The sequence below is a fragment of the Mycobacterium sp. E1747 genome, from assembly GCF_001667775.1.
Classification (GTDB): Bacteria; Actinomycetota; Actinomycetes; order Mycobacteriales; family Mycobacteriaceae; genus Mycobacterium.
Window position 1 is genome coordinate 1 of record NZ_LZJI01000130.1, and the last position, 51,481, is coordinate 51,481.

44 protein-coding genes, 1 tRNA gene and 7 pseudogenes are annotated in these 51,481 nt (G+C 67.8%); 32 read left to right on the forward strand and 20 right to left on the reverse strand.

Features of this window, described 5'->3' with window-relative positions; translation table 11 throughout:
• Nucleotides 1-73 (forward strand): annotated as a pseudogene (locus A5695_RS30260) (hypothetical protein); the annotation flags it as partial.
• 354 nt (nucleotides 74-427) lie between these two features.
• Here A5695_RS30260 and A5695_RS12985 read toward each other — a convergent pair.
• Nucleotides 428-2,050: an adenylate/guanylate cyclase domain-containing protein gene (locus A5695_RS12985; RefSeq protein ID WP_068082148.1), complete on the reverse strand. Its 1,623-nt coding sequence runs from the start codon at nucleotides 2,048-2,050 to the stop codon at nucleotides 428-430.
• A gap of 45 nt (nucleotides 2,051-2,095) precedes the next feature.
• Here A5695_RS12985 and nucS point away from each other — a divergent pair, with 45 nt between their 5' ends.
• Together nucS and A5695_RS12995 are read left to right on the forward strand one after the other, a co-directional pair.
• Complete coding sequence (gene nucS / locus A5695_RS12990) at nucleotides 2,096-2,767, forward strand: endonuclease NucS (RefSeq protein WP_067281184.1); 672 nt, start codon at nucleotides 2,096-2,098, stop codon at nucleotides 2,765-2,767.
• Between the two features lie 22 nt (nucleotides 2,768-2,789).
• Nucleotides 2,790-3,086 (forward strand): hypothetical protein, encoded by a 297-nt coding sequence (locus tag A5695_RS12995; RefSeq protein ID WP_068082151.1) that lies wholly within the window; start codon nucleotides 2,790-2,792, stop codon nucleotides 3,084-3,086.
• Here A5695_RS12995 and mce read toward each other — a convergent pair whose 3' ends face one another.
• Nucleotides 3,087-3,554, reverse strand: a complete 468-nt coding sequence (gene mce, locus A5695_RS13000) for a methylmalonyl-CoA epimerase (protein WP_197515477.1) — start codon at nucleotides 3,552-3,554, stop codon at nucleotides 3,087-3,089.
• A 78-nt stretch (nucleotides 3,555-3,632) separates the two neighbouring features.
• Here mce and A5695_RS13005 point away from each other — a divergent pair, with 78 nt between their 5' ends.
• Both A5695_RS13005 and A5695_RS13010 read left to right on the forward strand, forming a co-directional pair.
• On the forward strand, nucleotides 3,633-4,814 hold the full coding sequence (locus A5695_RS13005) for an acetyl-CoA C-acetyltransferase (RefSeq protein ID WP_068082157.1): 1,182 nt from the start codon (nucleotides 3,633-3,635) through the stop codon (nucleotides 4,812-4,814).
• A gap of 193 nt (nucleotides 4,815-5,007) precedes the next feature.
• Nucleotides 5,008-5,934, forward strand: coding sequence for a tetratricopeptide repeat protein (locus tag A5695_RS13010; protein ID WP_068082160.1), 927 nt, complete (start codon nucleotides 5,008-5,010; stop codon nucleotides 5,932-5,934).
• A 43-nt stretch (nucleotides 5,935-5,977) separates the two neighbouring features.
• Here A5695_RS13010 and glgB read toward each other — a convergent pair whose 3' ends face one another.
• Together glgB and A5695_RS13020 are read right to left on the reverse strand one after the other, a co-directional pair.
• On the reverse strand, nucleotides 5,978-8,173 hold the full coding sequence (gene glgB, locus A5695_RS13015; RefSeq protein WP_068082163.1) for a 1,4-alpha-glucan branching protein GlgB: 2,196 nt from the start codon (nucleotides 8,171-8,173) through the stop codon (nucleotides 5,978-5,980).
• Between the two features lies 1 nt (nucleotide 8,174).
• Nucleotides 8,175-10,289: an alpha-1,4-glucan--maltose-1-phosphate maltosyltransferase gene (locus A5695_RS13020; protein ID WP_068082165.1), complete on the reverse strand. Its 2,115-nt coding sequence runs from the start codon at nucleotides 10,287-10,289 to the stop codon at nucleotides 8,175-8,177.
• A 347-nt stretch (nucleotides 10,290-10,636) separates the two neighbouring features.
• On the opposite strand from A5695_RS13020, the gene glgP reads away from it, so the two are divergent.
• Nucleotides 10,637-13,282 (forward strand): alpha-glucan family phosphorylase, encoded by a 2,646-nt coding sequence (gene glgP / locus A5695_RS13025; RefSeq protein ID WP_068082168.1) that lies wholly within the window; start codon nucleotides 10,637-10,639, stop codon nucleotides 13,280-13,282.
• Nucleotides 13,283-13,284: 2 nt separating this feature from the next.
• Here the strand turns inward: glgP and A5695_RS13030 are convergent, their stop codons facing one another.
• Both A5695_RS13030 and A5695_RS13035 read right to left on the reverse strand, forming a co-directional pair.
• Nucleotides 13,285-15,294: an ATP-dependent DNA helicase gene (locus A5695_RS13030; protein WP_068082263.1), complete on the reverse strand. Its 2,010-nt coding sequence runs from the start codon at nucleotides 15,292-15,294 to the stop codon at nucleotides 13,285-13,287.
• 17 nt (nucleotides 15,295-15,311) lie between these two features.
• Nucleotides 15,312-16,625: a nicotinate phosphoribosyltransferase gene (locus tag A5695_RS13035; RefSeq protein ID WP_068082173.1), complete on the reverse strand. Its 1,314-nt coding sequence runs from the start codon at nucleotides 16,623-16,625 to the stop codon at nucleotides 15,312-15,314.
• A 67-nt stretch (nucleotides 16,626-16,692) separates the two neighbouring features.
• Here A5695_RS13035 and clpS point away from each other — a divergent pair, with 67 nt between their 5' ends.
• The 8 genes from clpS (at nucleotide 16,693) to rdgB (ending at nucleotide 22,495) form a co-directional block, all read left to right on the forward strand.
• The gene (gene clpS, locus A5695_RS13040) at nucleotides 16,693-16,998 is read left to right on the forward strand and encodes an ATP-dependent Clp protease adapter ClpS (protein ID WP_068082175.1); all 306 of its coding nucleotides are present in this window, start codon (nucleotides 16,693-16,695) and stop codon (nucleotides 16,996-16,998) included.
• 25 nt (nucleotides 16,999-17,023) lie between these two features.
• Nucleotides 17,024-17,605 (forward strand): DUF2017 domain-containing protein, encoded by a 582-nt coding sequence (locus A5695_RS13045; protein WP_068082184.1) that lies wholly within the window; start codon nucleotides 17,024-17,026, stop codon nucleotides 17,603-17,605.
• Between the two features lie 17 nt (nucleotides 17,606-17,622).
• Nucleotides 17,623-18,669: a P1 family peptidase gene (locus tag A5695_RS13050; protein ID WP_068082266.1), complete on the forward strand. Its 1,047-nt coding sequence runs from the start codon at nucleotides 17,623-17,625 to the stop codon at nucleotides 18,667-18,669.
• A 36-nt stretch (nucleotides 18,670-18,705) separates the two neighbouring features.
• Nucleotides 18,706-19,386, forward strand: coding sequence for a rhomboid family intramembrane serine protease (locus tag A5695_RS13055; RefSeq protein ID WP_082946051.1), 681 nt, complete (start codon nucleotides 18,706-18,708; stop codon nucleotides 19,384-19,386).
• Nucleotides 19,383-20,198 (forward strand): glutamate racemase, encoded by an 816-nt coding sequence (gene murI / locus A5695_RS13060; RefSeq protein WP_068082186.1) that lies wholly within the window; start codon nucleotides 19,383-19,385, stop codon nucleotides 20,196-20,198. The genes A5695_RS13055 and murI overlap by 4 nt, the downstream gene beginning before the upstream one ends.
• A 70-nt stretch (nucleotides 20,199-20,268) precedes the next feature.
• Nucleotides 20,269-21,051, forward strand: coding sequence for a cyclic nucleotide-degrading phosphodiesterase (locus A5695_RS13065; RefSeq protein WP_068082189.1), 783 nt, complete (start codon nucleotides 20,269-20,271; stop codon nucleotides 21,049-21,051).
• Between the two features lie 24 nt (nucleotides 21,052-21,075).
• On the forward strand, nucleotides 21,076-21,855 hold the full coding sequence (gene rph / locus A5695_RS13070; RefSeq protein WP_068082192.1) for a ribonuclease PH: 780 nt from the start codon (nucleotides 21,076-21,078) through the stop codon (nucleotides 21,853-21,855).
• 22 nt (nucleotides 21,856-21,877) lie between these two features.
• Complete coding sequence (gene rdgB, locus A5695_RS13075) at nucleotides 21,878-22,495, forward strand: RdgB/HAM1 family non-canonical purine NTP pyrophosphatase (protein WP_068082195.1); 618 nt, start codon at nucleotides 21,878-21,880, stop codon at nucleotides 22,493-22,495.
• Nucleotides 22,496-22,564: 69 nt separating this feature from the next.
• Here rdgB and A5695_RS13080 read toward each other — a convergent pair whose 3' ends face one another.
• Nucleotides 22,565-22,915 carry a DUF3817 domain-containing protein gene (locus tag A5695_RS13080; protein WP_068082198.1) on the reverse strand — a complete coding sequence of 117 codons (351 nt, stop codon included), beginning with the start codon at nucleotides 22,913-22,915 and terminating at the stop codon, nucleotides 22,565-22,567.
• Nucleotides 22,912-23,292: a hypothetical protein gene (locus tag A5695_RS13085; RefSeq protein WP_068082201.1), complete on the reverse strand. Its 381-nt coding sequence runs from the start codon at nucleotides 23,290-23,292 to the stop codon at nucleotides 22,912-22,914. Before A5695_RS13085 ends, A5695_RS13080 begins: the two co-directional genes overlap by 4 nt.
• A 97-nt stretch (nucleotides 23,293-23,389) precedes the next feature.
• On the opposite strand from A5695_RS13085, the gene A5695_RS13090 reads away from it, so the two are divergent.
• Both A5695_RS13090 and A5695_RS30265 read left to right on the forward strand, forming a co-directional pair.
• Nucleotides 23,390-23,476 (forward strand) — tRNA-Leu (locus tag A5695_RS13090).
• 43 nt (nucleotides 23,477-23,519) lie between these two features.
• Nucleotides 23,520-23,877 (forward strand): annotated as a pseudogene (locus A5695_RS30265) (hypothetical protein).
• Here the strand turns inward: A5695_RS30265 and A5695_RS13100 are convergent.
• Nucleotides 23,874-24,299, reverse strand: coding sequence for a thiol-disulfide oxidoreductase DCC family protein (locus A5695_RS13100; protein ID WP_068082204.1), 426 nt, complete (start codon nucleotides 24,297-24,299; stop codon nucleotides 23,874-23,876). The pseudogene A5695_RS30265 and the gene A5695_RS13100 overlap by 4 nt on opposite strands.
• A 156-nt stretch (nucleotides 24,300-24,455) precedes the next feature.
• Here A5695_RS13100 and A5695_RS13105 point away from each other — a divergent pair, with 156 nt between their 5' ends.
• A complete protein-coding gene (locus A5695_RS13105; protein ID WP_068082207.1) occupies nucleotides 24,456-27,044 on the forward strand; it encodes an ABC transporter ATP-binding protein/permease in 2,589 nt (862 codons plus the stop codon).
• Nucleotides 27,041-28,777, forward strand: a complete 1,737-nt coding sequence (locus tag A5695_RS13110) for an ABC transporter ATP-binding protein (RefSeq protein WP_068082272.1) — start codon at nucleotides 27,041-27,043, stop codon at nucleotides 28,775-28,777. Before A5695_RS13105 ends, A5695_RS13110 begins: the two co-directional genes overlap by 4 nt.
• 77 nt (nucleotides 28,778-28,854) lie before the next feature.
• Here A5695_RS13110 and A5695_RS13115 read toward each other — a convergent pair.
• Nucleotides 28,855-29,281, reverse strand: a pseudogene (locus tag A5695_RS13115) (pyridoxamine 5'-phosphate oxidase family protein).
• A 166-nt stretch (nucleotides 29,282-29,447) separates the two neighbouring features.
• A complete protein-coding gene (locus tag A5695_RS13120) occupies nucleotides 29,448-30,626 on the reverse strand; it encodes an acyl-CoA dehydrogenase family protein (RefSeq protein ID WP_068082209.1) in 1,179 nt (392 codons plus the stop codon).
• A gap of 106 nt (nucleotides 30,627-30,732) precedes the next feature.
• On the opposite strand from A5695_RS13120, the gene fabG reads away from it, so the two are divergent.
• From fabG to A5695_RS13150, 6 genes are all read left to right on the forward strand, one after another.
• A complete protein-coding gene (fabG, locus tag A5695_RS13125) occupies nucleotides 30,733-31,530 on the forward strand; it encodes a 3-oxoacyl-ACP reductase FabG (protein WP_082946052.1) in 798 nt (265 codons plus the stop codon).
• Nucleotides 31,527-32,753 carry an acetyl-CoA C-acetyltransferase gene (locus A5695_RS13130; RefSeq protein WP_068082213.1) on the forward strand — a complete coding sequence of 409 codons (1,227 nt, stop codon included), beginning with the start codon at nucleotides 31,527-31,529 and terminating at the stop codon, nucleotides 32,751-32,753. The genes fabG and A5695_RS13130 overlap by 4 nt, the downstream gene beginning before the upstream one ends.
• The gene (locus A5695_RS13135) at nucleotides 32,750-33,952 is read left to right on the forward strand and encodes a CoA transferase (protein ID WP_068082216.1); all 1,203 of its coding nucleotides are present in this window, start codon (nucleotides 32,750-32,752) and stop codon (nucleotides 33,950-33,952) included. Before A5695_RS13130 ends, A5695_RS13135 begins: the two co-directional genes overlap by 4 nt.
• Complete coding sequence (locus A5695_RS13140) at nucleotides 33,949-35,142, forward strand: acyl-CoA dehydrogenase family protein (protein WP_068082219.1); 1,194 nt, start codon at nucleotides 33,949-33,951, stop codon at nucleotides 35,140-35,142. Before A5695_RS13135 ends, A5695_RS13140 begins: the two co-directional genes overlap by 4 nt.
• Before the next feature lie 2 nt (nucleotides 35,143-35,144).
• The gene (locus tag A5695_RS13145; protein ID WP_068082223.1) at nucleotides 35,145-35,837 is read left to right on the forward strand and encodes a GntR family transcriptional regulator; all 693 of its coding nucleotides are present in this window, start codon (nucleotides 35,145-35,147) and stop codon (nucleotides 35,835-35,837) included.
• A gap of 69 nt (nucleotides 35,838-35,906) precedes the next feature.
• Complete coding sequence (locus A5695_RS13150) at nucleotides 35,907-36,269, forward strand: hypothetical protein (RefSeq protein ID WP_068082227.1); 363 nt, start codon at nucleotides 35,907-35,909, stop codon at nucleotides 36,267-36,269.
• A gap of 97 nt (nucleotides 36,270-36,366) precedes the next feature.
• Here A5695_RS13150 and A5695_RS13155 read toward each other — a convergent pair whose 3' ends face one another.
• The gene (locus A5695_RS13155; RefSeq protein ID WP_068082229.1) at nucleotides 36,367-37,179 is read right to left on the reverse strand and encodes a TetR/AcrR family transcriptional regulator; all 813 of its coding nucleotides are present in this window, start codon (nucleotides 37,177-37,179) and stop codon (nucleotides 36,367-36,369) included.
• A gap of 221 nt (nucleotides 37,180-37,400) precedes the next feature.
• Between A5695_RS13155 and A5695_RS29615 the strand changes: the two are divergent.
• A pseudogene (locus tag A5695_RS29615) lies at nucleotides 37,401-37,491 on the forward strand (short-chain dehydrogenase); the annotation flags it as partial.
• A gap of 183 nt (nucleotides 37,492-37,674) precedes the next feature.
• Here the strand turns inward: A5695_RS29615 and A5695_RS13160 are convergent.
• Nucleotides 37,675-37,914, reverse strand: a complete 240-nt coding sequence (locus A5695_RS13160; RefSeq protein ID WP_068082232.1) for a general stress protein CsbD — start codon at nucleotides 37,912-37,914, stop codon at nucleotides 37,675-37,677.
• Nucleotides 37,915-38,177: 263 nt separating this feature from the next.
• On the opposite strand from A5695_RS13160, the pseudogene A5695_RS28500 reads away from it, so the two are divergent.
• Nucleotides 38,178-38,302, forward strand: a pseudogene (locus tag A5695_RS28500) (amidohydrolase); the annotation flags it as partial.
• Nucleotides 38,303-38,331: 29 nt separating this feature from the next.
• Nucleotides 38,332-39,390, forward strand: a complete 1,059-nt coding sequence (locus A5695_RS13165; RefSeq protein WP_068082235.1) for an acyl-CoA dehydrogenase family protein — start codon at nucleotides 38,332-38,334, stop codon at nucleotides 39,388-39,390.
• Between the two features lie 27 nt (nucleotides 39,391-39,417).
• Here A5695_RS13165 and A5695_RS13170 read toward each other — a convergent pair whose 3' ends face one another.
• The 4 genes and pseudogenes from A5695_RS13170 to A5695_RS28505 all read right to left on the reverse strand — a co-directional run.
• Nucleotides 39,418-40,635, reverse strand: a complete 1,218-nt coding sequence (locus A5695_RS13170; RefSeq protein ID WP_068082239.1) for a CaiB/BaiF CoA-transferase family protein — start codon at nucleotides 40,633-40,635, stop codon at nucleotides 39,418-39,420.
• Between the two features lie 204 nt (nucleotides 40,636-40,839).
• Nucleotides 40,840-42,492, reverse strand: coding sequence for an acyl-CoA synthetase (locus A5695_RS13175; RefSeq protein WP_068082242.1), 1,653 nt, complete (start codon nucleotides 42,490-42,492; stop codon nucleotides 40,840-40,842).
• Between the two features lie 8 nt (nucleotides 42,493-42,500).
• Nucleotides 42,501-43,121, reverse strand: coding sequence for a PaaI family thioesterase (locus A5695_RS13180; protein ID WP_068082278.1), 621 nt, complete (start codon nucleotides 43,119-43,121; stop codon nucleotides 42,501-42,503).
• A pseudogene (locus tag A5695_RS28505) lies at nucleotides 43,118-43,216 on the reverse strand (cysteine hydrolase); the annotation flags it as partial. The pseudogene A5695_RS28505 and the gene A5695_RS13180, both read right to left, overlap by 4 nt.
• 138 nt (nucleotides 43,217-43,354) lie before the next feature.
• On the opposite strand from A5695_RS28505, the pseudogene A5695_RS28510 reads away from it, so the two are divergent.
• Nucleotides 43,355-43,533: pseudogene (locus A5695_RS28510) on the forward strand (TIGR03857 family LLM class F420-dependent oxidoreductase); the annotation flags it as partial.
• A gap of 69 nt (nucleotides 43,534-43,602) precedes the next feature.
• Here A5695_RS28510 and A5695_RS13185 read toward each other — a convergent pair.
• Nucleotides 43,603-45,099: an acyl-CoA carboxylase subunit beta gene (locus A5695_RS13185; protein WP_068082245.1), complete on the reverse strand. Its 1,497-nt coding sequence runs from the start codon at nucleotides 45,097-45,099 to the stop codon at nucleotides 43,603-43,605.
• 268 nt (nucleotides 45,100-45,367) lie between these two features.
• Between A5695_RS13185 and A5695_RS13190 the strand changes: the two genes are divergently transcribed.
• The 3 genes from A5695_RS13190 to A5695_RS13200 are packed head-to-tail and all read left to right on the forward strand — an operon-like array spanning nucleotide 45,368 to nucleotide 48,593.
• On the forward strand, nucleotides 45,368-45,985 hold the full coding sequence (locus tag A5695_RS13190) for a TetR/AcrR family transcriptional regulator (RefSeq protein WP_068082248.1): 618 nt from the start codon (nucleotides 45,368-45,370) through the stop codon (nucleotides 45,983-45,985).
• Nucleotides 45,986-46,008: 23 nt separating this feature from the next.
• Complete coding sequence (locus tag A5695_RS13195) at nucleotides 46,009-46,686, forward strand: hypothetical protein (RefSeq protein ID WP_068082251.1); 678 nt, start codon at nucleotides 46,009-46,011, stop codon at nucleotides 46,684-46,686.
• 2 nt (nucleotides 46,687-46,688) lie between these two features.
• Complete coding sequence (locus A5695_RS13200) at nucleotides 46,689-48,593, forward strand: YhgE/Pip domain-containing protein (RefSeq protein ID WP_068082255.1); 1,905 nt, start codon at nucleotides 46,689-46,691, stop codon at nucleotides 48,591-48,593.
• Between the two features lie 170 nt (nucleotides 48,594-48,763).
• On the opposite strand, the gene A5695_RS13205 is transcribed toward A5695_RS13200, so the two are convergent.
• A complete protein-coding gene (locus tag A5695_RS13205; protein ID WP_068082257.1) occupies nucleotides 48,764-49,921 on the reverse strand; it encodes a Zn-dependent alcohol dehydrogenase in 1,158 nt (385 codons plus the stop codon).
• Between the two features lie 9 nt (nucleotides 49,922-49,930).
• A complete protein-coding gene (locus tag A5695_RS13210) occupies nucleotides 49,931-51,157 on the reverse strand; it encodes a cytochrome P450 (RefSeq protein ID WP_068082260.1) in 1,227 nt (408 codons plus the stop codon).
• A 150-nt stretch (nucleotides 51,158-51,307) separates the two neighbouring features.
• Between A5695_RS13210 and A5695_RS13215 the strand changes: the two genes are divergently transcribed.
• Nucleotides 51,308-51,481, forward strand: a 174-nt coding sequence (locus tag A5695_RS13215) for a Rieske 2Fe-2S domain-containing protein (RefSeq protein WP_156749619.1), incomplete at its 3' end; no start/stop codon positions are given.

The window sequence follows — 51,481 nt, forward strand, 5'->3', positions numbered from 1 at the left end:
CGCACTCACCCCGGCCGTCGATCACGTCCGCTGCGCGCTGGTGCTCGACGACTTTCGCGACCTCACCACCGCGATCGGTGCGCCGGGCCCCGCGCCGGCACCCGAGCCGCCCGGCCCGGCGGTCGTGGCGCCCCCGGGACCCGTCTCGGGACCGCCGCCCGGTCCGGCCGGGGTCGTCGCCGCCGGCGCCGTCGTGGTGACGCTGGCGGGCGTCGTGACCGTGGTGGTGACGGTCGAAGTCGTCGGGTTCTTGTTGTTGTTGTCTGAGCTGCAGCCCGCGGTCAACGAACTCGAGGCGATCGCCGCGGCGATCCCCGCGGCGATAAAAACACGCCGCGCAGTTCCACTACCGGTCATGTCAACACCAATCTCTCCTAAGGGGCGATGTCCTTAGTCCCCTTACCCGCTCGGGTCGGAAATCAATCCGTCAGGATGCGTCGGCGGTCTCGGCGGGCAAAGCGAGCTGGGTGGGGCGTTCGTGTCCGCGTAGCGTCACCGTCTCGCCCAAAGTCCAACGGCCACGCTCGTTCTCGCTCGCGCCTTCGAGCGCATCCGACGTCGCCAGCAGCTGGCCCGGGTACGACTTGGCGAGCTCGCACAGGCGGGCCGCCTCGTTGACCGGCCCGCCGATCACGGTGTATTCGAAGCGTTCCCTGGCGCCGACGTTGCCGGCGACGACTTGACCCGCCGCCACGCCGATACCGGCTTGGCACTGCGGCATTTCGTTGGCGAGTCGCTCGGCGATGGCCCGTGCGGCGGTCAGCGCCTGGTCTTCCGGACGGTCCAGATGGTTCGGGGCCCCGAAGATGGCCAGCGTCGCGTCGCCCTCGAACTTGTTGACCAGACCGCAGTGTCGGTCTACTTCCTCGACGACTATGCCGAAGAATTGATTGAGCACGGAAACGACTTCCGCCGGGGGCCGGCTGGTCACCAGTTGGGTAGAACCGACGATGTCGATGAATACGACTGCCACATGGCGTTCTTCGCCGCCCAGCTTGGGGCGCTCGCGTTCGGCGGCGAGGGCGACCTCGCGCCCGACGTGTCGGCCGAAAAGATCGCGCACGCGTTCGCGCTCCCGTAGCCCGTCGACCATCGCGTTGAAACCGCGTTGCAACTCGCCGAGTTCGGTGCCGTCGAAGACGACGAGGTCGCCCCGTAGATCGCCGCGCTCGACGCGCCTCAGCGCCGCGCGGACCACGCGCACCGGGGTCGCGGTGAGCCAGGCCAGAATCCACATCAAGAGGCAACCGAAGATCACCGTGGCGATCGACACGATCAGCACGCCGACCGCGAACTGGGTTTCGGTCAGATTCCGCATCAGCGCCTGGAAGCCCGCCAGGAAGGCGATGCCGAGAACGGGCAGGCCTGAGCCGAGGAACCAGACCACCATGGTCCGGCCCATCATGCCCGAGGCGAATCGCCGCGGTGGCGGCCCGGCTTCCAGTGCCTGGGCCGCGGCCGGGCGCAGCGCGAACTCGGCGAGCAGATAGCTGGCGGTGGCCACCAAGATGCCGCAAATGCCCACCGCGATAAGGAACCGCGGGATGAATAGCTTGTTGACCAGGCCATAGAGCGTCGTGTACACCACCGCCCCGATGCCCCAGAGGATGAGGTCGAAGCGGGCGATCCGCCACGGCGCCAGGAACGTGTTGCGCTCGTCTTCCGGGGTCGGGGCCCGCTCCTCGATGGCCCAGCGCAGCGCGATCACCGTCCGGCGGGTGATCCAGTAGGTGCCCACCGCCAGGGCGAGCGCGATGTAGGCGGGTGACGCCCCGAAGGTGATCCACCATGGCGCGTCGTCGAACACGCTCGGCTGCGGGATGGCGACGATCACCAGGAGCAGCGCGACGGCGATGCCGATCAGGTTGGCGCCCAGCACCAGCACGGTCAGGATGACCTGGATGCGGACGCGGCGGCGCCCCTGGCTCTCGGAGACCTGTCCCAGCAGCAGGGAGCCGTACGCCGGCGTCTCCGGTAACCGGCCGCTCTGACGGGTGACCCTCTCGAGGACCCGCCCGATGCGTTTCGCCAAGCTCTGCGTGGCCGACATGGTGGCGCCAGCCTAATTTGTCGGCGACGCTCTAAGGTGAGTCGGGTGCGTCTAGTGATCGCCCAGTGCACTGTGGACTACGTCGGCCGGCTCACCGCGCATCTTCCCTCGGCCCGCAGGCTGCTGCTGTTCAAGGCCGACGGATCGGTCAGCGTGCATGCCGACGACCGCGCCTACAAACCGTTGAATTGGATGAGCCCGCCGTGCTGGCTGACCGAGGAGCCCGGTGAGCAGGCGCCGGTGTGGGTGGTGCAGAACAAGGCCGGCGAACAGCTGCGCATCACCGTCGAGGATGTCGAGCACGACTCCAGCCACGACCTCGGGGTGGACCCCGGGCTGGTCAAGGACGGGGTCGAAGCCCACCTGCAGGCGTTGCTCGCCGAGCACGTGCAGCTGCTCGGCGAGGGCTACACCTTGGTTCGTCGCGAATACATGACCGCCATCGGGCCCGTCGACCTGCTCTGCCGCGACGAACAGGGCGGTTCGGTGGCGGTGGAGATCAAGCGGCGCGGGGAGATCGACGGGGTAGAGCAGCTGACCCGTTACCTCGAGTTGCTCAACCGCGACAGCGTGCTTGCGCCGGTGAAGGGCGTGTTTGCGGCCCAGCAGATCAAACCGCAGGCCCGCACGCTGGCGACCGACCGCGGGATCCGTTGCATCACATTGGATTACGACAAGATGCGCGGAATGGACAGCGACGAGTATCGGCTGTTCTGAGCCTCCCGGCTAGGCTGGCGGCATGGCCCGGCGCCGCACGTCGCCACGTCGGCGGTGGCAATCGTCGCCGCCCCCGGCGTCACGCCGGGTGGAGCTCGGGCCCGACGGCCACGAGTACGAGGTCCGGCCGGTCGCGGCCGCCCGTGCGGTCAAGACCTATCGCTGTCCGGGGTGTGATCACGAAATTCGCGTCGGCACCGCACATCTGGTGGTATGGCCGACCGACCCGACGCTCGGGGGCGCGAACGATCGGCGGCATTGGCATACCCCATGCTGGAGCCACCGCGCCACGCGGGGTCCGACCCGGAAGTGGTCTTGATCAGGCGGCCGGTTCGACCAGCTCGATGAGGACGCCGCCGGCGTCCTTGGGGTGGATGAAGTTGATCCGCGAGTTTGCCGTGCCGCGACGCGGGGCCTCATAGATTAGCCGGATGCCCTGGGAGCGCAGGTGCTCGATCACGCTGTCCAGGTCGCTCACGCGAACCGCCAGCTGCTGGATGCCGGGCCCGCGCTTGTCGAGGAACTTGGCGATGGTTGAGGACTCGTCGATCGGGGCCATCAGCTGGATCTGCGCGGTACCCTTCGCGGCGCCGCGCACGGCCAGCATCGCCTCGCGGATTCCCTGCTCCTCGTTGACTTCCTCGTGCACCATGATCATGCCGAGGTGGTCGTGGTACCACGCGATCGCGGTGTCCAAGTCGGCGACTGCGATGCCGACGTGATCGATCGCCGTCACCAGTTCGGTGGCTAGGACCTGACGGGCGTCAACTTGATCGGTCGTCATCACATAAAGGTAACCTGGCGGCAAAGATTGCGCTGCTCCGGGAGGCCGGATCGGCCGTCCATGGACGCTTAGGAGGTTGTTATGACGACATCGGTGATCGTTGCTGGAGCGCGCACGCCGATCGGCAAGTTGATGGGTTCGCTGAAGGATTTTTCGGCCAGCGATCTGGGTGCCATCGCGATCGCCGGCGCGCTGGAGAAAGCCAACGTGCCCGCCTCGGCCGTCGAGTACGTGATCATGGGCCAGGTGCTGACGGCCGGCGCCGGCCAGATGCCCGCGCGCCAGGCGGCCGTAGCGGCCGGCATCGGCTGGGACGTCCCAGCGCTGACCATCAACAAGATGTGTCTCTCCGGCATCGATGCCATCGCGCTCGCTGACCAGCTGATTCGAGCCGGCGAGTTCGACGTGGTGGTGGCCGGTGGGCAGGAGTCGATGACGAAGGCGCCGCATTTGCTGATGGACAGCCGGGCGGGCTACAAGTACGGCGACGTCACGGTCCTCGACCACATGGCCTACGACGGTCTGCACGATGTCTTCACCGACCAGCCGATGGGCGCGCTCACCGAGCAGCGCAACGACCTCGACAAGTTCACCCGCGCCGAGCAGGACGAGTTCGCTGCGCGCTCGCATCAGAAGGCGGCCGCGGCGTGGAAGGACGGCGTCTTCGCCGACGAGGTCGTTCCCGTCAACATCCCGCAGCGCAAGGGTGATCCACTGCAGTTCACCGAGGACGAGGGGATTCGCGCCAACACCACCGCCGAGTCCCTGGGCGGCCTCAAGCCGGCTTTCCGCAAGGACGGCACCATCACCGCCGGTTCGGCGTCGCAGATCTCGGACGGGGCCGCGGCTGTGGTGGTGATGAACAGGGCCAAGGCGGAGGAGCTGGGCCTGACCTGGCTGGTCGAGATCGGTGCGCACGGCGTGGTCGCCGGACCGGACTCCACCCTGCAGTCGCAGCCGGCCAACGCGATCAACAAGGCGCTCAGCCGCGAGGGCATCACCGTCGACCAGCTCGACGTCGTCGAAATCAACGAGGCGTTCTCCGCTGTCGCGCTGGCCTCGACCCGCGAACTGGGCGTGGATCCCGAGATCGTCAACGTCAACGGCGGCGCGATCGCCGTCGGGCACCCCATTGGGATGTCGGGAGCGCGGATCACGCTGCATGCCGCCCTGGAGTTGTCGCGCCGTGGCTCCGGCTACGGCGTCGCGGCGCTGTGCGGCGCGGGCGGGCAGGGTGACGCGTTGATCCTGCGGGCAAGGTAAGGCGGCCCGACGAGGCGGGGGGCTGAGGCCGTCGCGGGCGTTGCTGGAAGAGCCCGAACGCGAAGTTTTGTGATGTTCGTCATATCGGGCCTGCCAGGCTCCTCGGCGCGCGATTTTCGGCTCCCCGCGGCGGATCCCCGGGTCCGCGCCACCGGGTGGATGGGTCACCGATGCGCATGACAAACTTGACGGCGTGACGCGTCCGCGACCCTCGATCGGCCCCGCGATGGCCGGCGCCGTCGACCTGTCCGGCCTCAAGCAGCGGGCCCAGCAGCAGCCGCCGGGCGGCGGGACCGGTGGCGGCGCAGCGCCGGCCGCCGCCGAGGGCGGCCCGGGAGTCACCGCGATCACCGAGGCCAATTTCGAGGCCGAGGTCCTGTTGCGGTCCGAGGAAGTGCCCGTCGTGGTGCTGTTGTGGTCGCCGCGCAGCGACGCGTGCGTCCAGCTGTTGGACACGTTGTCCGGCATGGCCGCCCAGGACAACGGACAGTGGTCGCTGGGCACGGTCAACGTCGACGTGACGCCCAGGGTGGCGCAGATGTTCGGTGTCGACGCGGTGCCCACCGTCGTGGCTTTGGCCGCCGGACAGCCGATCTCGAGTTTCCAGGGCATGCAGCCGCCGGATCAATTGCGCGGCTGGCTGGACCAGATCCTTTCCGCGACGGCCGGGAAACTCAGGGGCTCAACCGGTTCCGCGGCTGCCGACGAGGTCGACCCCGAGTTGGTGGCCGCCCGCGAGCAGTTGGAGGCCGGCAACTTCCAGGGCGCCCGAGGGGCGTACCAAGCGATTCTGGACGCCAACCCGGGCAGTGCCGAAGCCAAGGGCGCGATCCGCCAGATCGACTTCCTCATGCGCGCGACCGCGCATTCACCGGACGCGGTGGCCACCGCCGATGGGGCACCGAGCGACATCGACGCGGCCTTCGCGGCCGCCGACGTGCAAATCCTCAACCAGGACGTGAGCGCGGCTTTCGAGCGCCTGATTGCCTTGGTGCGCCGCACATCAGGCGACGAGCGCACCCGGGTGCGCACCCGGCTGATCGAGCTTTTCGAACTTTTCGATCCCGCCGATCCCGAGGTCGTCGCCGGCCGGCGGAACCTCGCGAACGCGCTCTACTGAGCTGCGCATGCCGCGGAAGTCGGGTGCTCGCGGCGAAAGCGGCCTACTCGGGCTCGAGCCACAGGGCCGAGTTGGGCGGTAGCACCAGCACCGCCGAGGCTGGGCGCCCATGCCACGGGTCCTCGGTGGCATCCACCCCGCCCATGTTGCCGATACCGGAGCCGTTGTAATCCGTGGCGTCGGTGTTGAGCACCTCGCGCCAGCGACCGGCGGACGGCAGCCCCAGCCGGTAGCCACCGTGCTCGGCGCCCGCGAAGTTGAAAATGCACGCCATGACGGATCCGTCGCTGCCGTAACGCAGGAAGCTCAGCACGTTGTTGGCCGAGTCGTTGGCGTCGATCCAGGAGTATCCGTCGGGGACGGTGTCCTGGCTCCACAGCGCCGGGTGGCTGCGGTAGATGGCGTTGATGTCGCGCACCAGCCGCGCAACGCCGTTGGAGAATCCTTGCTCGTCGAGCTGCCACCAGTCCAGGCCGCGTTCCTCGGACCATTCGGCGCGCTGGCCGAATTCCTGCCCCATGAACAGCAATTGCTTGCCGGGATGCGCCCACTGATAGGCGAGCAGGCTGCGCAGCCCCGCGGCCTTGACGTGGTTGTTGCCCGGCATCCGGCCCCACAGGGTGCCCTTGCCGTGCACCACCTCGTCATGGCTGATCGGCAGCACGTAGTTCTCGCTGAACGCGTACAGCATCGAGAACGTCATCTCGTGGTGGTGATAGTTGCGGTAGATCGGGTCGCGGCCGATGTAGTCGAGCGTGTCGTGCATCCAGCCCATGTTCCACTTCATCGAAAAGCCCAGGCCGCCAAGGTTTGTCGGTCGCGTGACGCCCGGCCATGACGTCGACTCCTCGGCGATGGTGACGATGCCCGGGGCGCTCTTGTGCACCGTGGCGTTCATCTCCTGCAGGAACTGGACGGCTTCCAGGTTCTCCCGGCCGCCGTAGATGTTGGGCGTCCAACCACCCTCGGGGCGGGAGTAGTCCAGGTACAACATCGAAGCGACCGCGTCCACCCGCAGCCCGTCAACGTGGTACTCCTCGAGCCAGTACAGCGCATTGGCCACCAGGAAGTTGCGCACCTCGGCGCGTCCGAAGTCGAACACGTAAGTGCCCCAGTCGAGTTGTTCACCACGCTTAGGATCGGCGTGTTCATAGAGCGGGGTGCCGTCGAACCGTCCCAGCGCCCAGGCGTCCTTCGGGAAGTGCGCCGGCACCCAGTCCACGATGACGCCGATGCCGGCGTGGTGAAGCGCGTCGACCAGGGCCCGGAATTCGTCGGGCGTGCCGAATCGCGACGTCGGCGCGTAGTAGGACGTCACCTGGTAACCCCAGGATCCGGCGAACGGGTGCTCGGCGACGGGGAGCAGTTCCACGTGGGTGAAGCCGTGCTCCACCACGTAATTGGTCAGCTCCTCGGCGAGCTGCCGGTAGCCGAGCCCGGGGCGCCACGAGCCCAGGTGCACCTCGTAGGTGCTCATCGGTTCGAACACCGGATTGCGTTGGGCCCGCTGATCCATCCATTCGGCGTCCTGCCAGGTGTAGTTGCTGCGGGTGACGCGGGAGGCGGTGTGCGGCGGGACTTCGGTGGCGAAGGCCATCGGGTCGGCCCGCTCGGTGACGACGCCGTCGGCGCCGTGCACGCGAAACTTGTACAGGCCGTCGACGGGGAAGTCCGGCCAGAACAGCTCCCACACTCCCGACGAGCCGAGCGAGCGCATGGGGGCGTCACTGCCGGTCCAGCCGTTGAACTCGCCGATCAGGCTGACACCCTTGGCATTGGGCGCCCACACCGCGAACGCCACCCCGTTGACCACACCGTCGGCCGTGGTGAACGAGCGGGGATGCGCGCCGAGGACTTCCCAGAGCCGCTCGTGCCGACCCTCGCCGAACAGGAAGAGGTCGACCTCGCCCAGCGTGGGCAGGAAGCGGTACGCGTCGGCGACGGTGTACGGGTCGGCGCCCTCGTATCGGATCTGCAGCCGGTAGTCGATCAGGTTGGTGAACGGCAGCACCGTGGCGAACAAGCCGGATTCGATGTGCTCCAACGGAAATCGATCGTCTCCCACCAGGGCGACCACCTCGGCCGCATGCGGGCGGAAGGCCCGAATGACGGTGTGGTCGGCGTACTCATGGGCGCCCAGGACGCCGTGCGGGTTGTAATGCGTGCCGGCTAGCAGGCGGGCCAGGTCGGCCGGGTCGGGCGCCAGGTGTGTCCTGGCCAGTTGGTCGGCTTGGCTCATCTCACAATCCCTCCGGTCCGTTCGGTGGCCTGCGGAGCAGCTTCATTCGCGACTCCTGCGGGATGATCGGCATGTTGATCACATGCGCAACCGCTCGTGCAGGGTCGATGCGAACGTAGTTTGCTTGCCCCCATTGGAATTCTTGGCCGGTGATTTCGTCGCGCACCCAAAATCGTTCGTAAGGCTCCATACCCAAACCCGCCATGTCCAAAAACAGGGTGGCTTCCTCGGCGCCGAACGCGTTGAGCGTCACCACCACCAACACGCAGTCGCCGGTCGCCGGGTCGAACTTGCTGTAAGCCAGCAATGCGTCGTTGTCGACGGCGTGGAAATGAATGGTCCGCAGCTGCTGCAACGCCGGATGCAGCCGGCGAATCGAGTTGAGCAGCGTGATGAACGGCTCCAGCGAGCGTCCCTGGGCCAGCGCACCCGCGAAATCGCGAGGCCGTAGTTCGTATTTCTCCGAGTCCAGATACTCCTCGCTGCCCTCCCGCACCGCGCGGTGCTCGAACAGCTCGTACCCCGAATACACGCCCCATGCCGGGCCCATGGTCGCCGCCAACACCGCGCGGATCGCGAACATGCCGGGGCCGTTGTGCTGCAAGACGGCGTGCAGGATGTCGGGCGTGTTGACGAACAGGTTCGGCCGCCGAAAATCCGCGGCAGCGGCGATGGCATCGCCGAATTCGGTGAGTTCCTGCTTGGCGGTGCGCCAGGTGAAGTAGCTGTAGGACTGGGTGAAACCGAGCTTGGCCAGACCGTACTGCCGGGCCGGCGGCGTGAACGCCTCCGAGAGGAACAGCACGTCGGGGTCGATGCCCTTCGCCTGGGCGATCAGCCATGCCCAGAAGTTCGGCGGCTTGGTGTGCGGATTGTCCACCCGAAAGAATTTGACGCCGTGGTCCATCCAGTGCCGCACGACGCGCAGCACTTCGTCGTAAAGGCCCGCCGGGTCGTTGTCGAAGTTCAGCGGATAGATGTCCTGATACTTTTTCGGGGGGTTCTCCGCGTAGGCGATGGTGCCGTCGGGTAATTCGGTGAACCACTCGCGGTGGTCGCGCGCCCAGGGGTGGTCCGGCGCGCATTGCAGGGCCAGGTCCAAGGACACCTCCATGCCCAGTTCGCGCGCCGCGGCGACGAAGGCGTCGAAATCCTCGATGGTGCCCAATTCCGGGTGAATGGCGTCGTGACCGCCCTCGTCGCTGCCGATCGCCCACGGGGACCCCACATCCCCGGGGGCGGCGGTCGGAGAGTTGTTGCGCCCCTTGCGATGTACCTTGCCGATCGGATGGATCGGCGGCAGGTATACGACGTCGAATCCCATCGCGGCGATGCGCGGCAGCTGGGCGGCCGCCGTGGCGAACGTGCCGTGCACGGGCTTGCCGTCGGCGTCCCAACCGCCGGTCGAGCGGGGGAACATCTCGTACCAGGAGCCGAAGCGGGCTAGCGGCCGGTCCACCCACACCCCGTACTGCTCACCGCGGGTGACCAGATCGCGCAACGGATACTCGGCCAAGATCTCGTCGATCTCGGGCGCCAGGGCCAACGCGGTCCGGGTGACCGGGTCACCGGGAGTGCGCAATGCCGCGGCGGCGGCCAGCAGCGGGTCGCGCTTCGCGCGCGGAACCCCCGTCGCGGCGCGCTCGAACAGACCAGCCCCGACCAGGAGGTCGTTGGACAGTTCCGTCTCGCCCTGGCCGGCCTCCAGCTTGGCGGCCAGGCCATGCCGCCAGGAGTGGATCGGGTCGCCCCAGCCGTCCACGCGGAAAGTCCACAGGCCGACCCGGTCGGGGGTGAACTGCCCGTGGAAAACATAGGGCTCGAGGCCCAACGTCATCGGCAGCAGCAGCGGCTTGACCCGTTGCTGGTCCACAACGCCGTCGACTTCCGTCGCGGTTTTGACGGGGGCCTGAACCGCTTTGATTCGGCGCGTTTCGGTCACTTGCGGATAGCGGGGCCCGAGGTAGCGCACGACCAGCGTCGCCGCGACGGCCTCATGGCCTTCTCGCCACACCGCCGCGCTGACCGGCACGATCTCACCGACCACGGCCTTGGCGGGATAAGCGCCGCATGAAACGACGGGTTGGACGTTATCGATCTCGAGACGACCAGGCACAACACTCCGTTCCGATTTGCCGGTTCCTCCCGGCCCGGCTTCTCGGGCCGTGGAGTCGCCGGCGGTTTCCGACTAGCCGACCCCTGCTCGGTTCGCCTCCTGGGACGCGGACCGCATCGTCGCCGGCTGGTTGCGATTGTGTGCGGGCACGCCGCGTGTGCTCGGTCGCGGGATGCCTCTCGTCTGGCGAAAACTTCCTTGTCGTGGGGGACTTCCTCTGTGGGGAAGCGCCGTTGCGGCCCCAGTAACTAACCGATACCCACCCTAGTGTCCGGTCACACCCCCGGCGGGAAAAGGCGTCGACCGTCGTCGTGCGCGGCGCGAAATCCTCAGTAAGGTAAGGATGCGTGAAAGCCCTCCGCCGCTTTACCGTCCGTGCTCACCTTCCCGAACGGCTGGCCGCGCTGGACCAGTTGTCGAACAACTTGCGATGGTCATGGCACAAGCCGACCCAGGACTTGTTTGCGACCGTGGACGTGGACCTGTGGGAGCGGTGCGGCTCCGATCCGGTGGCATTGCTGGGCGCGGTGAACCCGGCGCGGCTCGACGAGTTGGCGCTCGACGAGAACTTCCTGCGCCGCCTCGACGAGTTGGCCGCCGATCTGAACGATTACCTGTCTCGGCCGCTGTGGTATCAGCAGCAGCAAGCCGACGGTGTGGCGATGCCGAGGGCCATCGCCTATTTCTCGATGGAATTCGGCGTTGCCGAGGTGCTGCCGAATTACTCGGGCGGTTTGGGCATCCTCGCCGGGGACCACCTGAAGTCGGCCTCCGACCTTGGGGTCCCGCTGGTGGCGGTGGGCTTGTACTACCGGTCGGGGTATTTCCGGCAGTCGCTGACCGCGGACGGATGGCAGAACGAGACGTACCCGTCGCTCGACCCCCAGGGGTTGCCGTTGCGGCTGCTCACCGACGCCGCCGGGGGTCCCGTCCTGGTCGAGCTCACGCTTCCCGACTCCGCCCAGCTGCACGCGCGGATCTGGGTCGCGCAGGTGGGGCGCGTTCCGCTGCTCCTGCTCGACTCCGATATCCCCGAGAACGAGCATGATCTGCGCAGCATCACCGACCGGCTGTACGGCGGCGACCAGGAACACCGAATGCGTCAGGAGCTGCTGGCCGGCATCGGCGGGGTGCGGGCGATCCGCGCGTTCACCGCGATCGAAGGCCTGCCGGCGCCCGAAGTGTTCCACATGAACGAGGGGCACGCCGGCTTCCTGGGTGCAGAACGCATCCGCGAGTTGATGTCCGATGCCGGCCTCGACTTCGACACCGCGCTTGCCGTCGTGCGTTCCAGCACGGTGTTCACCACCCACACCCCGGTGGCCGCCGGCATCGACCGGTTCCCGATCGACATGGTGCGGCTCTACTTCGACGGCCACCTCGAGCAGGATCCCGGGAAGAAGACCGAGAAGGCCGGTGTCAAGAACGCGCCCGCGTTGTTGCCCGGCGTCCCGACCGCCCGCATTCTCGCCCTCGGCGCCGAGGACGACCCGACCAAATTCAACATGGCGCACATGGGATTGCGGCTGGCGCAGCGGGCCAACGGCGTCTCGCTGCTGCACGGTGAGGTCAGTCGGGCCATGTTCAACGAGCTGTGGCCCGGATTCGACTCCGATGAGGTGCCGATCGGGTCCATCACCAACGGAGTGCACGCGCGCACCTGGGCGGCGCCGCAATGGTTGGAGTTGGGGCGTGAGCTGGCCGGTTCCGATTCGTTCGGTGATCCGGGCGTCTGGCTACGGCTGAATCAGGTTGATGCGGGCCATCTCTGGTGGATCCGCTCGCAACTGCGCTCGTCGCTGGTCGAGGACGTTCGGCGGCGGCTGCGCAAATCCTGGCTCGAACGCGGGGCGTCCGACGCCGAATTGGGTTGGATAACAACGGCATTTGACCCCAATGTGCTGACTATCGGGTTCGCCCGGCGGGTGCCGACCTACAAGCGGTTGACGCTGATGCTGCGTGACCCGGAGCGGCTCGAACGCCTGCTGCTCGACGAGGACAGGCCCATCCAGCTGATCGTCGCCGGTAAGTCGCATCCCGCCGACGACGGCGGTAAGGCGTTGATCCAGCAGGTGGTGCGGTTCGCGGACCGTCCGGAGGTGCGCCACCGCATCGCGTTCCTGCCCGACTACGACATGTCCATGGCCCGGCACTTGTACTGGGGATGCGACGTCTGGCTGAACAACCCGCTGCGGCCGCTGGAGGCCTGCGGCACCTCCGGGATGAAGAGCGCGCTCAACGGCGGCCTGAACCTGTCCATCCGCGACGGCTGGTGGGACGAATGGTACGACGGCGAAAACGGTTGGGAGATACCGTCCGCCGATGGTGTGGCCGACGAGGCCCGTCGCGACGACCTGGAGGCCAGCGCGCTCTATGACCTGTTGGAACAGGCCGTCGCGCCCAAGTTCTACGAGCGCGACGAACACGGGGTGCCGCCGCGGTGGATCGAGATGGTGCGGCACACGCTGCAAACGCTCGGTCCCAAGGTGCTGGCTTCGCGCATGGTGCGCGACTACGTGGAGCGCTACTACACGCACGCCGCCCAGTCGCTGCGCCGGACGGTCGGGCCCGCCGAGGGCGGCGACGACGGCGCTGAATTCGGCGCCGCGCGCGAGGTGGCCACCTATCGTCGGCGTGCCGAAGAGGCGTGGCCGAAGATCACCATCACCGACGTGGACAGCACCGGGTTGCCGGACACGCCGGTGCTCGGCTCCAAGCTGACGCTGACCGCCACCGTCGCCCTGGACGGTCTCGCGCCCGACGAGGTTACGGTTCAAGGAGTGGTGGGCAGGGTGGACGCCAGCGACGCGCTGCTGGATCCGGTCACCGTCGAGATGTCGTACACCGGGACCGCCGAAGGCGGCAACCAGGTGTTCTCGACGACGTTGTCGCTGCCGCTGGCGGGGGCGGTCGGGTACACGGTCCGGGTGCTGCCCCACCACCCGATGCTTGCTTCCAGTGCCGAGCTCGGCCTGGTCACCCTGGCCCGCTGAGCTCAGGCGGGCTGGCTTTCGGAGGCGGTGCGCAACCGATGAAGCGCGGCGCGGACCTGGGCGGGGTCCGTGGTCTGCCAGAACGGCGGCAGCGAGGCGCACAGGTAGCCACCGTACCCGGCGGTCACCATCCGCGAGTCCAGCACCGCAACCACCCCGCGGTCGGTGACGCGCCGCAGGAGCCGGCCTGAGCCCTGCGCCAGCAGCAGGGCGGCGTGGCTGGCGGCGACGGCCATGAAGCCGTTGCCGCCGCGCGCGGCCACCGCGCGTTGGCGTGCGCCCAGTAGCGGGTCGTCCGGCCGGGGAAACGGGATGCGATCGATGAGCACCAGCGACAGCGACGGACCCGGCACGTCGACGCCCTGCCACAGCGACAGGGTGCCGAACAGCGAGGTCTGCGCGTCGGCGCTGAACTGTTCGACCAGCGCGGAGGTGCTGTCGTCGCCCTGGCACAGCACCGGCATCGACAACCGCTGGCGCATGGCCTCTGCCGCGGCCCGCGCGGCGCGCATCGACGAGAACAATCCCAGGGTCCGCCCGCCCGCCGCGGTGATCAACTCTTCGATCTCGGTCAGCTGCTCGGCCGACCCGGTGCCGTCCCGGCCCGGTGGCGGCAGGTGGGCGGCGACGTAGAGGATCCCGGCCGTGGCGTGGTGGAACGGCGATCCGACGTCGATGCCGCGCCAGCGCGCGCCCCCGGTGTCCGCAGCGGTCAGGCCCCACGCCGCCGCCATCGCGTCGAACGACCCGCCGATGGCCAGGGTCGCCGACGTCAACACCGTGGTCGACCGGGAGAACACCCGCTCGCGCAGCAGGCCCGCGACCGACAACGGCGCCACCCGTAGCACCGGGCGCATGGCGCCCCTGTTGTCCTCGTGATCCAGCCACACCACCTCGGTGCGATCGGGAATCGCCGGGGCGAACGACGTGAGGACGCGTGAGGCGGTGTCGGAGATCTCGCTCAGCGCCGCCACCGCTTCGGCCCGGGCCGCGGCGGCTTTCGCGTCGCTGGTGCTGTCGATCGCCGAACGTGCCGCCGCGGCGGCGTCGCGCAGCACGGTCAGGTAGGTGGTCAGTTCGTCGTCGAGGCGGTCGATGCGGCCCGGAGCGGCCTCGTGAATCGTCGCGGCGAAATTGGCCGTGGCCGCCTCCAAGCGTTGTATCAGTTCGGGATTCACCAACCGGGCGATCCGGCGCGCCGCCACGCCCAGGGCGGCCGGCGTCAGCTCGGCGGTGGCTACCGACGTCACCCGGTCGACCAACTCGTGGGCCTCGTCCACCACCAGCAACTCGTGCTCGGGCAGCACCGCCGATTCGGCGACGGCGTCGATCGCTAGCAGAGCGTGGTTGGTCACCACGATGTCGGCAGCGCCGGCCCGGCCCCGCGCCCGCTCGGAGAAGCACTCGGCTCCGAATGGACAACGCGCCACGCCCACGCATTCCCGCGCCGAAACGCTGACCTGCGACCAGGACCGTTCTGGCACACCCGGTTTCAGGTCGTCGCGATCACCGGAGTCGGTCGTCGACGCCCAGGCGGTGAGACGTTGGACGTCGCGGCCCAAGGCGGTGGCCGCCACGGGATCGAAGAGCTCCTCCTGCGGCCGGTCGCCGGCATCATCCTCGGCCGCGGCGCCGCCATTGTGAATCTTGTTCAGGCACAGATAGTTTCGACGGCCCTTGAGCAGCGCGAATTGTGGGCGGCGGGGGAGCGCATCGGCGAGCGAATCGATGAGCCGGGGCAGATCGCGATCGACGAGCTGGCGCTGCAGGGCGATGGTGGCAGTGGACACCACGACCGGCGAGTCGTCGTCGATGGCGCGCACCAGCGCCGGCACCAGGTAGGCCAGTGACTTTCCGGTGCCGGTACCGGCCTGCACGACGAGATGCTCACCGGTGGCGAACGCCCGCGCCACGGCGTCGGCCATCTCGAGTTGACCGCCGCGCTCGCTGCCGCCGAGCGCGGACACGGCAAGGGCCAGCAACTCGGGCACGGACACTTCGGACGTGGCTATCCTCTTTGCTTGCGGTGCTATGGGCGGGCGGCGGGGATCTGCGTCGTCGGGATCGCGGGTTCGCCCTGCGACAGGTTTAAACCCTCCCACGGCAGACTGCGTAGCCCGGAAGCTACCAGCTCGCGCGCCGCGGTGACATTGGGTTTGGACACCAAGTCGCCGCCGCGCACCAGCGGGACGGTCAAAGCGCGAGACGGTTCGGTGATCGTGGGCGGGTGGCCCGCCGGATACACCACCTCCTCGGTGACGGTGCCGGACGAGCGCATCAGGCGCAGCGCCTCCTTGCGGCCGCCCCGGGATTCCTTGTGGCTGCTGCGCTTCTGCACGGGTAGGCCATCCACTTCGACCAGTTTGTAGACCATGTTCGCCGTGGGTGCGCCAGAACCCGTCACGAGCGACGTGCCAACGCCGTAGGTGTCCACCGGTTCGGTGCCCAAGGCGGCGATGGAGAACTCGTCGAGATCGCCGGACACCACGATGCGGGTCCGGGTGGCGCCCAGCCGGTCCAGCTGATCGCGGACCTGGCGGGTCAGCACGCCCAGCTCGCCGGAGTCGATGCGGACCGCCCCGAGCGCCTCCCCGGCGGCGGCCACGGCGTTGGCCACGCCGGCCGTCACGTCGTAGGTGTCCACCAGCAGCGTGGTCCCGGCGCCCAGCGCGTCGACCTGAGCGCGGAATGCGGCCAGTTCGGTAACTTCGGCGGGCTCGGCGCTCGCGTGCAGCATCGTGAACGCGTGCGCGGAGGTGCCCTCCGCGGGGATGCCATATCGGCGCCAGGCCTCGAGGTTGGAAGACGCGGCGAAGCCGGCGATATACGCGGCGCGCGCCGCGGCGACCGCGGCGTGCTCGTGGGTTCGCCGCGATCCCATCTCGATCAGTGGGCGGTCCCTGGCCGCGCTCACCATCCGCGCCGCCGCCGACGCGACCGCGGTGTCGTGATTGAAGATCGACAGCGCCAGCGTCTCGAGCACAACACACTCGGCGAAGGTGCCGGTCACCGACAGCACGGGCGAACCGGGAAAGTACAGCTCACCCTCGGCGTAGCCGTCGATGTCGCCCCCGAACCGGAAATCGCGCAAGTAGCGCAACGTATCTGGATCGAGGAATTCGCCCAGCAACTGGCACGCCTCGTCGCCGAAGCCGAATTGCGGCAACGCCTCGAGCAGCCGCCCGGTGCCGCACACCACGCCGTAACGGCGGCCCTCGGGCAGCCGGCGTGCGAACAGTTCGAAGGTCGTCGTGCGCTCGGCGGTGCCGTCTCGCAGCGCCGCCGCCAGCATCGTCAACTCGTATTTGTCGGTAAGCAGCCCAGTTACGACCGGGTCATTCATTCCATAACGGTATCGGCTGCCGTCGGGGGCTCGGAAACCTCATCTCATCCTCGGTATCGTGTAAGCCATGGTTGTAATGTCAGCGCCCACTAAGCCGGGCTCTACAGGACAACGCGAGTCCGCTCCGGTAGACGTCACGGCGAGTCCGTGGGTCACGATCGTGTGGGATGACCCGGTCAACCTGATGACCTACGTGACGTACGTGTTCCAGAAGTTGTTCGGTTATAGCGAGCCGCACGCCACCAAGCTGATGTTGCAGGTGCACAACGAAGGCAGGGCGGTGGTGTCGGCCGGCAGCCGGGAGTCCATGGAAGTCGACGTGTCCAAGCTGCATGCCGCCGGTTTGTGGGCGACCCTGCAGCAGGACCGGTAATTCTCGAGGGCCTCGGCGATTACCTGTGCGCAAATGGAAGCGCGTCGAGACCGGGGACGGTCCCCGTTTCCGGTCGGCGCTCGCGGCTCACGAGGCCGCGCTGCTGAAGAACCTGTCGACCGCCATGGTCGGCTTGCTCGATGAGCGTGAATCTGCCACTCCCGCAGACGAACTCGAGGAGATCACCGGCATCAAGGCGGGAAATAGCGAGCCGCCGAGGGATCCGACCCTGCGGCGGCTGCTGCCCGATTTCTTCCATCCGGACCACGATGACCCCTCGGGTCCCGATGTCACGGATAGCCTCAACGCCGCCCTGCGCAGCCTGCACGAGCCCGACATCATCGACGCCAAACGCCTTGCCGCGCAGCGGTTGCTGGACACCGTTCCCGAGGGCGGCGGCCGGTTCGATCTGAGCGAACAGGACGCGAATGCCTGGGTCGCCGCGGTCAACGACATCCGGCTGACGCTGGGGGTCATGCTCGAGGTGGGCCCGGACGGCCCGGAGCGCCTGCCCGCCGACCACCCCCTGGCCGTGCACTTCGACGTTTACCAGTGGCTGACCGTCCTACAGGAATACCTCGTTTTGGTGCTCATGGGGCCCCGATGAGCCACGAGGGCCGCCGGATGGACTCCATCACCGATGTCGGGGGCATCCGCCTCGGGCACCACCAACGGCTCGACCCAGACGCGACCATGGGCGCGGGATGGGCGTCCGGTGTCACCGTCGTGCTGACGCCGCCGGGGACCGTCGGCGCGGTGGATTGCCGCGGCGGTGCGCCCGGTACGCGGGAGACCGACCTGCTCGATCCCGCCAACACCGTGCGGTACGTCGACGCGGTGTTGCTCGCCGGAGGCAGCGCCTACGGTCTGGCGGCCGCCGACGGCATCATGCGCTGGCTGGAGGAACGGGACCGCGGCGTGGCGATGGACGGCGGGGTGGTGCCGATCGTCCCGGGCGCGGTGATCTTCGATCTGCCGGTCGGCGGCTGGGGCTGTCGTCCGACCGCGGAGTTCGGCTACCTGGCCTGTGAAGCGGCCGCCGAGGGCGAGGGCGCGCCGGCCGTCGGCAGCGTCGGCGCCGGCGTCGGCGCGCGCGCCGGAGTGCTCAAGGGCGGCGTCGGCACGGCCTCGACGGCGCTGCCGTGCGGGGTGACCGTCGGTGCGGTCGTCGTGGTGAATTCGGCCGGCGACGTCGCCGACCGGGCCACCGGCCTGCCGTGGATGGCGGACCTGATCGAGGAGTTCGGGCTGCGGCCACCGCCGGCGGAGCAGGCCGACGCCTTCGCGCAGTTGGCCACCGCGGCGAGCCCGCTGGAGAACCCGCTCAACACCGTCATCGGTGTGGTGGCCACCGACGCGGCGCTCAGCCCGGCCGCATGCCGCCGCATCGCCGTCGCCGCCCAGGACGGACTGGCCCGCGCCATCCGCCCGGCGCATACCCCGTACGACGGCGACACGGTGTTCGCGCTGGCGACCGGGGCGGTCGAGGTGCCGCCGCCCGCGGCCGACGCGCCCGCGTCGTTCTCGCCGGAGATGCGGCTCGCCGCGGAGGTGGGTGCCGCGGCGGCCGACTGCGTGGCGCGGGCGGTGCTGGTCGGTGTGTTCGCCGCGGATTCGGTGGCGGGGATACCGACCTACCGCGGCCTGTTGCCGGACGCGTTCGCCCGATGAGAAGTTCGCCGCGCTTGGCGCCGGTAACCTGCAGCTATGGGTAAGACGACCCCGAAGGGACGCCCGGGCGCACCCGTGGGCCAGGCGAAGCGGCCCACGTGGATGGTGGGCGGGGCCACGATCCTCACCTTCGTCGCGCTGCTCTACCTCATCGAGCTCATCGATCAGCTGACGCGGCATTCGCTGGACGAAAACGGGATCAGGCCGCTCGAGGTCAACGGGCTGTGGGGGATCGTCTTCGCCCCGGTCCTGCATGCCAACTGGCAGCATCTGATGGCCAACACGATCCCGCTCTTGGTGCTCGGTTTTCTGATGACGCTGGCCGGGCTGAGCCGGTTCGTCTGGGCCACGGCGATCGTGTGGATCCTCGGCGGTTTCGGCACCTGGCTGATCGGCAACGTGGGCAGCTCCTGTGGGCCGACCGACCACATCGGGGCCTCCGGCCTGATCTTCGGCTGGCTGGCCTTCCTGCTCGTGTTCGGGATCTTCGTGCGCAGGTTCGCCGACATCGCGATCGGGTTGGTGGTGTTGTTCGCATACGGCGGCGTGCTGCTGGGTGCCATGCCGGTACTGGGCCGGTGTGGCGGCGTGTCATGGCAGGGCCACCTCTGCGGCGCGATCGCCGGTGTCGTCGCGGCGTATTGGTTGTCCGCGCCGGAACGCAAGGCCCGCGCGAAGAGAAAAGCCGGCGCCCTGACGCCGCGCCCCAAGACATGAGCTCGCCGTTGGCGCCCGTCGGGGTCTTCGATTCCGGCGTCGGGGGACTGACCGTGGCGCGGGCCATCATCGACCAGCTGCCCGACGAGGACATCGTCTACGTCGGCGACACCGGCCACGGGCCGTACGGTCCACTCACCATCCCCGAGGTCCGCGCGCATGCGCTGGCCATCGGCGACGACCTGGTGGGCCGCGGCGTCAAGGCTTTGGTGATCGCCTGCAACACCGCGTCGGCGGCCTGCCTGCGGGACGCCCGCGAGCGTTACGACGTGCCGGTCGTCGAGGTGATCCTGCCGGCGGTGCGCCGCGCGGTCGCCACGACGCGCAACGGTCGCATCGGCGTGATCGGCACGCGGGCGACCATCAACTCGCACGCCTACCAGGACGCGTTCGCCGCCGCCCGCGACACCGAGATCACCGCGGTGGCCTGCCCACGCTTCGTCGACTTCGTCGAGCGCGGCGTGACCAGCGGTCGTCAGGTGCTCGGGCTGGCCGAGGGCTATCTGGAGCCGCTGCAGCGCGCCCAGGTCGACACCTTGGTGCTCGGGTGCACGCACTACCCGCTGCTGTCCGGGTTGATTCAGCTGGCGATGGGCGAGCACGTGACGCTGGTGTCCAGCGCCGAGGAAACCGCGAAGGAGGTGCTGCGGGTGCTCACCGAGCGCGACCTGCTGCGTCCGCATGACGCGCCGCCCGCGACCCGGGTCTTCGAAGCCACCGGCGACCCCGAGGCATTCACCAAGTTGGCGGCCCGATTCCTGGGGCCCGCGGTCACCGGTGTGCAACCCGTCCATCACGTGCGGAGCGAGTAGTGGCGGCGAGATTCTCATCACATGAATGCGGCAATGTTTTCGTCACGGCCCCATCGGGCATGGCACAGTAGTGTCCGTGCGAATAACCGTGCTCGGCTGCTCGGGCAGCGTGGTGGGGCCGGATTCGCCTGCGTCGGGATATCTGCTCCGGGCACCGGACACTCCGCCGTTGGTCATCGACTTCGGCGGCGGCGTATTAGGCGCGCTGCAGCGCTTCGCCGACCCGGCCTCCGTGCACGTGCTGTTGTCGCATTTGCACGCCGACCACTGCCTCGATCTGCCCGGCCTGTTCGTGTGGCGCCGGTATCACCCCTCGCGCCCCGGCGGCAAGGCGTTGTTGTACGGCCCGGGTGACACCTGGTCCCGGTTGGGCGCCGCGTCGTCGCCGTATGGCGGCGAGATCGACGACTGCTCAGACATTTTCGACGTGCGGCACTGGGTCGACGGCCAACCCGTGACCTTCGGATCGCTCACGGTGACGCCGCGGGTGGTGGCCCACCCGACGGAGTCCTACGGCATGAGGATCACCGATTCGTCCGGTGCCTCGTTCGTTTACAGCGGCGACACCGGTATGTGTGATCAGCTGGTCGAGCTCGCCCGCGACGCCGACGTCTTCCTCTGCGAAGCCTCATGGACACACTCGCCGGACCGGCCACCCGCTCTGCACCTGTCGGGCACCGAGGCCGGCCGGGCCGCCGCGCAAGCCGGCGTCCGCGAGCTGCTGCTCACCCACATCCCGCCGTGGACCTCGCGTGAGGACGTGATCAGCGAGGCCAAGGCCGAGTTCGATGGTCCCGTGCATGCGGTGGTGTGCGGAGAAACGTTCGACATCCGCCGCTCTGAAAGGGTTTGAGCGCCCCGCGTTAGGGTTGGCGTCGTGACCAGACGAGAAGACGGCCGCCTCGACGACGAGCTTCGCCCCGTAGCCATCACCCGCGGGTTCACCGACCACCCGGCGGGGTCGGTGCTGATCGAATTCGGCCACACCAAGGTCATGTGCACCGCCAGCGTCACCGAGGGCGTGCCGCGCTGGCGCAAGGGGTCGGGACTGGGGTGGCTGACCGCGGAGTACGCGATGCTGCCCTCGGCCACCCACACGCGCTCCGACCGGGAGGCTGTGAAGGGTCGGCTGTCCGGGCGCACCCAGGAGATCAGCCGGCTGGTGGGCCGCTCGCTGCGGGCCTGCATCGACCTGGCGGCGTTGGGGGAGAACACAATAGCCGTCGACTGCGACGTGCTACAGGCCGACGGCGGCACCCGCACCGCCGCCATCACGGGCGCCTTCGTCGCGCTCTCCGATGCTGTGACCTACCTGGCCGCGGCCGGCAAGCTGTCCGACCCCCGGCCGCTGTCGTGCGCCATCGCGGCGGTCAGCGTCGGGGTGGTCGACGGGCGAATTCGGGTGGACCTGCCCTACGAGGAAGACGCGCGGGCTGAGGTCGACATGAACGTCGTCGCAACCGACACCGGGACTCTCGTGGAGGTGCAGGGGACCGGCGAGGGAGCGACCTTCCCGCGTTCGACGCTGGACAAAATGCTCGACGTGGCGCTGGCCGGCTGCGACAAGTTGTTCGCCGCCCAGCGTGAGGCGCTGGCCCTGCCGTACCCGGGCGAGCTGCCCGATGGCTCCCCGCAGCCGAAGGCGTTCGGCAGCTGACGCGTCGGCGACGATGGGAACGATGAGGACGAGTGGCGCTCGTAGCAAGCTCCTGGTCGCCAGCCGCAACCCCAAGAAGCTGGGGGAGCTGCGCCGGGTGCTCGACGTGGCGGGCCTGACGGGGCTGACGGTGGTGTCTTTGGACGACGTGCCCGCGTTCGACGAGGCGCCCGAGACGGGCGCCACCTTTGAGGACAACGCGTTGGCCAAGGCACGCGATGCGTTCGCCGCGACGGGCCTGGCCTCGGTTGCCGACGACTCCGGTCTGGAGGTGGCCGCGTTGAACGGTATGCCCGGCGTGCTCTCGGCGCGCTGGTCGGGCAACCACGGCGACGACGCCGCCAACACCGCGCTGCTGCTGGCGCAGCTGCGTGACGTGCCCGACGACCGCCGCCACGCGGCGTTCGTGTCCGCCTGTGCCCTGGCGGGGCCGTCCGGCGAGGTCGTCGTCCGTGGCGAGTGGACCGGAACGATCGCGCGAGAACCGCGGGGCGACGGCGGTTTCGGCTATGACCCGGTCTTTCTTCCCGATGGCTCGGACCGCACCGCGGCGGAGCTCAGCCCCGAGGAGAAGGACGTGGTCTCGCATCGCGGTCGCGCGCTGGCACTGCTGGTGCCGGCGCTGCGCGACCTGGCCTAGGGCCCGCCGAGTGTGAAGCCAGCCGCACGCTCGTCGCGCCGAGTGTGAGGCCAGCCGCACACTCGAGCCCTAGATTCCGAAGCGGGCCTTTACGTCCCTGGTCTGGAAGTGCTCGACGATGATGCCGACCAGTGGGATGGTCCCGGCAAGCAACACACCGATCGTCTTGGCAATCGGCCACCGCACCTTGATCGCCAGATTGAACGCAGCCAGGACGTAGATGAAGTAGACCCAGCCGTGGACCACCTCGATCCAACGGATCTCGTGGTGGAAGGCGATATGCGAGACGATCTCGTAGCACAGCGCGATCAGCCAGAGGCCTGTCGCCCACGCCATGATCCGGTAGCCGAGCAACGCGGTGCGGATCTTCTCGACGGGGAAGGCCGATGCGGGCGCCCCGGGCGTCTCGGGTGTGGTCATGCGGTGGTCCTGTTCTGTTTCTCGGTGTCGTGTTTGGCCAGCTCGGCCAGGTAGGCGTTGTACTCCGCAAGCGCGGGGTCGTCGGTCGGGGGCTGCATCGGTCTGGGCCGCTCCGGCAGCAGGCCCGCGGGTATTTCGGTGAGCGCCGAGTCGTGTCGCGGCTCGGGCGGCAGCTCTTCGTAGCGCACGTACTTGCGGTAGGCGTAGACGCAGAACCAGGCGAACAGCGGCCACTGCAGCGCGTAGCCGAGGTTTTGGAACGTGCCCGAGACGGACTGGAACCTGGTCCACTGCCACCAGCCCAGAGCCAGGCAACCGCAGGCAGCGACGATCACCAGGGCGATCAGCGCCGGCCTGCGACGATGCGTAGTGGACACCCCTTGACGGTACCGCTCGCGATTTGGGTCCGACGAATTCGTCGAGGCGCGCCACCGGCGGGTCGGTCCGTGGACCGAGCGGTACGATCGGCAGGCTGCGGGCGTGGTGGAATTGGCAGACACCCCGGCTTTAGGTGCCGGTGCTCGAGAGAGCGTGGGGGTTCGAGTCCCTCCGCCCGCACCATTGGTTCGCCTTCGCCAGGCGTTAAACCCTCGATGCGGGGTACGTGCAATGCACGGGACACGAGGGAGACACCATGGCCGCCGGAAACGACGAAGCACTTACCGATAAAGAAGCACTTACCGATAAAGATGTCGAGCGAGCAGAACGCCGGGCCGCGGCGGCGCGCAATCGCGCGGCGCTCGCCGGGCTCTCGGCCGCTCGCAGCTTCGAGGAATCGGCCTTTTGGCACGAACGGGTGGCACGGGTAGCAAGACTGGGCCGTCGAACAAAACGTGTCGCACGTAAACGTGCACCGCGAGTCGGCCGCTTACCACCGCGAATTCGCGGCCGAGGACCGCAAGCTGGCCGAGCTGAAGCGAAATGAGTCCGAGGCGGACCTGGCACTCGACGCCGACTACTAGGCATCCAAGAAGCGAGCACGAACCTCCGGCGGCGGTAGCGGACACGTGTCGTACTTGCCGAAGATGCGGTAGCGGACGCCGGCGATCCGGTCGTAGAGCCAGTCGCGCAGGTGAGCGGGGATGACGCGGGCCGCCGTAAGCACCTTCCAGGGCCCACCAAGATAATCCACCACCCGCAGGGCCGCCGCGGATCGGACGGCGACGCGTTCTCCGGGCTGCTCGGGCTCGTCGACGAACACCACCGAGTCCACGTCTTTGACCGCCGGGTGCCGGGCAAAGACCTGCAGGGCGAAGTCGCTGTCGAGGGCCGCGAAGCGCAGCGTGCCGTGGGGATCGAACCGAAGTATCGTCCGCACCGCCGCATTACAGACGCCGCAGACGCCGTCGTAGAGCAACACCGGCGGAACCGATTCGCCGCTCACACACCCAGGCTACCCATCGACCGTCGATAACCTGGGTTTGACCTTTGGTAAGGCAACCCTTAGTTTGTGGGCGGTAGCGTATTCGGCGAGGGGTCCGCCCGCCCGTCCGTTCGCTGAGGTCGTCGCGCAGGTGAGCGACGCGAGAAAGGACCGTTGATGGCACGCGGATTCTCCGGTGTGATGCTGCGAAGCTTCGGTGCTCGCGACCACGTCGCGACGGTGCTCGAAACCGTGCACATCGCACCGCATTTCGTGCGGGTGCGGATGACATCACCGACGCTGTTCGAGGACGTGGATGCCGAACCCGCCGCCTGGCTGCGGTTCTGGTTTCCCGATCCGGACGGATCCAACACCGAGTTCCAGCGCGCCTACACCATCTCCGAGGCCCACGTCCCCAGTGGCCGTTTCGCGGTCGACATCGTGTTGCACGAACCCGCCGGCCCGGCGTCGAAGTGGGCACGCACCGTGGAACCTGGCGCGACGATCGCCGTCATGGCGCTGATGGGCTCGTCGCGGTTCGACGTGCCCGATGAGCAGCCGGCCGGCTACCTGCTGATCGGTGACTCGGCGTCGATCCCCGGCATGAACGGGATCATCGGGGTCGTTCCCGACGACGTGCCGATCGAGATGTATCTCGAGCAACACGACGACCACGACGCCCTGATCCCGATCGCGCCGCACCCCCGCCTGCGAGTGCATTGGGTGGCCCGCCGCGACGAGAAATCCCTTGCCGCGGCCATCGACAACCGCGACTGGTCCAACTGGTACGCGTGGGCCACACCCGAGGCAACCGTGCTCAAGCACGTCCGCACGCGGCTGCGTGACGAGTTCGGCTTCCCCAAGTCCGAGATACACGCCCAGGCCTACTGGAGCGCCGGTCGGGCGATGGGCACCCGCCGCGGCGACGACGAGCCAGACGCCACGAATGACATTGCGCAGGAAATAATTTCGTCACCGCAACCGCCCGACCAGGCGACCGCCCCCGCTGCACGCGGCAGTTGGCGCGCCCAGGCCGCCGGCCGGTTGCTTGCGCCGCTGCGCTCGGCCCTAATCCTTTCCGGCGTGCTACAGGCCGTGATCACGGTGGTCCAGCTGGCGCCGTTCGTGCTGCTGGTCGAGCTGTCCCGCCTGCTGGTGGCCGGGGCGCCCGCGTCCCGGCTCTGGGACGTCGGGATCGCGGCGGTTGCATTACTGGGAATGGGCACCGTCTTGGGCGCGGCGCTCACGTTGTGGCTGCACGTCGTCGACGCGCGGTTCGCCGCCGACCTACGGTCGCGGTTGTTGCGCAAGCTATCCCGCTTGCCGCTGGGCTGGTTCACCGCGCGGGGATCGGGCTCGATCAAGCAACTGTTGCAAGACGACACGCTGTCGCTGCACTATCTGGTCACCCACGCCATCCCCGACGCGGTCGCGGCGATCATCGCCCCGGTGGCGGTGCTGTTCTACCTGTTCGTCGTCGACTGGCGAGTGGCGCTCGTGCTGTTCCTGCCCGTTCTGGTCTATTTGGTGTTGACGTCGTCACTGACCATTCAGTCGGGCCCGCGCATCCCGCAATCGCAGCGCTGGGCCGAAAAGATGACCGGCGAAGCCGGCGCGTACCTGGAGGGCCAGCCGGTGATCCGCGTCTTCGGCGGTGCGGCCGCCTCCAGCTTCCGCCGACGGCTCGACGAATACGTCGAATTCCTCGTCTCCTGGCAGCGGCCGCTGGCCGGTAAGAAGACGTTGATGGATCTGGTCACCCGACCCTCGACCTTCTTGTGGCTCATCATGCTCACGGGGACCCTGCTCACCGTCACGGGCCGGATGGATCCGGCCAATCTCCTGCCATTCCTATTGCTGGGCACCACCTTCGGCGCGCGCCTGCTGGGGATCGCGTACGGCGTGGGCGGCATCAGCGCCGGCATGCTGGCCGCCCGGCGCCTGCAGAACACGCTCGACGAACCCGAACTGGCCGTGCAACCGCAAGGCGCACCTCAGGACTCGTCGGACACGGTGGTGTTCGACGGCGTCAGCTTCGGCTATCGCCCGGGCGTACCGGTGATTAGCGACGTGTCGCTGAGGCTGCGGCACGGCACGGTCACCGCCCTCGTCGGCCCGTCCGGGTCCGGCAAGTCCACGCTGGCCGCGCTGCTGGCCCGGTTCCACGACGTCGAGCAGGGCGCGATCCGTGTTGCGGGGCGCGACATCCGATCGATGACCGCCGACGAGCTCTACGCGAAGGTCGGCTTCGTCTTGCAGGAGACGCAGCTGGTGCACGGCACCGTCGCGGAGAACATCGCGCTGGCCGTCCCGGATGCCACCGCGACGCAGATCCAGGAGGCGGCGCGCCAGGCCCAGATCCACGACCGCATCACGCGATTGCCGGACGGTTACGACACCGTGCTGGGCGCGGGAACGGGGTTGTCGGGCGGCGAACGGCAGCGGCTCACCATCGCCCGCGCAATGCTGGCGGACACCCCGGTCCTGATCCTCGACGAGGCCACCGCGTTCGCCGACCCCGAATCCGAATATCTTGTGCAGCAAGCGCTTAGTCGGCTGACCCGGGATCGCACCGTCCTGGTGATCGCCCACCGCTTGCACACGATCACCGGAGCAGACCAGATAGTCGTGCTCGACCACGGCCGGATCGCCGAATGCGGCACGCATGACGAGTTGCTGGCCAGCGACGGCCGATACCGGCGGCTGTGGGAGGGCGGCCGGCGGGACCGGATCACCGCCACCACGGTGCGGGAGGGGACGCGATGATTCGCACCTGGTTAGGGCTGGTGCCCGCGGATCGCCGAGCCAAGGTCATCGCCTACGTTGTGCTCGCGTTGCTCTCCGTGGTGGTGCGGGCGGCGGCCACTGTCCTGCTGGTGCCGTTGGTGGGCGCCCTGTTCGGCGATCCGCACCGCGCGCTGGGCTGGCTCGGCTGGCTCACGGCCGCCACCGTCGTCGGATGGGTGATCGACACGGCGACCGCGCGCATCGGCTTCGACCTCGGGTTCGCCGTCCTCGACCACAGCCAGCACGACGTGGCGGACCGGCTGCCCGGAGTGCGGCTCGACTGGTTCACCGCCGAGCAGACCGCGACGGCGCGCCAGGCGATCGCCGCAACCGGACCGGAACTGGTCGGCCTCGTCGTCAACCTGCTGACGCCGCTGACCTCCGCCATCCTGCTGCCCGCGGCCATCGCGGTCGCCCTCCTCCCGATCTCGTGGCAGCTCGGCGCGGCCGCGCTCGGCGGCGTGCCGCTGCTCCTGGGTGCGCTGTGGGCCTCGGCCCGACTGACGCGGCGGGCCGACGCCGCGGCCGACGAAGCCAACGGCGCGCTCACCGAGCGGATCATCGAATTCGCCCGTACCCAGCAGGCGCTGCGGGCCGCACGAAGGGTCGAACCGGCGCGCAGCCTGGTCGGCGATGCGCTCGCCGCGCAACACGGGGCGACCATGCGCTTGCTGTCCATGCAGGTTCCCGGCCAGCTGCTGTTCAGCCTGGCCAGCCAGCTCTCGCTCATCCTGCTGGCGGGCGCGACCGCGGCGCTGACGGTGGACAAGAGCCTGTCGGTGCCCCAGGCCATCGCCCTGATCGTCGTGATCGTGCGCTACCTCGAACCGTTCACCACGATCAGTGAATTGGCGCCGGCTTTGGAGAGCACCCGCGCCACGCTCGATCGCATCCGTTGCGTGCTTACGGCGCCACTGATGAACTCCGGTGCCGCCACGCTGCCCGTCACCTCGGCGGCGCCCCGCATCGAGTTCGACGACGTCGAGTTCCGGTATGACGGTGCAACCGCGCCGGTGCTCGACGGGGTGAACTTCGCCCTGGCGCCAGGGAGCACGACGGCGATTGTCGGACCGTCCGGATCGGGCAAGAGCACCATCCTGGCGCTGATCGCCGGACTGTACGAACCGACCCGCGGCCGGGTCCTGATCGACGGCATCGATGCCGCGACGCTGGACGCCGAGGCCCGCCGGGCGGCGAGCAGCGTCGTGTTCCAGCACCCCTACCTGTTTCACGGGTCGATTCGTGACAACGTGTCCGCCGGGGATCCCGGCGCCGGCGATGACCAGTTCAAGCGGGCCGTGGCCCTTGCCCGCGTCGACGAACTCATCGGCCGCTTACCCGACGGCGCGGACACGATCGTCGGCGAAGCCGGCTCGGCGCTGTCCGGGGGCGAGCGCCAACGGGTCAGCATCGCGCGGGCGCTGCTCAAGCCGTCGCCGATACTGCTGGTCGACGAGGCGACCAGCGCTTTGGACACCGAGAACGAGGCCGCGGTGGTCGACGCGCTGACACTCGATCCGCGGCCGCGCACTCAGGTGATCGTGGCGCACCGGTTGGCCAGCATCAGTCACGCGGACCGCGTCCTGTTTCTGGACGACGGTCGGGTGATCGAGGACGGGACGGTCGGCGAATTGCTCGCGGCGGGTGCACGTTTCGACGAGTTCTGGCGGCAGCAGCATGAGGCCGCCGAATGGCGCATTCTCGCCGACTAATTTCCGGCAGTTGTGCTCGGCCGCGGCAGTCAACCGATCCGTGAGCTGGAAACGCTGGAACTGGTCGGCTGAGACCTCTACAGGCCGTCGGTGAAGTCCGCCGTCAACCACCGGTCGGGGCGGATGGTGAACAGCAGCTCTTCGACGCCCTCCATGCTTTGCACGAAGGTGCGGCCCCCCTCCTCGCCGAGGTAACGGATCGCGGTGGCCAACGCTACGTCGGCCGGCGCCGGATTGGTGGTGTCGACGATCGTGCCCTCGACCACCACGTACTGATACGGCAGCTCCTCGCGCTGAACCACCAGCGTCACCTTGCCGGCTCGCTCGATCAGCCGCGCCTTGCGGCTCGATGCCCCTGTCATGATCTGCACGTTGCCGCCGGGCGTGTAGGCGTACCAAATCGGGACGCTGGCCGGTGGCCGACCGTCATCGGCGTCGACGGACAGCACCGCGACGTGCGTGGCGGCAAGAAATTCCTCGTTCGCTTTCGGTGAAGTGCTTCATGTGGCCTGCAATCCCCGAACCCGGCCATCTATTCCCCTCGGCGCGATCGCCCGAGCGTGGCGACGCCCGCATCGACGGCCCGGCAAAGCGCCTCGAAGTCAGAGGGTGTCCACGACCGAGGCGACGATCCGCTGGTTGGTTTCTTCGACCAGGGGAACGGTCTCGTTCAGACCGTACGCTGCGCCGCTTTCACGAGGTTGGATCCGATGATCAACCGCTGAATCTCGCTGGTGCCCTCGTAGAGCCGCAACAGCCGCACGTCGCGGTAGATGCGCTCGACGGGGACCCCACGCATGTAACCGCTGCCGCCATGCACCTGGACCGCGAGATCGGCCACGTTGCCGGCCATTTCGGTGCAGAACAGCTTCGCCGCCGAGGGCGCGACCCTGCGGTCCTCGCCGGATACCCAGAGCCGCGCGGCCTCACGCACCAGCGCGCGTCCGGCGAGCACCCCGGTCTGCTGGTCGGCGATCATCGCCTGAACCAACTGGAACTGTCCGATCGGCGTGCCGCCCTGCGTCGCGGTGGCGGCATAGGAGACGGACTCGTCGAGTGCGCGTTGCGCGGCGCCAACCGCGAGGGCGGCGATGTGGACCCGGCCTCGGGCCAGCGAGGTCATCGCGGCTCGATAGCCGATGTCTTCGCTGCCGCCGATCAGTGCGCCGCCCTCGACCCGGACGTCGTTGAAGCTGACGTCGGCGGTCCACGCGCCTTCCTGGCCCATTTTGGCGTCCTTGGTGCCGACTTCGACGCCCGGCGCGTCACCGGGGACGAGGAATACCGCGATTCCGGGCCCCTCGTCGTCGGCCGGCCGGGAGCGCGCGAAGACCACGAACAGGTCCGCGACGGGCGCGTTGGTGATGAACCGCTTCTGCCCGGAGATCACCCAATCGCCTTGGTCGCGGACGGCTTTGGTCCGCAGTCCGGCCGGATTCGATCCGGCGCCCGGCTCGGTCAACGCGAACGAGGCGACGACGTCGCCGGACGCCATCGATTCCAGCCAGCGGGCCTTCTGCTCGTCCGTGCCGAAGCCGACCAGGACCTGGCCCGCGATGCCGTTGTTGGTGCCGAACATCGAGCGCAATGCCAGCGACGTGTAACCCATCTCCATCGCCAGCTCGACATCTTGCATCAGGTTCAGCCCGAGGCCGCCCCACTGTTGCGGAACCGCGTATCCGAACAAGCCCATTTTCTTGGCCTGGTCACGCAGGTCATCGGGTACCCGATCCTCGGTGAGGATCTCCTGTTCGCGCGGGACCACGGCCGTACGAACGAAGTGTCGGGTCTGGGCCAGGATGTCCTGGAAATCGTCGTCGGAGACCTCGGGTTGTTCGGCGGTGGTCATAGGCGGACGCTCCATCGTTGGCAGTGGCGGTCGTTCGGCCGCGAGCGGCCGGCCGGTTCAACGGCCCGGGTGGGAACCCGGCACCGGAGCAGATCCTATATGAAATATGATATTCGATTGCCGGGGCGTCCCCGGGACGAAAGCACAGGGAGGCGGGAATCAGGTGTCGATGCTGACAGGTCAGACCGCGGTGATCACCGGCGGTGCGCAGGGACTGGGTCTGGCCATCGCGGAACGCTTTGTCGCCGAGGGCGCGCGAGTTGTGCTGGGCGACGTCAATCTCGAAGAAACCCAGGTGGTGGCGAAGCAGCTGGGGGGCGACGATGTCGCGGTCGCGGTGCGATGCAATGTCACGCAGGCAGCCGACGTCGAGACCCTGATTCAGACCGCCGTGGAGCGTTTCGGCGGCCTGGACATCATGGTCAACAACGCCGGGATCACTCGGGACGCGACGATGCGCAAGATGACCGAGGAGCAGTTCGATCAGGTCATCGCCGTGCATCTGAAGGGAACGTGGAACGGGACCCGGTTGGCCGCCGCCGTCATGCGGGAAAACAAGCGGGGCGTCATCATCAACATGTCCTCGGTGTCGGGGAAGGTCGGCATGGTCGGCCAAACCAACTATTCGGCGGCCAAGGCCGGCATCGTCGGCATGACCAAGGCGGCCGCCAAAGAGTTGGCCTACCTGGGCGTCCGGGTGAACGCGATCGCACCCGGTTTGATCCGCTCCGCGATGACCGAGGCCATGCCGCAGCACATATGGGATTCCAAGGTTGCCGAGGTGCCGATGGGTCGGGCCGGCGAACCCAGCGAGGTCGCCAGCGTGGCGCTCTTCCTGGCGTCCGACCTGTCCTCGTACATGACCGGGACCGTCATGGAGATCACCGGAGGTCGGCACCTATGAGCGCGATGCGCGAGACAGTCATCTGTGAACCCGTGCGCACCCCCATCGGCCGCTACGGCGGGGTGTTCAAGTCGCTGACCGCCGTCGACCTGGGCGTGGCCGCGCTGAAGGGTCTCCTCGAACGAACCGGAATCTCGCCCGACGCGGTGCAGGACGTCATCCTCGGCCACTGCTACCCGAGCAGTGAGGCGCCGGCGATCGGTCGGGTGGTGGCGCTGGATGCCGGGCTGCCGGTCACCGTCCCCGGGATGCAGGTCGATCGCCGATGCGGGTCGGGCCTGCAGGCGGTGATTCAGGCGTGCATGCAAGTTGGCAACGGCGATCACGATCTCGTCGTCGCCGGCGGCTGCGAAAGCATGAGCAACGTCGCGTTCTATTCCACCGACATGCGTTGGGGCGGCGCGCGAACCGGTGTCCGGGTACACGACGGGCTGGCGCGTGGCCGCACCACCGCCGGTGGCAAGCACTATCCGGTGCCGGGCGGGATGCTCGAGACCGCGGAGAACTTGCGGCGCCAGTACAGCATTCCGCGGCTGGAACAGGACGAGCTCGCGGTGCGATCGCACCAGCGCGCGGTGGCAGCGCAGAAGGACGGCATCCTGGCCGAGGAGATCATCGCGGTCGCGGTCCGCACCCGACAGGGTGAGGAATTGGTCGACACCGACGAGCATCCGCGCGCCGACACCTCGGTGGAATCGTTGAGTAAGCTCAAACCCGTTCTGCTGGGCGAGGATCCGGAGGCGACCGTGACGGCCGGCAACTCCAGCGGCCAGAACGACGCGGCATCGATGTGCGTGGTGACCACCCCAGCGAAGGCGGCCGAATGCGGGCTGACGCCGTTGGTCCGCTTGGTGTCGTGGGGGTCGGCCGGGGTGGCGCCCAACGTCATGGGCATCGGCCCGGTTCCGGCCACCGAAGCCGCCCTGGCCAAGGCCGGTCTGCGGTTGTCCGACATCGACGTCATCGAGCTCAACGAAGCCTTTGCCGCGCAGGCCCTTGCGGTGATGCGCGAATGGAATTTCGGCGCCGCCGACCACGAGCGGACGAACGTGCACGGGTCGGGAATCTCGCTGGGCCATCCCGTCGGCGCGACCGGCGGCCGGATGCTGGCGACGCTGGCGCGCGAACTGGGCCGCCGCCAGGCGCGCTACGGGCTGGAGACCATGTGCATCGGCGGCGGGCAGGGGCTGGCCGCGATCTTCGAGCGGGTCGCCGCGTCGTGACCGCTCCGTTGAGCGGCCTCACCGTCGTCGAGGTGTCCAGTTTCGTCGCCGCGCCGCTGTGCGGAATGACGCTGGGACAGCTTGGCGCGCAGGTGATCCGGGTCGACCCGATCGGCGGTGCCTCCGACGTCCAGCGATGGCCGCTGGCCGCCGGCGGCACGTCGATCTATTGGACCGGCCTGAACAAGGGAAAGCGTTCGGCCACCATCGATCTGCGCTCGGCCGAGGGCCACGAGCTGGTCCAGCGGCTGATCGTCGAGGGCGACGGCATCGTCGTCACCAACGCCGCCGGGCTGTCCTGGCTCGGGCACGACGTGTTGGCCGCCAAGCGTTCCGACGTGATCAGCGTCCAGCTGCTGGGCCGCGGCGACGGGTCCACCGCGGTGGATTACACCGTCAACGCGGGTGTCGGGTACCCGCTCGTCACAGGTCCGGCCGAACACGCCGGCCCGATCAACCACGTGTTGCCGGCCTGGGACGTGTGCTGCGGCCTGTACGCGGCGCTGGCCGTGGTCACCGCCGTCCGGCGCCGCGAGCAGAGCGGGGTGGGCGCGCGCGTCAGCCTCGCGCTGGAGGATGTCGCGCTGGCCACGGCGGGAAACCTCGGGCTGCTGACCGAACCCCAGGTCAACGGCACCCAGCGGCAGCGGCTCGGCAACGCCATCTACGGCCAGTACGGGCAGGACTTCACCAGCAGCGACGGGGTTGGCTTCATGGTTGTCACCCTGACGCGCAGGCACTTTCGCGACCTCGTCGCCGTGACCGGCACGGGTGCGGCGGTGTCGGCGCTCGAGGACGCGCTGGGCGTGGACTTCGGCTCGGAGGGCGACCGCTACCGCTACCGTGACGCCCTGTCCGGGCTGTTCGCCACCTGGTTCGCCGATCACAAGGCCGGCGAGGTCACCGCCGCGCTGTCGGCGACCACGGTGCTGTTCGAGCGGTACCGCACCTTCGCCGAGGCCGCCGCCGATGCCATGGTGACCGCCAACCCGCTGTTTTCCCGGCTGCACCAACCGGGCGTCGGGGACTATTTCGCCCCCGGCCTGCCGGCCGCGTTCGACGGCACGCATCCGCCGAGCGCGCCGGCCCCCGCGCTTGGCCAGGACACCGCCGAGCTGCTCACCGAGCGCCTGGGCTTGACCACCGCGGACATCGCACGCCTGACGAGCGCCCAAACGATAGGGACGGACAACGCATGACGAGACTCGCCCAAACCCTCGGCCTGACCGAGTTCCAGACCGAAATCGTCGCCACGGTCCGGCAATTCGTCGAGAAAGAGGTCATTCCCACCGCGTCGCAGCTCGAGCACGACGACGCCTACCCGCAGCACATCGTCGATCAGATGCGGGATATGGGCCTGTTCGGGCTGATGATTCCCGAGGAATACGGCGGGCTTGGGGAGTCGCTGCTGACCTACGCCCTGTGCGTTGAGGAGTTGGCGCGCGGCTGGATGAGCGTGTCGGGGGTGCTCAACACCCACTTCATCGTGGCCTACATGGTGCGCCAGCACGGGACCGACGCGCAAAAGCAGCGGTTCCTGCCACGCATGGCGACCGGTGAGACCCGCGGCGCGTTCTCGATGTCGGAGCCGGAGCTGGGCTCTGACGTCGCCGCGATCCGAACCCGGGCTCGGCGCGACGCGGACGGAAGCTACACGATCAACGGTCAGAAGATGTGGCTGACCAATGGCGGCAGTTCGACCCTGGTCGCGGTGCTGGTTCGCACCGACGAAGGCGCGGACAAGCCACACCGCAACCTCACTGCCTTCCTCGTCGAAAAGCCAACGGGATTCGGCGAAGTCGTGCCAGGCCTGGTGATACCCGGCAAGATCGACAAGCTGGGCTACAAGGGCATCGACACCACCGAGCTGATCTTCGACGGCTACCGGGCCAACGCCGACGACGTCCTCGGCGGCACCACCGGGCAGGGCTTCTTCCAGATGATGGACGGCATCGAGGTCGGCCGGGTCAACGTGTCGGCCCGGGCCTGCGGTGTCGGCATTCGCGCCTTCGAGCTCGCGGTCCGCTACGCACAACAGCGCCACACCTTCGGTAAGCCCATCGCCGAGCATCAGGCCATCGCATTCCAGCTGGCCGAGATGGCTACCAAAGTCGAAGCGGCGCACCTGATGATGGTCAACGCCGCGCGGCTGAAGGATTCGGGGGAGCGCAACGACGTCGCCGCCGGGATGGCTAAATACCTGTGCAGCGAATATTGCACCGAGGTAACGCAGCAGAGCTTCCGGATCCATGGCGGCTACGGCTATTCCAAGGAATACGAGATCGAGCGGCTGATGCGGGATGCGCCGTTCCTGCTGATCGGCGAGGGCACCAGCGAAATTCAGAAGAACATCATCAGCAAGCGGCTGCTTGCCGAGTACCAGCTGTAGCCATGCCGGTTCCGGATTTCGCCGCACGGCCCCAACTCTCGGACGATGTCGCGCGCTTGATCCGCCAGCGGATCTTCGATGGCACCTACGTCGCGGGGTCCTACGTCCGCCTAGATCAACTCGCCGCCGAGCTGGGCATCAGCGTCACGCCGGTGCGCGAAGCGCTGTTCGCCCTTCGCGCCGAGGGCTTGATCGACCAACGGCCCCGGCGGGGTTTCATGGTGTTGCCGGTGACCGGGCGCGACGTCAACGACGTCGCGAACGTGCAGGCCCACGTCGGCGGCGAACTCGCCGCCCGGGCCGCGATCAACATCACCGACGACCAACTGCGCGAACTCAAACAGATCCAGGCGGAGCTCGAAGACGCCTACGCGGGTGAGGACGACGAGCGGACGGTGCGGCTCAACCATCAATTCCACCGGGCCATCAACCTCGCCGCCGACTCGCCAAAGCTGGCTCAGCTGATGTCCCAGATCACCCGCTACGCACCGGAATCGGTGTTTCCCGCCATCGAGGGCTGGCCGGAACAGTCGATGAGGGACCATCGCCGGATCCTCTCCGCGCTGAAGAAGCGCGACGAGGTGCTCGCCCGCGCGTCGATGTCACAGCATCTCGCAGCGGGCGCGGTCCCCCTGATCGACCATCTCACCGCGCGTGGCGTGGTCGTCGACAGGAGCGGGCCCGCCCCGGCCTAACTGTTGTTTCCCGCGCATGCCTGCGCATATTCTCCCCTGGGAGGGGGCAACGACATATAGCGAGGAACAGTGCCCCGAACGATCCGCACGTCGGCCATATTCGGTGTAGCCGTGGTCGCGATAGCTCTTGCACCGCCGGCCGTCGCCGACACACTCGACCCGATCCCCGGCAACGGTGTCTTTGTCGTGGGCCCCGACATCGCACCGGGCCTCTACCACACGGGCGGCTCGGGATCGGCCTTCGGAGTCTGGATCAACAACGTGCCCACCCAGGACTCGATGTGCTCGTGGTTCACCTACAGCACGCCCGACGCGAACAAGGAGCATGTGCTTCAGACGAACACCTCGATCGGCCCGATGTATGCGAACATCAACACCGCGGTCAAGGCTTTCGAGTCGCAGAACTGTCAGCCCTGGACGCGGGTCTCTTAGGGCGGATCCGTCTCGATCAACACCTCCCGCAGCCGGGCCGGTGTCGACTTGCCGGTGCCTCCGGACCCGAGGCTTGGTAAGCCGATTCGGTGTAAGGCTAGCGCGCGGCCGGGGCCTTGGTCCGCGCCCGCGACCCGGGCGCCTTGGCCGCCTTGCGCGTCCGTGACGGCGCCGCCTTGCCGCCTTTGGCTCCCTTGCCCTCCTCGATCAACCGGCTGGCGTGATCGAGGATGCAGCCAAGGCCGTACTCGAAGTTGGTCTCGTCGGGGGCGCCGATCCGGTGGCCGATTCGGCTGACCTGAGCCAGCAGCGGGGTCTTCTGGGGGTCGATGGCGACGGCGTCCTCAATGGCACGCGCGCCCTCGTCGGAGGATTGGTGCTTTTCGTACAGCCGCTGCAGCACCACCGATCCGCGGACGTGCACCGAAACCGCCGAGTAGGTGTCGAAGGCATCCTCTGGCGAAAGGCCGGCTTCGACGAGGTTGGCGATGGCCTTCTCCATCCCCTCGGCGCCCAGCCGTGCCGCCTTTGGACTGAGCGCAGCGCGAATCAGAATCAGGTCGCACAGAATTGGGTTGCCCATGAATGTTTTCCGCATCAGGCGCGCATGGTTGCGCAACGTCTCGCGCCAGTCGTTGGCCTCGACGTAGGGTGTGGCGAACACGTACTTGCTCAACGCGCGATCGGTCATCGCGTTGAGCAGATCGTCCTTCTTGCGGAAATACCAGTAGATGCTGGTGACACCGACGCCGAGATGTTTGCCCAGCAGCGGCATGCTCAAGTTGTCGATCGACACTCGCTCCGCGAGTTCGAATGCGCCACTGATGATGTCATCGGGGTTGATGGATCCGCGTTCGCGTCGTTGACGCTTGTCGGCGGTGGCCTGCTTTGCCACTACGGGCACCTCCATCACGATGTATCCTGTGCATGCGGTTGGAGAGCCGTGCCAACTCACCTGCCTATACGTAGGCGTGTCGCCGCTCGACGATGGCCGTCAACCGGGCTTCCGTGCGCTTTTCCAACTGCTACTGTAATACCTATCGTAGGCTTTTTGGTAACGACGGCCTGACGGTGAAGACGACCGGGCACAAGCCCATTGGACGAGCCACCCGGTGAGCCACGGATTTAGGCCTGGCAAATCTCGCAACGGTGGTCATTGGTGGCAGCCGTGCGATGGGTTTGGCGGCGCCCCGATGCTTAGCCGATGCCGGCCGCTCGGCGCCTACCCCGCGCCCGCCGCCAGCAGGAGTTGCCACCCCAAGCCACCTCGCAGATCGAGCAGGCGTATCCCCGCCTCGGGCTTGTCGCCGCATAGCAACTCGGCAAAAGACCTGTGCGACAAGCTGACTGACGAGCAAGGGCCCGACCACCAGCCGGTGACCGGGCCCTTGTCACCCCGTTCTTTTTACTGCTGTTCGGCCTTCTCGCGGGCCTCCGCGGACTTGGCCTTGCCCCGCGCCGTCTCGGCCGCAGCTTCCTTCTTCGCCGCGCTGCGCTGCGCGTCGGCCTTGTCCTGCTGCGCCTGGCCCTCGTTGACCAGATCGTTGCGTCCGATGATCGTGCCGACGATCTCCTTGGCCTTGCCGAAGACTGCCTCGACGATGCCCTGGATGGCCTCGATCGGGCCGCTCTTGATGTCCACCATGGCGTTTCCCTCCCTGTCAGTGGGTATCTCTTCCGCTTTCCCAAATCGGCGGTCGGAGAAAACATGGTGCGGACGTGGCGCTCGCCACACCGCGCGACATCAGCGGATTCGTGTGCCGGTGTACCACGGTCGACGATTCGGCCGAGTGCGCAGAGACGCGCTGTTCGGCGCCGGTTCGCGGGGGTGTGGCCGCGGTTGTGGAAACCGGTACCGATAGGTATACGGTATGCGTAAAGACGTCCCAGAATTCGGCGGCGATCGTGAGGAACAAGGTGATCTACGCGTCGGACTGGCCGGTGAGCTGCCCATGCGCCGGGTCATCCCCGAAGCCCGCGCGCTGGATCTACCCGCCGAGGTAGGGGACAACTACCTTTACACCAACGCGTGAGGCTTCTTCTTCGGGAAGGACGACTAACGATGGACCGCTTCGAGCTACGCAGGCTGGATTACAGCCTGTCCGAGGACCACGTCGCCCTGCAGGGAGCCTACAAGCAGTTCTTCAGGACCCACTGCCCGATCGGAACGGTCCGTGCCGCAGAGCAATCCGGTTTCGACAAGACCCTCTGGGAGAGGTTGTGTGGGATGGGCGCCGCCACGATGGCATTGCCCGAGTCGTGCGGCGGCGACGGCGCCACCCTGGTCGACCTCACCGTGGTGGCCGAGGAGATCGGCCGGTCTCTTGCGCCGGTCCCGTGGATCGACCACGTCTGCACCGCGCGGCTGTTGGGGCGCCTCGGCGCGTTGGGAGCGGGCGTCGCCGGGGTGGCCGGGGGCGACCAGCTGGCCGCCCTCGACCCGCGACTCGACGACGGGCCGGGCCCGCGGTTGATTCCCTCGGGGTCGGTCGCCGACCACATCGTCGTCCGCGATGGCGAGAAGGTCGTGCGGTTGGCGTTCGGCACCCGGCCGGCGAAGGTCGACAACATCGGCCGGCTGCCGATGGCGTGGGTGGACCCCGCCGACGCGGGCACCCGTGAGGTCGTCGCCGAGGGGCCCGAAGCGGTGGCCAGTTACCGGCTGGCCCTGGACGAGTGGCGGCTGCTGACCGCGGCGGCGCTCGTCGGGCTGGTGGAGGAGACCATGACCATCGCGGCCGAGTTCGCCAAGACGCGCTACACGTTGGGCGTGCCGATCTCCACGTTGCAGGCGATCTCGCATCCGCTCGCGAACATGGCCATCACCGTGCAGGGTGGCCGGAATCTGGCGCGACGTGCCGCTTGGTTCCTGGACAACGAACCCGACTCAAGACCCGAATTAGCGCCCTCTGCATTCGTTTTCATGGCCGAGGAGGCCGCCAGGGCGGCGACGATGGCCGTTCACATTCAAGGCGGGCTAGGCGTTTCGGCCGAAGCCGCGGCGACGGCGTATCTGGTGCGCGCCAGAGGCTGGCCACTGGCCGGTGGGGATCCGGGCGCGACGGCTCAACGGGTGGCGGAAATCGTGGCCGCCCGCGAGGGCGCGGCGCAGCCGGCATAGGAAGGAATGCGCCGCCCTTCCCGTTCTTCAGGCGATGGCTCCCGACTCCTTCAGTTCCTCGATGCGGTCCCAATCCATGCCGAGCTCCATCAGCACGATCTCGGTGTGCTCGGAGGCCTGCGGCGCCCGCGTGGTCACCAGCGGCTCGTGGTTGAACTGCACCGGGCCGCGCACGACGCGGAAAGGCTTTCCGCCGCTGGCGAGCTCGACCTCGCTGACCATGTCGTTGGCCAGGGCCTGTTCGTCCTCTACCAGGTCGAGCAGGCTCTGGAACGGCGCCCACTGGCCCTTCATCGTCTTCAGGTGTTGCCGCCAATAGTCGAAGGGCTTGCCGGCGAACGCCTTTGCGATCAGCTCGGCGGCCGCGCTGGCGTTCTGAATCAGGGGTAACACCTCGGAGAAGCGGGGATCGTCGGCGGCCTCCGGGATGCCCAGATGCTCGAACGTGTCGCGGATCAAGCCCGTCGGGCTGATGATGCACAGGTTGATGGTGCCGCCGTCGGAGGTTTCGTAGTTGCCCATGAAGGGGTTCACCGACATCGCACCGGCGGCGCCCGGCATCGGGGTGCGCATCACCTGTCCGGTCTCCATGCCCTGGGTCACGCTCGCTCCCGCCGCCCACCAGGCGGTGCTCAGCAGCGACACGTCGAGCTCGAGGGCTTCGCCGGTGCGCTCGCGATGCAGCAGCGCCGCCGAGATGCCGCCGGCGATGAACATGCCGCCGATCGAGTCACCGAAGGCGGGAATGCCTTGCCCCAGTGCGCCGCCCAGCTCCTGCGGGGTCAGCGCGTACCCGATGCCGCTGCGGGTCCAGAACGCCGTCCCGTCGTAGCCGCCCACGTCACGCTCGGCGCCTTTGTCGCCGTACGCCGAACCCCTCGCGTAGACGATGTTCGGGTTCACCGCGCGAAGGTGCTCGACATCGAACTTGTGCTTCTGCCGTTGCGCCGGCATGTAGTTGGTGAGGAACACGTCGGAGGTCTCGGCCAGTTCGTAGATCACCTGCTGACCGCCCGGCGTGGAGACGTCGATGCCGACGCTGCGCTTGCCCCGGTTGGGATGTTCCATCAGCGGGTGCCGCTCGGGATCGAGTTGGATGCCACCCATGTTGATGAAGCCGCGCTGGGTGTCGCCGCGCAGCGGGTGTTCGACCTTGATGACGTCCGCGCCCCAGTCGGCGAGAATCGCCCCCGCCGCCGGGACGAACGTGAACTGCGCGAGTTCCAGGACCCGGAAGCCCGACATAACTTTGACCATTTTCGGACCCTACTTGGCGTTGAACGTCACGGGAAGCGAAGTCGGCGAACGGAAGGGCCTTGGGTCTCGGCATCGTCAGCGAAAAGGCGAGCCAGTGCTTAAGATCGTACTGTAATTCCTACGGTAGTGAACGCGGGCCCACCGCCGGTGACGTGCGCTCCCGGCGGCCGCATCAGCGACCGGCGGAGCCGCTCAGCCGTTCACCGCCTGCTCGCGCGCCCACCGGTAGTCGGCCTTGCCCGACGGGCTGCGCTCGATTGCCGCGCGGAACACGATCGCCTTGGGCAGCTTGTAGCGGGCCAGCGACTGTCCGGCGTGGGCGACCAACTCCTCGGCGTCCGCGCGGGCGCCCTCGGCCAGCGCGACGACGGCGACGACTTCCTGCCCCCACCGCTCGCTGGGCCGTCCGGTGACCACCACGTCGGCCACGGCCGGGTGCGACGCGATCGCCGTCTCGACCTCCTCGACGAAGATCTTTTCGCCGCCGGAGTTGATCGTCACCGAATCGCGGCCGAGCAATTCGATCCTGCCCTCGGGCAGGTGACGCGCCCGGTCGCCGGGAATCGCGTATCGCACCCCGTCGATGACGGGAAATGTCTTGGCGGTCTTGGCCGCATCGCCCTTGTAGCCCAGCGGGACGTAACCGCGTTGCGCCAGCCAGCCCATGCCGTCGTGGCCCGGCCTCAGGATGGTCGCCAAATCCTCGGCCGCCACGAATGTGTCCGGTCCGGCGTTGAAGGTGCCCGTCGACACCGCCCCCGCCATGGACATGTGGTGCATCTGCGCGCCGGTCTCCGATGATCCGACACCGTCGACCACGATGGCGTTCGGCAGGACTTCGATCAACCGTTGCTTGACGAACGGGGTGAGCAACGCGCCCCCGTTGGCCACCACGGCCAGCGACGACACGTCCGCGATGCCCTTCTCGATGGCGGCGACCAACGGGCGGGCCATCGCGTCACCGACCACCGTCACCACGCTTACCCGCTCGCGCTCGATGGTGCGGACCACCTCGTCGGCGTCCAGGCGGTCGACGACGGAGGGGAAGACGACGGATTGTCCGGTCGTGATCGCCGTCATCACAGTCCACTGGGCGGCACCGTGCATCAGCGGCGGCAGGATCATCAACTTGGTGCCGGGGCCCGCGAGCACACCGGCTGCGATCTCCTCGATCGACCCGAACGGCTCGCCCGTCATCATGTTGCGCCCGCCGAAGGAGGTCATGAAGATGTCGTGCTGGCGCCAAAGCACGCCTTTGGGCATTCCCGTTGTTCCGCCGGTGTACAGGACGTAGAGGTCGTCCGGTGAATGCTGCACCGGTGGTGGCTCGGGTGCACACGACGCAAGCGTGCTCTCGTAATCCACTGCGCCGTAGATCAAGTCGTTGCCGGAGTCGTCGGCGATCTGAATGAGCACCCGCAGCTGCGGGAGGTCTGGCAGGATTTCGGCCACCCGTGGCGCGAATGCGGCGTGATAGATCAGCGCGGTCGCCCCCGCATCCGCCAAGAGATACCGCAGCTCGCTCTTGACGTAGCGGAAGTTCACGTTGAAGGGGGCGACTCGGGCCTGGAACGAGCCCAGCAACGCCTCGACGTATTCGTTTCCGTTATAGGCGTAAATGCCGAGTAGGTCCTGGCCGGTCTCATGACCGGGTAGACCGGAGCGCTCGGTGTGACACCCGAGCCCGCGGGAATGCAGGTAAGCGGCGAGACGGTGCGAGCGCTCGATCACCTGCGAATAGCTATACCGCCGTTCACCATGGATCAGCAGCTCCCGGTCCGGGATTGCGGCCGCAACGGCCGCCGCGACGGCGGGGACGGTGAATTGTGTTGCTGTGTCGGACATCAGGCCTTTCAAGGCTGGTGGGGGAGGAGGCGGACCATCAGGCCGTTGGCCTCGGTGAGGAGCGTGCCATCAGCGGCCGTCATCGTCGCGGAGATGAAGATCTTCCTGCCCTCGATCTCGGTGATGTGTCCGCTCGCGGTCAGCGGTTCGTCGATCGGCGTGATATTTCGGTAGTCGACATGCAGGTACGCGGTCCGGGTTGGGGGAGTGCCCGCGGTGGAGACCACCATCCCGAACAGCCAGTCGTATAACAGCGGGATCATGCCGCCGTGTACGGCGTTGTTTCCGCCGACGTGGGCGCGGGTGAAGTGTCCCGCCATGATGACGCCGTCTGGACCGGATTCCGTGATCGTCCAGGGCGGCAGGAGCGGGTGGCCCAGGCCGGGCAGTTCGATGACGCGGCCCGCCGGCGCCATGCCTTCGGGCACCTGGTGACCGTCCAGGAGGGCGCAGGCGTCTTCGACGAGCCGTGCCGCGGTGGTCCATGCCGAGGCGTCCGGATTGCTGGCGAGGGTCAGATCCTGTAGGCGGCGCGTCGCTTCGATGAATCGGCCGAGCCCGTGCGGCGCGTGTTCGGCCGGCTTGATGTCGGGGAATCCGCCGCGAACGCGGGGTGTGGTATCGGTCATCGCCGCGTCCACACGCTGAGCAACTCGTTGGTGGTGATGGTCGCGAGGAGCGACAGGGTGTTGGCGATGATGGCCTCTCCGTACTCGGTCGGCACTTTCATGCCGAAGCCTCCGATTGCCTGATACTAAGCACGTTACAGTAGAGATTTCAGCGGTCGGCCCGCGCACGGCAAGGAGCGAAGTGACTGAAGCGGCCGACACCCGGATCGACGTCATTCGTCACCGGCTTCTCGGCTGTGCTGCAACGCTTCCGGGAAGACCCCGTGGTGACCTCGATCGCGCCACCGGGTCGGCCCGGCATTGCGCGGATCGCGTCGGAAGAGCATTCGACAACGGAGCCGACGCGGTGACCATGCACGGCGCCACACCCGAGGAACTCGAGCATCCGGTTGCGGCGTACCGGGCCGGCTGACCGCGAGGGTGCAACCAGCGACGGATTCCCCGAGAGGCACCGTCGGTGGTCGCACTTTCGCGAAGAGCGCTACGGCAGGATGACGGTTCGGCTGACCGGCTCCGCCGCGGTCTGCCGGCTGGACAGCCCGCGAAGCAGCGAACCAAGTAAGGCATCACGGGTCTCGCGGGGATCTATGAGTTCGTCGAATCCCAGATGCTCGGCCGAGCGATAGGACGCCTGCAACTCCGCGTCGCGCAGCTTCGCCGTGATGTCCTCGCCGGCGTGCGTCGCCCGGCCCAGCGCTGCCGCGCTCATGGCACCCATGGTCGCGCCCGGGTAGGCGAACGTCGCGCTCTGGTGGTCGAAACCCAACAGCGACATCACCATGGAGCCGAATCCGTACGCCTTGCGCAGCGTGATGTGCAACTTGACCGTGGTCGCCGCCGTCTGCGCGGCGAACATCCGCGCACCGGCGCGCAGCACGCCGTTGCGCTCGGATCGACTGCCGGGCAGCATGCCGGGGGTGTCGGCAAGAAACACGATCGGCAGGTGGAACGAGTCGGCCACCATGATGAAATGTGCCGCCTTGTCCGCCGCGGCGGCGTCGATGGAGCCGGCGAGCACGTTGGGCTGATTGGCGACGACCGCGACCGGGTGGCCACCGAGGTGCGCCAGCGCGCAGATGATCGCCTTGCCGTACAGCGGCTGCACCTCGAACCAGTCGGGCCGGTCGAAGACCACGTCGAGCACCGCGCGCATGTCGTAGACGCGGCGGTTGTCGCGGGAGACGATGTCGAGCAGTTCGGGCGTGGCGCGCGGTCCACTGTCCTCGTCCGGCGATAGCTGCGCCGGGTACGACCACGCGCTGGGCGGGAAATACGACAGGTACCGCCGAATGTCGGCGATCACGGCTTCGTCGTCTTCGGCGACGTTGTGGATCACCCCGCTCGGCACGGCGGTGCCGGGCCCGCCGAGGTCCTCCTTCGAGATCTCCTCTCCGGTGGACTCTTTGACGACCGGCGGCCCGGCGGTGAAGACCGCGCCCTGCGCGCTCATGATTCGGAAGTCGCAGACCGGGGCGACCAGAGCGCCGTGTCCGGCCGAGGGGCCGAGCACGGCGGCGACGGTCGGTACCCGACCCGAGCATTGCGCCTGGGAAAGCAGGTCGGTAGGGGCGCGGCCGTAATGTCCACCGCCGGGGCGAAAGCCGGCGCCTTCGAGCAGCATCACCAGCGGAACCTTGTCGCGCAGCGCGAGCTCGGCGATGCGGTAGCGCTTCGCGTTGCCGCCGGGCCCGATGCTGCCGGCCATCGTGGTGAAGTCCTCCGAGCCCAGCATCACCGGCGAACCGTTGATCAACCCGGAGCCGACGACCAGTCCGTCGGAGGCGACTTCGCCGCCGACCAGCGTGCCGATTTCGCGGAAGGTGCCCTTGTCGACGAGGTGTTCGATGCGTACGCGGGCGTCGAGCTTGCCCTTGCCGCGGTGCTTGTCGAGCCGCTCCGGTCCGCCCATGCCCCGCGCGCGCTCACGGCGCCGCTCGAGATCGTCGAGCGTTTCTCCCCAGTCCGGGGCTTTCGGCATGCCTCTGTCCTACCGCACGGAGGTTTCGTCTGGCGAGCGGACGCCGGTGGCGTGTTCAGCAAGACCGACCGCCGGCCGCCGAGCTCCGAGCTCCGGCCGCCGAGCGTCACGCCGCCGAGCGTCACGCAGGCGTGGCGAGGGGCGCCGAGCGTCACGCCAGCGTGACGACGCCCGGCCGGCGTCAACGAGGCGATGCCGGAGCTGGCCCAAATCGGACCGGCGCACGCTTCATTCGATACCAAGTGGTATCCACTCGATACTGGAGGGTATGCTACTGCACATGTCGCCTGTCAAACCGCTTCGTACCCGCCCCACTCGCGGCGAGGTTCGTGACCGGATCTTGGATGCGGCGTCGAAGGTGTTCGCGGCCGAGGGTTTCGCCGGCGCCACCATCGACGCGATCGGTCAGGCCGCGGGCTTCACCAAGGGCGCGGTCTATTCCAACTTCGAGTCGAAGGACGAGCTGTTCTTGGCCCTGCTCGACCGCGAGTTCGAGCTGCGCGGCGAGCAGATCGCGATAGCGCTGGACCGCAGCGACGGCGACACCGCCGCCGCCGCGCGCGAGGTGAGCCGGTCGGTGCTCGACTCGGTTCGCGACCATTCCGACTACTACGTGCTGCTCGTCGAGTACTGGCTGCGCGCCCAGCGCGATCCGCAGCTTCGGGAACGCCTGATCGAGCGCCGTCGCGCCGCGGCCGACCAGGCGCTGCACATCGTCGAATCGACCGACACCGTGCCGGGCGACCGGCGGCTGACCGACATCGCCCAGCTCGTCGTCACCCTCAACCTGGGCGTCGCGATGGAAGAGGTGCTGCGTCCGGGAACCATCAACCCCGACCTGCTCGCGCGACTGATCACCGCACTGCTGGAATCGATTCCGGTTTGAACGCGATTAGGGAAAGCCACACCGTGGACGCCAACGACGAACCGGCCGACATCGCACCGGTGATCACCGCCGCCGGATTGGGGGTCGACGGCGAGCACGGGCCGCTGTTCTCGGGGGTCGACCTGGCCCTGACGCCGGGGTTTCACGCCATCCAGATGCCCGGGGGTCCGGGTCAGACCACGCTGTTGTTGACGCTCGCGGGACGATTCAAGGCCAGTCACGGCTCGCTGAGCGTGCTCGGAGAAACGACACCGCGCGCGATCCGGCGCCTGTGCGCGATCGCGGCCTTCGATGACATCGACGAACTCGAAGAGTCGGTGACCGTGGCGACCATACTCGCCGAGCAACGCCGGTGGCTCGCGCCGTGGTATTCGCTGGTGCCGCTGCAAGCCGGTCAGGCCGAGCTGACGGAGGTCTTCGGCGAGATACCGCCACCATCCTCGGACACCTACATCGTCGAATTGTCCGACCTGGAACTGTTTTTGCTGCGCATCACGCTCGCGCTGCTGTCGAATCGTCCGATTCTGGTGGTCGGCGACCTCGAGCAAGTGCGCGACAACTCCCGGCGCGCGATTGCGGTGGAACGGCTGGGTGTGATCGCGAGAGAGCGCACCGTCGTCGTCGGAGTCACCAACCCGCTCGGCACCAACGCACCCGAGCACGAGCTTCACGATCGCCGCGTCGTGACCGAAGGAGATTGACGATGTTGGCTGGACTCGCATTCGGCTCGGAGATCAAGCGTTTCGGTCGCAGCCGGTTGACGCGCGTGGCGATCGTCGTGCTGATGTTGCTGCCCCTGGTGTACGGGGCGCTGTACCTGTGGGCGTTTTGGGACCCGTTCGGCCACACCAACAAAATGCCGGTGGCGCTGGTCAATTCCGACCGCGGCGCCGTCGTCTCCGGCGAGCATTTCAACGCAGGCGATGAGATTGCCAAGAGCCTCACCGCGGACGGCGGGCTGGACTGGCACGTCGTGGACTTGGCCGAAGCGCGCAACGGAGTCGACCACGGCAAGTACTACTTCATGGTCGAGTTGCCCCCGGACTTCAGCGCGGCGATCGCGTCGCCGGTGACCGGGCAGCCCAAGAAGGCCAACCTGATCGCCGTCTACAACGACGCCAACAACTACATCTCCACCAGCATCGGCCGCACCGCCATCAATCAGGTGCTCAACGCGGTGTCCAGCCGGATCTCCGGCCAGGCCGTCAATCACATGCTGTCGGTGGTGGTTTCGTCAGGCGCGGGCATCAAGCAGGCCGCCGACGGCGCCGCTCGACTCGACGACGGCGCCGGACAGCTCGTCGCCGGCCTCGACGCGGCGCGGTCCGGCTCGGCACGCCTTGCCGACGGGGCCCGGCAATTGTCCGACGGAATCAACCAGGCCACCGACCCGCTGCTCCCGGTAACCCGGGCGCTGTCACAGATCGGCGGCAACACGCAGCAATTGCAGCAGGGGGCGGCCGCGCTGCAGCAGGCCAACGACCAGATCGGCGCCATCGCCACGGCACAGGACGGCGCCGCGGATGCGCTGTCGCCGGTGATCGATCAGCTCGCCGCGCGTCAGGATCCGTTGGCGAACAACCTGCGCGGCATCCAGGATCAGCTGCGAGGCCATCAGTTCACGCCGCAGATCCGCCAGCACCTCACCGACGCGCAAAACGCCGCGATCGCGATGACCTCCGCCCTGCGCACGCCCGGCAGCCCGCTGGGATCGGCCCTCGACCAGGTCGGCAACAAGGGCCAGGAGCTGACGAACAAGCTCACCCAGCTCCGCGACGGCGCCCAACGGCTGGCCGCCGGCAACGCCGAGCTGGCAAGCGGCATAGGCCAACTCGACGACGGGGCGCACCAACTCAAGAGGGGATCGGCCGAGCTGGCCAGCGGGCTCGCCCGGGGGGCCAACCAGCTGCCCAACTGGACGACTCAGCAAAAGGACGCGGTAGCCGACACCATCGGCGGGCCGGTGCAGCTCGCAGCCTCGCACGAGAACGCCGCGCCCAACTTCGGCACCGGCATGGCCCCGTTCTTCCTGACGTTGGCGCTGTTCTTCGGCGCATTGGTGCTATGGATGGTGTTGCGGCCCTTGCAGAGTCGTGCGATCGCCGCGGAGGTGCTCGAGATCCGGGTGGTGCTCGCCAGCTACCTGCCCGCGGCCGCGATCGCGTTGTTCCAGGCGATCATTCTCTATTGCGTTGTCCGGTTCGCCCTCGGCGTGCACGCGGTGCATCCGGTCGCGATGCTGGGGTTCATGATCCTCATCTCCGCGGCATTCGTGGCCGCCACGCAGGCGATCAACGCGCTCGTCGGCCCAGCGGTCGGGCGCGTGCTGATCATGGCCCTGCTGATGCTGCAGCTGGTCAGCGCCGGCGGCCTGTACCCGGTGGAGACCACGTCGCGACCCTTCCAGGTCCTGCATCGTTTCGACCCGATGACCTACGGCGTCAACGGACTGCGCCAGCTCATCCTCGGCGGCATCGATGGGCGGCTCTGGCAAGCGATCACGGTGCTGGTTGCGATGACGGCTGTCGCGCTGGCAATCTCGTCGCTGTCCGCACGGCGAGACCGCGTGTGGAACGTCAGCAGGCTGATCCCGGCGATCAAGATGTAGTGGCTCTGCGAAGCGAAAGGCATGCGCAGGTCAGTGACCGCGTTGGTGACCGACGGAGGGTCCTCGAATCGCCGTGGGTTACCGACCAAGTCGTGCACGCCGACAGAGGACTCGCGCCGCACAGCCCGATCGACGCCTGGGCCACGCGCAGCGGGTGCGCAGGCAGGCCCTCACTCGATCCCGAAATCGATGATGCCCCGGATGATTTTGCCGTTGCGGAGGTCGTCGTAGGCGTCGTTGATCTCGTCGAGGCGATAGCGCCGGGTGATCATCTCGTCGAGCTGAAGTTGCCCGGTCCGATAGAGCCGGGCGAGCCGGGAGATGTCCGCCCTCGGGTTGCACGACCCGAATATCGTTCCCGCCAGCGTCTTGTTCATCAGGATGAAGTCTTGCAGGTCGATCTTGACCGACCGGGTGAGCTGCGACGTCATTCCGGTGAGCACACACGTCCCGCCCTTGCGGGTGAGCTGCAACGCATCGCGGACGTCGGCGGCGGCGATCAACGAAGGCGAGACCACGACGGCGTCTGCCATCACGCCGTAAGTCAAGTCCCGCACCATGTCCTGTGCCTCGGCGATCGTGGGCGCGCTGTGGGTCGCCCCGAACTGCAGCGCCGATTTCTGCTTGAATTCCACCGGGTCCACGGCGACGATCTGGGCGGCGCCGCTGATCCGGGCGCCCTGGATCGCACCCGTACCGATTCCGCCCGCGCCGATGACGACGACGGTGTCACCGCCGCGTATACCGGCGCGATTGGCGGCCGAACCGTAGCCGGTCGGAATGGCGCATGACAGCAGTGCGCTTGGAGTCAGCGGCAGGTCCGGCTCGATTTTTACCAGCGAATTGGTCGACACGACAGTGTGTTCGGCGAACGCGCCGACCTTGGCCAGATGTCCCAGCGGTTGGCCGTCGGCGGTGTGATGACGGAAGGTGCCGTCGGTGGGCATTCCCGGCGTCAGGGTGAAAGCGCCGACGTCACAGATGTATTCCATGCCGGTCGCGCACCAACGGCACTGCCCGCACACCGCGACGAACGACATCACCACGTGGTCGCCGGGCGCGAAATCCGTTACCCCAACGCCTACTTGGCGCACGATGCCGGAGCCCTCGTGGCCGCCGATCGTCGGAAACATCGTCGGCAGGCCGAGCGATCGCATCACCTCGTTGGGTGCCGACATGTCGCCGTTGAGGATGTGGTCGTCGGAGTGGCACAGCCCCGCCGCCGCCATCTCGACCAGCACTTCACCCGCCCGGGGTGGGTCGAGCTCGAATTCCTCGACCGACCATGGCCCGCCGACGTCGTGCAGGAGCGCTCCCTTGGTTTTCAAGCCGCTTCCCTATGCGACCGGGGAGAAGGTGACCGGAAGCTTGTTGGGGGAGCGGAAGGTGAGCCCGACGATCTTGGACTCCTGGCCGGTCCCGTCGTCGGCCACGAAGGCCAGATCCTTGACGCGGTCGAACAGACTGTTGAGCATCACCTGCGTCTCGAGGCGGGCGAGATGCATGCCCAGGCACATGTGGATGCCGCCGGCAAATGCGATGTGCGCCTGGCGCGGCCGGCGGATGTCGAAGGTGTTCGGATCGGTCCAGCGGCTCTCGTCGCGGTTGGCCGAGCCCATGCACATGTCGATCTGCGCGTCGGCGGGGATTATCTTGCCGCCGATTTCCACATCTTCGGTCGTCGTCCGCATGACCATGGTCAGCGGGGTTTCGAAGCGCAGGCCCTCTTCGATGGCCATCGGGATCAGCGACCGGTCCTGGTAGACCAGCGCCAACTGCTCCGGGTGGGTCAGCAGGAGGTACAGCAGGTTGCCCGACGAACGGTAGGTGGTCTCCAGCCCGGCGGGCAGCAGCAGGCGCAGGAACGCGATGATGGCCTCGTCGCTGAGCTTCTCGCCGTCGATCTCGGCGGCCACCAGGTCCCCGATGATGTCGTCGGTGCGTTTGCGCCGCCGTTGCTCGACCTGGTCGAGGAAGTAGCCGTGCAACTCCGCGGCGGCGTTGAGCCCGGCGACGATGTCGGTGGGGATCGAGATGAGGTCGAGGGACAACCGTCGGAAGAGGTCGAGATCCTCAGGGGGCAGGCCGAGGAGCGTGGAGATGATCCGGGTGGGGAACTCGAACGTCACCGCCTTGACGAGGTCCGCCTGCCCGTCGTTCTTGATTTCGTCGACCAGTTGATCGCACACCGGTCCGATGACCGATGGCTCCCAGCGTTCCAGCGCGGTGGCCCGGAAGGCCTTGGCCACCAGGTTGCGGTGGTCGTGGTGTTCCTTGCCGCCCATCGCCAGGATGGTGTGGCCCATCACCAAGCCGATCGTCTCGTCGTACTTGTGGGAGCTGAAAATCCGGTCGTCGCGGAACGCCTGGAACAGGGGGTCATAACCGAACAGCACCCACTCGTCTTGCGGCCGCAGCTCTTCCGGCATCTGCGAGTGGTCCGCCAGGGCGCCGTGCCACACCGGATCCGTGCGCCTCATGTACTCGAAGAACGGGTAGGGGCTGGTTTCGCCGGTGAAGTCGAGTGTGGCGGGCTGGTTGGCGGGGTCGGTGCTGAGCGTCATCAGCGCTCCTCCTGAGCAGCCGGTAAGCGGATTGGTAAGCCGGGAATTTCGCTATTATAGTATAAATAGCAAATAAGCCCAACGGGCTGGTCGTGGTTACGGTAATGGGCACAGTATTGGTGCTGCGTGGCATCGAAGGCGGTGATGCAAATGCCTGAGCGGCGATTCGTATGCGCGCTGGACGATCTGCCGCCCGGCGAGATGAAGCTGGTCGACGTCGGCAAATTCGGCGTCGGCGTGTACAACGTGCGCGGCGAGCTTTACGCGATCGTCAACTACTGCTCTCACGAGGGCGCCCCGCTGTGCCTGGGTCTGACCGGTGGT

What these genes read in the sequence shown, in the direction of transcription:
- A5695_RS12995 (WP_068082151.1), top strand. Translation starts at nt 2,790, where the DNA reads ATGGCCCGGCGCCGCACGTCGCCACGTCGGCGGTGGCAATCGTCGCCG.
- A5695_RS13160 (WP_068082232.1), bottom strand. Translation starts at nt 37,914, where the DNA reads ATGGTGGACATCAAGAGCGGCCCGATCGAGGCCATCCAGGGCATCGTC.
- glgB (WP_068082163.1), bottom strand. Translation starts at nt 8,173, where the DNA reads ATGAGCCAAGCCGACCAACTGGCCAGGACACACCTGGCGCCCGACCCG.
- A5695_RS13190 (WP_068082248.1), top strand. Translation starts at nt 45,368, where the DNA reads ATGCTACTGCACATGTCGCCTGTCAAACCGCTTCGTACCCGCCCCACT.
- A5695_RS13210 (WP_068082260.1), bottom strand. Translation starts at nt 51,157, where the DNA reads ATGACGCTCAGCACCGACCCCGCCAACCAGCCCGCCACACTCGACTTC.
- A5695_RS13165 (WP_068082235.1), top strand. Translation starts at nt 38,332, where the DNA reads ATGGACCGCTTCGAGCTACGCAGGCTGGATTACAGCCTGTCCGAGGAC.
- A5695_RS13105 (WP_068082207.1), top strand. Translation starts at nt 24,456, where the DNA reads ATGGCACGCGGATTCTCCGGTGTGATGCTGCGAAGCTTCGGTGCTCGC.
- A5695_RS13175 (WP_068082242.1), bottom strand. Translation starts at nt 42,492, where the DNA reads ATGTCCGACACAGCAACACAATTCACCGTCCCCGCCGTCGCGGCGGCC.
- A5695_RS13005 (WP_068082157.1), top strand. Translation starts at nt 3,633, where the DNA reads ATGACGACATCGGTGATCGTTGCTGGAGCGCGCACGCCGATCGGCAAG.
- murI (WP_068082186.1), top strand. Translation starts at nt 19,383, where the DNA reads ATGAGCTCGCCGTTGGCGCCCGTCGGGGTCTTCGATTCCGGCGTCGGG.
- fabG (WP_082946052.1), top strand. Translation starts at nt 30,733, where the DNA reads ATGATATTCGATTGCCGGGGCGTCCCCGGGACGAAAGCACAGGGAGGC.
- A5695_RS13200 (WP_068082255.1), top strand. Translation starts at nt 46,689, where the DNA reads ATGTTGGCTGGACTCGCATTCGGCTCGGAGATCAAGCGTTTCGGTCGC.
- A5695_RS13140 (WP_068082219.1), top strand. Translation starts at nt 33,949, where the DNA reads ATGACGAGACTCGCCCAAACCCTCGGCCTGACCGAGTTCCAGACCGAA.
- A5695_RS13185 (WP_068082245.1), bottom strand. Translation starts at nt 45,099, where the DNA reads ATGCCGAAAGCCCCGGACTGGGGAGAAACGCTCGACGATCTCGAGCGG.
- A5695_RS12985 (WP_068082148.1), bottom strand. Translation starts at nt 2,050, where the DNA reads ATGTCGGCCACGCAGAGCTTGGCGAAACGCATCGGGCGGGTCCTCGAG.
- rdgB (WP_068082195.1), top strand. Translation starts at nt 21,878, where the DNA reads ATGAGGACGAGTGGCGCTCGTAGCAAGCTCCTGGTCGCCAGCCGCAAC.
- A5695_RS13120 (WP_068082209.1), bottom strand. Translation starts at nt 30,626, where the DNA reads ATGACCACCGCCGAACAACCCGAGGTCTCCGACGACGATTTCCAGGAC.
- A5695_RS13080 (WP_068082198.1), bottom strand. Translation starts at nt 22,915, where the DNA reads ATGACCACACCCGAGACGCCCGGGGCGCCCGCATCGGCCTTCCCCGTC.
- A5695_RS13155 (WP_068082229.1), bottom strand. Translation starts at nt 37,179, where the DNA reads ATGGAGGTGCCCGTAGTGGCAAAGCAGGCCACCGCCGACAAGCGTCAA.
- A5695_RS13145 (WP_068082223.1), top strand. Translation starts at nt 35,145, where the DNA reads ATGCCGGTTCCGGATTTCGCCGCACGGCCCCAACTCTCGGACGATGTC.
- A5695_RS13055 (WP_082946051.1), top strand. Translation starts at nt 18,706, where the DNA reads ATGGGTAAGACGACCCCGAAGGGACGCCCGGGCGCACCCGTGGGCCAG.
- A5695_RS13050 (WP_068082266.1), top strand. Translation starts at nt 17,623, where the DNA reads ATGGACTCCATCACCGATGTCGGGGGCATCCGCCTCGGGCACCACCAA.
- A5695_RS13180 (WP_068082278.1), bottom strand. Translation starts at nt 43,121, where the DNA reads ATGACCGATACCACACCCCGCGTTCGCGGCGGATTCCCCGACATCAAG.
- A5695_RS13170 (WP_068082239.1), bottom strand. Translation starts at nt 40,635, where the DNA reads ATGTCGGGCTTCCGGGTCCTGGAACTCGCGCAGTTCACGTTCGTCCCG.
- A5695_RS13035 (WP_068082173.1), bottom strand. Translation starts at nt 16,625, where the DNA reads ATGAATGACCCGGTCGTAACTGGGCTGCTTACCGACAAATACGAGTTG.
- clpS (WP_068082175.1), top strand. Translation starts at nt 16,693, where the DNA reads ATGGTTGTAATGTCAGCGCCCACTAAGCCGGGCTCTACAGGACAACGC.
- A5695_RS13130 (WP_068082213.1), top strand. Translation starts at nt 31,527, where the DNA reads ATGAGCGCGATGCGCGAGACAGTCATCTGTGAACCCGTGCGCACCCCC.
- A5695_RS13110 (WP_068082272.1), top strand. Translation starts at nt 27,041, where the DNA reads ATGATTCGCACCTGGTTAGGGCTGGTGCCCGCGGATCGCCGAGCCAAG.